The sequence below is a fragment of the Nocardioides sp. genome (genome assembly GCF_030149505.1).
Classification (GTDB): Bacteria; Actinomycetota; Actinomycetes; order Propionibacteriales; family Nocardioidaceae; genus Nocardioides.
Window position 1 is genome coordinate 55911 of record NZ_JASBRN010000012.1, and the last position, 55237, is coordinate 111147.

The window sequence follows — 55237 nt, forward strand, 5'->3', positions numbered from 1 at the left end:
AGGGTGCGGCCATGGCTCCGCCCCGTCGCGCACAGGTCCGGCGCGGCGGGCTGGTCGGACTCGGGCTGGGCTTGGGCCTCCTGTCGCTGGCCGTCTTCTTCCTGACCGCACCCCTCGAGGCCCCCGAGCAGGTGCTGGGTGTCTTCCTGCCGCTCGCTGTCGGCATGCTCGCCCTGCCGATGGGCGTGCTGGCCCTCGCTCCGCTGTGGCTCGGGGACACCCCGCGCACGGCCCGACGTCTCGCCCCGGTGCTGGCGGCGGTGGCGCTGCTCGGCCTCGGGCTCACCGGCTGGGGCGTCGCGAGGGGCGACCTGCCGTGGACGCTCGGTGCCGTCGCGCCCCTGGCCGTCGCCGCGCTGCTGCTCGGCACCGCGCGCCGGCTCGCTCGCGCCGAGGACCGGTCGGTGGGTCCAGGGAGCGCGCCCGACCAGGTGGCGGACCCCGCCGACTGACCGGACGGGCGACTGGGTCTCGACACGCGGGTCGCGACTTCGTCCCTCAGTCGCGCCGCTTGCTCGACCACCATCGAGGAGTCCGCTGGCGCGTCCTCGTCACCAGATCCGGACGCGCTCCTGCGGGTCCAGCCACAGCCCGTCGCCGGGCGCGGTCTCGAAGACCTCGTGGAACTCGTCGAGGTTGCGCACGATGTTGGCGCGGAACTCCGGCGGCGAGTGCGGGTCGATGGTGAGGTACTGCCGCTCCTGCTCGGGGCGGCGCTTGGTGCGCCAGACGTAGGCCCAGTTCATGAACAGGGTGCGCCGGTCCTCGATCGTCGCGGTGCCGTCGGTGGAGATGACGTAGGCCTTGTGGCCGATGGTGAGGCCCCCGAGGTCGCCGATGTTCTCGCCGACGGTCAGCTGACCGTTGACCTTCTCGCCGGGCAGCGCGCGCGGCTCGAACCCGTCGTACTGCTCGACCAGCTTCTTGGACTTCTCCTCGAAGGCGGCCTTGTCGGCCGGGGTCCACCAGTCGCGCAGGTTGCCCAGCGGGTCGAACTGCGCGCCCTGGTCGTCGAAGCCGTGGCCGACCTCGTGGCCGATGACCGCGCCGATGCCGCCGTAGTTCTCCGCCGGGTGGGCGTCGGGGGAGAAGAACGGCTTCTGCAGGATGCCCGCGGGGAAGCAGATCTCGTTGGTGCCGGGGTTGTAGTAGGCGTTCACCGTCTGCGGCAGCATGTGCCACTCGTCGCGGTCGACCGGCGAGCCGATCTTGGCCAGCTGGCGGTCGGTCTCGAACGCCGAGGCCGCGGCCACGTTGCCCATGAGGTCGTCGGGACGCACCTCGAGCGCCGAGTAGTCGCGGAAGGTGTCGGGGTAGCCGATCTTCGGGCGGAAGGTCTCGAGCTTCTCGTACGCGCGGAGCTTGGTCTCCTCGGTCATCCAGTCGAGCGCCTCGATGGACTGGCGGTAGGCCGCGAGCAGGTTGGCGACCAGCTCCTCCATCATCGCCTTGGAGGTCGGGGGGAAGTGCCGCGCGACGTACTCCTTGCCGACCGCCTCGCCGAGCGCGCCCTCGACGAGCGCGACGCCGCGCTTCCACCGTGCCCGCAGCTCGGGGGTGCCGTTGAGGGTGCGGCCGTAGAAGTCGAAGTTGGTCTCGACCAGGTCATCGGTGAGGTACGGCGCGGCCGAGCGCAGCACGCGGGTCAGCAGCCACGGGCGCCACTGGTCGAGCGGGACCTCGGCGAGCACCTGCGAGAGGCCGGCGAAGAACGACGGCTGGCGCACGTTGACCTCGGCCAGCAGGTCCTCGGCGGTGCGCTTCCCGGCCGAGAGGTTGGTGACGTAGACGTCGAGGTCGAAGGCGGGCAGCAGGGTGCGCAGCTGCTCGAGCGTGTGCAGGTTGTAGGTCTTCTGGACGTCACGGGTCTCCGCGCGCTCCCAGTGGCCGGCCGCGATCCGGGTGTCGATGTCGAGCACCGTGCGCGCCGCCGCGGCCGGGTCGCCGAGCCAGTCGGCGCCGGTGCCGCCGAGCTCGAGCAGGCGGGTGAGGTAGGCGACGTACTTCTCGCGGGTCTCGGCGTGCTTGTCCTCGCGGTAGTACGACTCGTCGGGCAGGCCGAGACCTCCCTGGACGAGGTTGACGAGGTAGCGGTCGGAGTCCTTGTCGTCGGTGTCGACGTAGGACCCGAAGACCCCGTGGCCGCCGACCCGCTCGAGCTCGCCGAGGAAGGCGGCCAGGTCACGCAGGTCGCGCAGCGCGCCGACCGCGTCGACGAGCGGCTGCACCGGGCGCAGGCCCTTGGCGTTGATGGCGTCGGTGTCCATGAAGGAGGCGTACAGGTCGCCGATCTTGCGGGCGTCCTCGCTCTCGCCACCGTTCGCGGCCAGCTCCTCGATGATCGCGCGCACGTGCTGCTCGGCCTCGTCGGCCAGCTGCACGAACGGTCCCCAGCTCGAGCGGTCCGAGGGGATCTCGGTCTCCGCGAGCCAGCGGCCGTTGACGTGTCCGAAGAGGTCGTCCTGGGGTCGGACGGCCGGGTCCATGCCCGCGCGGGCGTCGTCGAGGATGCTCACGACGGCGACCCTAGCCCGCGGGGCCACCCGACCGGAGCGACCTACCCCGCCGCAGCCGCGTCCAGCGCCGCCCGCACCGACATCACGACCGCCTCCTCGTCCACCCCGTCCCGGGCGGCGAGCTCGGCGACGAGCCGGCGTACGACGAGCAGGGTGCCGCCGATGAGGGGCGAGATGTCCAGCTCGAACTCCTGGGCCTCCTCGTCGAGGAGCAGCTCGATGGCGTCGATCTCCAGCAGGTGGGAGAAGACCAGCTCCAGCGCGGCCTCGGCCGCCTCCGCGTCGTCACCGCCGAGGTCCGAGGCGACGACCGCGTCGAGGACGATGTGCCCGGCCCGGCGCACCTTCTCCCCGGTCGGCAGCTCCTCGCCCTCGTCCTCGCCGTGCTCGTGGCTGTGGTCGTGCGCGTGCTCGTGGTCGCTCACTGCCCGGCCTCCCGCACGTGCACGACCGACTTGCCCAGGGTGCGTCGCTGGTCCATGTCGACCAGCGCGGCGCCGAGCTGGTCGAGGGCGTACGTCGCGCCGATCGGCGGCTTCACGACACCGGACTCCACCATCGGCGGCAGCGCCTCCCACTGCCGCTTCATGTAGCCGGGCCGCACCATGGCGTAGGCGCCCCAGCCGACCCCGCGGACGTCGACGTTGTTGAGCAGCAGCCGGTTGACCTTCACCTCGGGGATGCCCGCGCCGGCGGCGAAGCCCACGACGAGCAGCCGGCCCTGGGGCGCCAGCGAGCGCAACGAGTCGGTGAAGGCCGACCCACCCACGACGTCGACGACCACGTCGACACCCTGACCACCGGTCAACGCGCCGACGGAATCGCGGAAGCCCTCGAGCAGCACGGCCTCGTCGGCCCCGGCGGCCGTGGCGTAGTCGCACTTCTCCTGCGTCGAGCAGACCGCGATGACCCGTGCGCCCATGCCGCGGGCCACCTGGATCGAGGCGGTGCCGACGCCGCCGGCCGCGCCGTGCACCAGCACGGTCTCGCCCTCCCGCAGGCCGGCCCGCTCGTCGAGCGCGAACTGCGCGGTGAGGTAGTTCATCGGCAGCGCGGCGCCCTCGTCGAAGGACAAGGAGTCCGGCAGCGCGAAGACCGCGTCGGGGTGGAAGGCGGCCAGCTCCGAGGCACCGCCGTACGGACCCACCGCCGCGACCCGGTCGCCCGCGGCGAAGCCGGAGTCCTCGGGCGCCGAGACGACGACGCCCGCGACGTCCACGCCGAGGGTGAACGGCGGCTCCGGCTTCAGCTGGTACTCGCCTCGCGAGAGCAGCAGGTCGGGGAAGGACACCCCGACGCTGTGCACCTCGATGAGGACCTCGCCCGCTCCGGGCTGGGGGTCGGGGACCTCGCGCACCTGCAGGTGCTCGGGTCCGGTGGTCTCGACGACCTGCACGGCTCGCATGCGGGCCAACCTATCCGCCCGCCCATCCCCTTCCGGCACCGCTCCGAACACCCGGGGTGAGGCTGTCGGACCGGATCAGTGTGACCTTGATGCACCACACCGCACGCTGGACGGTGAGGTACGGCGAGGGGCTGCGCTTCGCGGGCTCCGACCTGCCCCGGCCGACCCGCCTGCGGGTGCCCACCCGCCACGGCGAGGTCACCGTGTGGAGCTACGAGCCGCCGGTCTGGGGAGCCGGCGGCCCGACCCACGTCCACCTGCACGGCGGGGCCTGGCTGATGCGCCACCCGTTCATGGACGACTGGTGGTGCCGCTACCTCGCGGCCACCGCGGGTGTCCGGGTGCTCAACGTCGACTTCCGCACTGCGCCGTACGCCGTCTTCCCGCAGGCCCAGGAGGAGGCCCACGACGTGGCGGCCTGGGCCGCGGCCCAGGGCCCGGTGTCGGTCGGCGGGTTCTCGTCCGGCGGAGGGATGGCCGCCGCGGTGTGCCTGATGGCGCGCGAGACCGGTTCGTTCAGCCCGCGGCTGCAGGTGCTCGGGGTCCCGGCCCTCGACCTCGCCACCGACGTCCCGGGCGGGACCGGACAGATCAACCCCTCGCTGCGCGCACTCGTGCGCCGGGCGTACTTCCCCGTCGAGGAGTCGCGGCGCTCGGCGTACGCCTCCCCGCTCCTGGCCGACTCCCTCGAGGGGCTCCCGCGCGCGCTGGTGATGACCGCCGAGCGCGACACCCTGCGCCGCGACGGCGACGCCTACGCGCAGCGGCTGCGCGAGGCCGGCGTCGAGGTGTGGCACGACGTCACCCCCCGCACCGACCACTACTTCCTCACCGAGGACCCCGCCCGGGCGCGGGTCACGATGGCGCGCGTGGCCGACGAGGTGGCCGCGGCGCTCAGTGAGTCCTGACCAGTTTCAGTTTGCTTTTGAGGAGGATCGAGTGTGCGTGCGGCGAAATGGTCCGACTTGCGCCTGACGAGCCGTAACTCTAGGGATAATGCGGATTATCTTTCCAAGCGCTAAACGTGTTGTCGAAGCAATCCGAGTCGCCGGGCAATCCGTCCGAACCATCGCATTCCAAGATCTGCACTCGCACGCGCCGAATCTTTCCGCTCTCGAACGCATAACTGATGCCTGGGCTGGAAAAACCGCCATTGTTGCATCCATCGACATCTTTAAAGGGGGTCGGAAAGCGTTGCACGTATTCGGCTCCATTACCAAAATCTGCTTGCACCAACAGGTACGCGCCGAGCCCGTCGCCAGTTCCCTGCGCATTACACTTGTCGATGACCTCGACTTCGGTAACGGCAAAGTTTCGGACAGTGGTGAAATTAATCTTTCCGCGCGCCACCGCGCGGCCGCCGGTGTTGGAATTCATGGAGGCGCCACCTGCTTCCGTCGCTATATCGAAGGCGCAGGGATCGGTGTAGGCGCACGTCGCCACGGCGTGGCTTGGCGGCACTGCAGGCATCAAAGTGATTCCGACCGCGCCTACCGCAGCCCCAATTAGGCGATTCCAAAACATGATGTCTCCCGAGATTAAGTTCTCATCTATTTGGGTGATACTAATCGAGCGAGCTCGAAGTGCATCGGATCAGTATAAGCCCAGTCGCCACCCCAATTGAAGCCCCACCGTTTAAAGATGTCCACGATACCCCGGTGCATGGAACCGACGGTACCTCGCTGATTGCCTGGCACATTTAAGTCCAGTGCCAGACCGAAAGAGTGATTGCTCAGTGTTGTCGATCCTGCAATGAATCGTGGATAATAGCAACCCGCGTACTCGTCCACATTGATCTCGTCCGCGAGATCGGACAACACGATTTCCTCCAGGGCGGCACGAAGCTGCGGAAACACAGCCTTGTTGCAGGTGACGCTACCGAGGATCGGCACCACCTGGGTGCTGATGTTGGCCCGCACCCACGCCGGGTCGGGCGCGATCCGGCCACCGCCGATGGGGCGGTAGGTGAAAGTGCCCACGGCGTCTGCGACAGAGCCCACAACTTGCGCGGTCTGCACGGCGTCGGGGTCGAGGCCGTAGCGTGCCACAGCGTCGAGCCGCTCGATCGAGCTGCTCTCAGGCAACATCTTCGTGAGCGGACCGGTGATCACGTCGGGGGGAACCGTGAGCTCCCCGGAGACGAGCAGGGCATTGCCGGGGACCGCCCCCAGCGCCTCGCCCCACTTCTCGTTGACCACCGCGTCGACGGCGTTCTCGATCTGCGGTGCCATCACGCCGAGGTGGATCGGCGGCACCTCGGTCGTGAGCGGCACGAAGTCGTCCTCGTCCAGCGGCAGCCGCTTGGCCACCGCCTTGCCCACGGCCAGCTCACCGGCGGCGACCCGGTCCCAGATCTCCTGGTTCTGCGGGAGCTGGCCGGGCGCGTAACGACGGTAGGTCGCCGGGTCCACGGCGGCGAGGTTCAGCACGCGGTTCTCGATCGAGACCTGCAGCAAGCTGAACCGTTCCACGGCCGCCACGCCCTCGATCGCCTCGATCGCGGCCACGGTCTCGTCGTCGATCGTGTCCTGCGCCTGCACGACGATGTCCGCGGTGCGCGGCAGGCTCTTGAACCGCCCCGGCGGATCAACGGCGTACGCCGGGTCCAGGCCGACCACGCCCGGCTGCGCCGACGGCTGCGCCACGGCGTCCCCGCTGCCAGCGGCGCCGTCCGACACCGGGGCCCGCGGGTCGTCGATGGCGGTCTCACCCGCGCTGCACGCGGCCAGCAGGACCGAGCCGACCACGGCCGAGGCGAGGGCAGTGCGCAGCGCCACCGGACCGCGGAACCGGCCGGCGGTGGGTCCTGGTCGCCGCACGCGCACGGTCCTCCCCTGGTCTGCCTGACATCCAGGGTAGGCGGCGGCGACGAACGCCACAGGTGATCGTCCGACCTGACCGCTCGCGCACGCCTAGGGTGGGCGCCGTGCCCGCCACCTCAGCCGACCGCCTGGTCGAGCACGTCGCCCGCCTGGGCGAGGAGCACCCGCCCATCCCGCTGGACGCCGTCGACCTGACCGTGCGGGACCCGCTGGCCTTCGAGGCGCGGTTCGGGCACGTCCTCGACTACATGGCGCGCGTGGAGCTCGAGGTCGACCGCAACGTCCTCGAGCTCACCACGATGCTGCCGGACCCGCCCGAGGTGGACGTCTTCTTCTACCGCGACGTCTGGCAGCCGCAGGAGATCCAGCACGGCCGGATCCTCGACGCGCTGCAGGTGCGGCTGGGCCGCCAGCCCGCCGACGCCGACCTCGACTCGATCGGCACGAAGCTCAAGGTGCTGGGAGCGCTGGCGCACCTCGGGCCGTTCCAGGACGTGTGCCGGATGCTCTACTACGTGACCGGCATGGCCACCGAGCGCTCCGCGGTGCTGGCCTACAACCTGCTCCACGACGGTGTCCGCGAGATGGGCGAGACCGCCATCGCCGAGACCGTCATCGCGCCGATCAAGCGCCAGGAGCCCGGGCACTACGCCTTCTACCAGCTCTCCGCCCGCGGCCTGTGGGCCGAGCTGGCGCCCTGGCAGCGCTTCCTCGTGCGGCTGATGAGGCGCCTCTCCTTCTCCCCGGTCGGCGCCAACAACCCCGAGCAGCTGGCCGACTTCGGCGACGTCATGCGCACCCTGCACATCGACGAGGACTCCGACTTCACCGCCCAGATCGCCCGGGTCGAGATGGAGCTGTTGTGGGCCCGCGACAAGGGGCTCCCCGTCCCGCCGTACGTCACCCGCGCCTTCACCGAGGCCCTCGAGCTCGCCCGGGCCCGCGCCGCCGCCTGAGCCGGGCAAGGTTCATCGGCCGGCCGACAGACCTTGCCCCCGGCCGATGGAAGGTCATCGTCCAACGGCAAGGTTCATCGGCCGGCCGATGAACCTTCCGACGACCTACCCCAGGACCCGGGCGGCGATCCAGGCGATCGACTCGGCGGTCTGCGCCGGGGGGGCCGAGGGCTGCATGACGTGGGAGAGGACGACCCGCACGACCATGTCGATGGCGGCGTCGAGGTGCTCCCCGGCGATGGCCACGTCGTAGGGGACGATCCGCTCGGCGATGACGGCCTTGGCCGCGACGAGCAGCGACTCGGCGTGCGTGGTGAGCAGCGGCAGCAGCTCGGTGTCGGCGCCGTGGGTGGCCGAGACGACCGCGTGCAGCAGGTCGTTGCCCTGGGCGTGCTCGAGGACGTGCTCGGCCGAGGTGCGGATCGCGGCGACCAGGTCCTCGGGGTGGGCGTCGAAGGCCTCGGTGACCACGCCGAGGAAGCGGTCGAGCTCGCGCAGGATCATCGCCTCGGCGAGACCGGGCTTGGTGCCGACCTCGTTGTAGACGGTCTGCCGGGAGACCCCGACGACCTCGGCGAGGCGGGCCATGGTGACCTGCGACCAGCCGACCTCGCCGGTCAGCCGCACGGCGGCGTCGACGACGCGCTCCCGCATCGTCGCCGCTCCCTCGCTCACGCGGCCCAGTCTAGGAACTGGGTGGCTGAGCGTGAGCGAGGGCACGGCGTCGTACGGCGGGGCGGTGGTGGTGCGGGGTGCCCGGGTCAGTCGACCAGGCTCAGGGCCAGCACGGGGCAGGCCTGCGTGGCGGCGTGGACGTGCGCGCGGTCGGGCTCGGGGACGTCCTCGGAGAGGACGTGGACCATCTCCACGCCGTCGTCGTCCTCACGGACCTCGAAGTAGTCCGAGGCCATCGCCTCGCACATGCCGAGGCCCTCGCAGGTGCCGAGGTCGGCGATGATCCGCGGCATCAGGAGACCTCGCTCGGGCTCAGCGGGACGAAGTCGACCTTCTCGCGCACGCCGCAGTCGGGGCAGCACCAGTCGTCGGGGATGTCCTTCCAGGCGGTGCCGGCCGCGAAGCCCTCGAGCTCGTTGCCCACGGCGACCTCGTAGGTGTAGGAGCAGCCCGGGCAGCGAGCGGCCAGCACCTCGTCGGTCTGCGTGGCGGCGGCAGCCGCGGCAGCCACCTCGGCGGCGGTGGGGGCCAGCTCGCGGACCGGCGGCGGGTACTTCGCGAGGATCTTGTCGCGCTTGCGGGGGCTGAGGTTGGCCCGCGTCAGGTCGCCGTCGAAGTGGGCGAGCACCCGCTGGTCCATGACCCGGCGGAAGAGCGGCGGGACCAGGCTGAGCACGATCATGCCAGCGTACCCGGTGGGCAGCACGGGGCTCTCCTCGAAGTCGCGCAGCGTCTGGTAGCGACGGGTCGGGTTCGCGTGGTGGTCGCTGTGGCGCTGCAGGTGGTAGAGCAGCACGTTGGTGGCGATGTTGTTGGAGTTCCACGAGTGCGAGGGGTCGACCCGCTCGTAGCGCTGGCGCTCGCCGGAGCCGACCTTCTGGCGCAGCATCCCGTAGTGCTCCATGTAGTTGACGACCTCGAGCAGCGAGAAGCCGATGACCGCCTGCACCACGAGGAAGGGCAGGATCGAGGGGCCGAGCCAGACCACCAGCGCACCCCAGAGCACGACCGACATCAGCCAGGCGTTGAGCACGTCGTTGCCGAGGTGGAACGGGTGGGTCTTCTTGCGCTGGTAGCGCTTGGCCTCCAGCTCCCAGGCGCTCTTGAGCGACCCGGCGACGGTGCGCGGCCAGAACTGGTAGAAGTTCTCGCCCATCCGGCTCGAGGCAGGGTCCTCGGGGGTGGCGACGCGGACGTGGTGGCCGCGGTTGTGCTCGATGTAGAAGTGGCCGTAGAAGACCTGCGCCAGCGCGATCTTGGCCAGCCAGCGCTCGTTGGCCTCGCGCTTGTGGCCCAGCTCGTGGGCGGTGTTGATGCCGATGCCGCCGATGCAACCGATGGAGATGGCCAGGCCCAGCTTGCCGAGGGTGCTGAGCTCCTCCATGCCGAAGGGCGTCCCGCCGGCGATGAGGTACATCGCGGCGACGAACCCGGCGTACTGGATCGGCAGGAAGAGGTAGGTCACCCACCGGTAGTACTTGTCGTTCTCCAGCGCCTCGATCGCGTCGTCGGGCGGGTTGGAGCGGTCGAGACCCGCGACCAGGTCGATCGCGGGGACGACACCCAGGATCACGATCGGACCGATCCACAGCCACACGGTCCAGTCGGTGGCGGCGTACAGCCCGACGGCGAGGAACGCCAGGGAGGGCACCACCAGGCCGATCAGCCACAGGTAGCGCTTCGTGTCCTTCCAGGCCTCGGTCGACCCCGCGGGGACCGTGCTGTTCGGGATCGTCTCGGACATCTCCACCTCCTGCGGTGACGGGTGTCACCTCATCTGCTTGACAAGAAGATAGGGAATGTCAAGCAGGTTGACAAGAGGTATGTGTTTGTAAATCTCTCCGTCGGCGGGCGACCCCTCACCGCTTCCGAGACGTACGCCGGGCCGCGTCGACGGCCCGCGCGGCCTGTTCTGCCAGCGCGGGGGCTCCCAGGCAGCGGAACCGCGCGACGTGGGTCGCCGTGCGCAGCCCCACCGACCGCTGCACCACGCCACCGCCCAGCTCGACCCCGGCCACGTCGACCAGGTCCAGCGTGAGCGTGCCGGCTCCCGCTCCCACGCGGTGCGGGACGAAGGTGGCGTGCAGGGACGTGAGTGTCAGCCGGCCCTGCACCCACACCGGTCCCCGGGCGAGCAGGAAGGCCTGGAGGGCCACGTCACTGCGGCTCGTGCCCGCGCCGCGCAGCGTCTCCACCAGCAGGTGGCCGGCGCGCGAGCCGAGGACCCCGTAGGACATGGCACCAGGCTGCGCGCCCCACGGGCGGCCACCAGGGACCTTGGTCACTGGTCCAGCCCGCTGGTCTCGTGAAGATCCGTGCGGACGCAACGGTTGCCCCGACGGCACCCGCCGCGGTGGGATGGCCCCGATGAGTGCGCTCCCCCTCGGCATCGACTTCGGTGGCACCGGCATCAAGGGTGCCCCCGTCGACCTCGACTCCGGTGACTTCGCGGTCGAGCGCGTCCGCATCCCTACTCCCCGGCCGGCCACGCCGGACGCGGTGGCAGCGGTCTTCGTCGAACTGCTCGCCGCGTTCCCCGAGGCCGGCGGCCCGGTCGGCGTCACGGTCCCCGGGATCGTCCGGCACGGCGTGGTCGGCTCCGCGGCCAACATCGACGACTCCTGGGTCGGGGTCGACGCCGACGCGCTCTTCAGCGAGGCCACATCCCGCGAGGTGCACGTCGTCAACGACGCGGACGCCGCCGGCCTCGCCGAGGTGCGGTACGGCGCCGCCGCGGGCCGCCGTGGCCTGGTCATCCTCACGACCCTCGGCACCGGCATCGGCTCGGCGATGGTCCACGACGGGGTGCTCGTGCCCAACTCCGAGCTCGGCCACCTGCTGGTCGGCGGGGCGATCGGCGGGGCTGTCGCCGAGGAGCGGGCCTCCAACCGGGCCCGCGAGAGCGAGGACCTCTCGATGGAGGAGTGGGCGGCCCGGCTCACGGACTACTACCGCCACCTCGAGCGGCTCTTCTCCCCCGACCTCTTCCTGGTCGGTGGCGGCATCAGCAAGCGGTCCGAGGAGTTCCTCCCGCTGCTGGAGATCGACACCGAGATCATCCCGGCGACCCTGCGCAACAAGGCGGGCGTCGTCGGGGCCGCGCTCCACGCCGTCCACGCGGCCGGGTGAGACCGGTGCGCACGTCGGAGACCGAGGAGCCCCCGGGCCCTGACCCGCTCGTGCGCGACGACACCGTGCTCGACGAGAGCCCGCGGGCCGCCTCCCGTCCCGGTGCGCGACGCACCGTGCTGGTCGTGCTGCCGCTCCTGGTCGGGCTCGCGGTCACCGGCGGGATGGGCGGCCGGCTGCTCCTCGGGGAGACCGAGCCCGCCTCGGCGACCGGATCCGTGACCTGCTGGGACGGCGAGGAGGTCGATGCTCCCGAGCAGTGCGGGCGCCCGCGGGGCACCGACGGCCTCACCCGGGTGTTCCCCTCCTTCCGGCCCGACCAGCTCGAGTGCGTCGACGAGCTCGAGCGCAACCCGACCTACACCCGCCCGGCCATGTGGACCTGCACGCAGAACGTCCGCGGTCGTCCCGTCGTGGTCACCTACAGCGAGGTCACCGCTCGGAAGCCGGCGGTGCGGTTCTTCGACGACCTCCACGGCGAGGACGCGCGCGGGGTGGTCCGGACCCTGCGCGGCGGCGCGACGGCGTACGTCTGGACGCCGCAGGCGACCGACGACGGCGCGTGGGAGGGCAGCCTGCTGCTGCGCGAGGGCCCGTACGCCGTCACGGTGCGCGCCGAGCTGCGCAGCGACGCCGCCCGCGCGCTGGAGCGGCAGGTGCTCGTCCGGACGCCCGAGGAGTGGCGCGCCGACCCGACGGAGTGAGCGTCGGCGGCGTGGAGCTCAGCCCTCCCGGATCGCGGTGGCCACCGCGGTCGGGACGTCGGGGTGGAAGACGCTGGGGATGATGAAGTCGGGGTTGAGCTGGTCGTCGGTGACGACGCCGGCGATCGCGGCGGCTGCCCGCAGCATCATGTCGACGGAGACGTCGGTGGCGCGGGCGTCGAGCAGGCCGCGGAAGACGCCGGGGAAGGCGAGCACGTTGTTGATCTGGTTGGGGTAGTCCGAGCGGCCCGAGGCCACGACCGCGGCGTACCTCGCCGCGTCGGCGGGATCGACCTCCGGGTCGGGGTTGGCCAGGGCGAAGACGACCGGCTGCTCGGCCATGTCGGCGATCCACTCGGCCTGGAGCACGCCCGGGGCCGATACGCCGATGAACACGTCGGCGCCGTCCAGCGCGGCCCGGAGGTCGCCGCGCACGCGGCGGGGGTTGGTGGCGGCGGCGAGCTGGGCCTTGGCCGGCGGCAGCGTCTCGTCGTCGGCCGACAGACAGCCCTCCTTGTCGAAGACCACGACGTCGGTGACCCCGGCGGCGATCATGAGCGTGACGATGGCGGTGCCCGCAGCACCGGCACCTGCGACCACCGCGCGGACCGAGCCGAGCTCCTTCCCGACCACGCGCATTGCGTTGGTGAGGGCGGCCAGGACCACGATCGCGGTGCCGTGCTGGTCGTCGTGGAAGACCGGGATGTCGAGGGTCTCGCGCAGCCGGCGCTCGATCTCGAAGCAGCGCGGGGCGGCGATGTCCTCGAGGTTGATCCCGCCGAACCCGGGGGCGATCAGCTGCACCGCGCGCACGATCTCGTCGGTGTCCTGGGAGTCCAGGCAGATCGGCCAGGCGTCGATGTCGGCGAACCGCTTGAAGAGCGCCGCCTTGCCCTCCATCACCGGCAGCGCCGCGCCGGGGCCGATGTTGCCGAGCCCGAGCACGGCCGAGCCGTCGGTCACGACCGCCACGGAGTTGCCCTTCACGGTCAGCCGGCGCACGTCCTCGGGGTGCTCGGCCAGCGCGAGGCTGACCCGCCCGACGCCGGGGGTGTAGGCCATCGACAGGTCGTCGCGGTTGCGCAGCGGCACCTTGGACGAGACCTCGATCTTGCCGCCGATGTGCAGCAGGAAAACCCGGTCGCTGGTCTTGTGCACCGTCACGCCGGGCTGCGCGGCGGCCGCCGCCTGCAGCCGCTCGGCGTGCTCGGCGTCGGCGGCCGAGCAGGTCACGTCGACGACGAGCCGCTCGTGGCTCGACTCCGCGACGTCGATGCCGGTGACGATCCCGCCGACCTCCGAGATCGCGGTGGCCACCCGTCCGACCACGCCGTGGTCGGGCGCGGTGTGCAGGCGCATGGTGATGGAGTACGACGACGTGGTGGCTGCTCGGCCGGCGGTCGGGGTCACCTCGCCACTCTCCGCCGGGGTCGCGGTTACCGGCAAGTCACGCGTGACCACTATGACCGGACCACTGGCGGCGCACCGAGCGTGGCCGGCCCGCCACACCCGGTCGGTCTGACGTCGCTGTGACCGCCCTCACATTTTTGCACCCTTGAACGCTTAGTGCAGAATGCACTCCATGGCCATGAGTGCAGCACGCACCCTCGGGGGGCGGGTGCAGAAGCAGGAGCAGACGCGTCGCCGCATCGTGCGGTGCGCCCAGCGCCTGTGCCTGGAGGCCGGCTTCGACGGCTTCACCATGGACGAACTGGCCACACAGGCCGAGGTCTCGCGCCGCACCCTGTTCAACTACTTCCCGAGCAAGGTCGACGCCGTCCTCGGGGGCGGCGAGCCCCCTGACTTCTCATCCCCCGAACTCGCTCCGATCGCCGAGACCTTCCGTTCGGGCGGTCCGCACGGCCGGCTGGTCGACGACCTGGGCGAGCTCACACGGCAGCTACTCGCGTCGCAGACGATCGACCGCGAGGCGGCGCGATCGCGTCGCGATGTGCTGACCGCCTCGCCGCGGCTGATCACCGTCATCCACGAGCGCTTCGAGGAGGTCGCCGAGCAGATCGTCGGCCTGATCCTCGAACGCGAGGGCGCGGACTTCGGGACCGTGCGCGCCCGACTCGCGGTCGGCCAGCTCATCGCGGTCTTCGACGTCGCACTGGAGTCCTTCAGCCGGGGCGCCGCCGACGATCCGGAACTCGCTGAACTCTTCCTCGACCACGTCCGCTTGGCCGGAGATCTGTTCACCGCGCCTTGAACCACCCGTCCACCTGCCGCTCGACCCTCACCTCAGGAGCTTCCATGGCCACCCTGCTGCACCGTCTCGGCACGACCGCCTTCCGGCGCTGGCGGCTCTTCCTCGCCGGCTGGTTGGCCCTGCTGATCGGACTCGGCGCCTTCGCGGCCGCCTTCTCCGAACCTTTGAGCGAAGAAGTAAGCATCCCTGGCATCCCGTCCGAGGAGGCGGCCGACCTCCAGGCCGAGCTGTTCCCCGGGGCCGAGAGCGCTTTCGATTCCACGGCCGTCAACGTCGTGATCCAGGCTCCGCGCGGCGAGAGGCTGGACGACCGTAGGTGGCAGCGCGAGATCACCTCGCTCTCCGCGGCCATCGCGGACCTCCCTCAGCAGGCGCAGGACCCGATCATCGTGGGTCCCGTCGAGGGCGCCGCGCAGATCGAGGAGCAGCTCGTCGGGGCTGCCCGCAGCCAGGGCGGAGGCCCGGAGTCGATCGAGCGCGCCCGGGCGAACGCGGCCGCGCTGTCCCCTCTCACCGACGACGGCCGCACCGGCATTCTGACGTTCGAGTGGGACGCCGACTCGCCGGTGGAGGTCGAGCCCACAACGATCGATGAGCTGGAGGAGGTCATGGCCGAGGCCCGTGAGTCGGGGCTTCGCGTGGAGGCCAACGGGCCCGGAGCCAGCCCGCTCTCCCCGCCCGAGGCGTCGTCGGAGGCGCTGGGCCTCGCTGTGGCCCTCATCGTCCTCGTCCTGACGTTCGGTTCGTTGATGGCGGCCGGAATGCCCCTGTTCAACGCCATCATCGGCGTCGCCATCGGCTTGGCCGGCGTCACCGGACTCACCGCCTTCTTGGACATCAACCAGTCCGCCACGATCCTCGCCACGATGATCGGGATCGCCGTCGGTATCGACTACACCCTGTTCATCCTGGCCCGCTACCGCACCGAACTGCACCACACCGACGACCGGGAGGCCGCCGTCGGCGTAGCCGTCGGAACAGCCGGCTCGGCCGTCGTCTTCGCCGGCCTCACCGTGCTCATCGCGCTGTCCGCGCTGTCGGTGGTCAGGATCCCCTTCCTCACCGTCATGGGACTCGCCGCCGCCGCGACGGTGACCGTGGCGGTCCTCGTCGCACTCACGCTGCTGCCCGCACTCCTGGGCATGCTGGGCAAGCGCGCCTTCGGCGGTCGCGTCCGTCGCTACCAGCCGGCTCGGGAGGCAGATGGCCAGATCCTCAACAACGGTGTGCGTTGGGCCCGCCTCATCCGACGGGCACCGCTGGCCGTGATCGCGGTGACGGTCATCGGGCTCGCCTCCATCGCCATCCCGCTGAAGGACCTGCAGCTCGCCTTCCCCACCGACTCGACCGCTCCGGCCGACACCACCCAGCGCAAGGCGTCGGACCTCATCGCCGACGCCTTCGGGCCAGGACGCGAAGGCCCGCTCCTGGTGGTCGTGGACGCCCGGGACGTTGCCGAGCAGGAGCGTCAGACCGCCTTCCAGGAGGTCGCCGACTGGGCAGGCGGCCAGGACGGCGTGACCAACGCACAGGTGGTCGCGACCAACGCAGAAGTCACCCCTCGGGGCGACGTCCGCAGTCCCGCCACCGGGGCCCTGGTCCAAGTCGTACCTGAGTTCGGCCCGGAGTCCTCCGAGGCGCAGGATCTGTTGGCCGACCTCAGGGAGGGTGAGGACGCGATCGAACAGGAGACCGGGACCGATACCGGCGTGACCGGCCTGACCGCGATCACCACCGACGTCTCGGACCGTCTCGGCGACGCGCTGCCGATCTACCTCGCGATCGTCATCGGTCTCGCATTCATCCTGCTCATCCTCGTCTTCCGGTCCATCCTGGTCCCGCTCACGGCGACGCTGGGGTTCCTGCTCTCCGTCCTGGCCACCCTCGGGGCGACGGTGGCGGTGTTCAGCCAGGGCGCCTTCGGCCTCTTCGAGGGACAGCCGATCGTCAGCTTCATGCCTATCTTCCTGATCGGTCTGGTCTTCGGTCTGGCGATGGACTACCAGGTCTTCCTGGTCACGCGCATGCGTGAGGCGCACGTGCATGGCAGGAGCACCGCCGAAGCGGTCATCGACGGCTTCCGCAACTCGGCCCGGGTCGTCACCGCGGCCGCCACGATCATGATCGCCGTCTTCGCGGCCTTCATGCTGCAGGAGGACGCCATCATCAAGTCGATGGGCTTCGCTCTGGCGGCCGCGATCGTCTTCGACGCCTTCATCGTCCGGATGGCCCTGATCCCTGCGCTGCTCTTCCTGCTGGGTGAGAGGGCCTGGTGGATTCCCACGTGGCTGGACAAGATCCTGCCGAACGTCGACGTCGAGGGTGAGAAGCTGCAGCGCCCGCACCTGGCTGCCGGCGGCCACGCGCTGTCGGAGACCGACCTCGACGAGGCGGCCGACGACTCCGACGTGCTCGTCTGAGCCTCCACGCACCAGAGCCCGCCCCCGGTCCGACCGGGGGCGGGCTCGTGCGTGTGGGGGTGCGCGCGGCGGCGTACTCCGAATCACCTGTGATACCCAGCTCGCGCTGAGCATCAGAAATGATTCGGACTACCCCGCGCTCAGACCTCCCGCGCGCCCAACCGGGCGAGCAGGTTGTCGGCGAACCGGTCGCCCATCTTCCCGACGACACCCTTCATCGTGGCGGTGACCGCCTTGGAGGAGAGCCGGGGCAGCGGGAGGTCGAGGCAGATCTCCAGGCTGGTGCGCAGCAGGGTGCCCTCGTCGTGCTCGGCCAGGTCGTACCACCCCTCGACCGCGGACCGCTCGGTGCGCCCAGCGGGCGGGTCGTGGGTGAACTCGATCCGGCTCGGCTCGTCGAAGTCCATCCGCTCGGTGAAGACCGGCGAGACCGACCTGCCCAGCACCTCGATCCCGCCGAGCTCCCAGGTCCAGTGGTCCCCGTCGGCGGTGATCCGCCGGACGAAGGGGGTCATCTCCGCGATCGCGTCGGGGTCCTCGAGCAGCGCCCAGACCTCCTCGCGGCTCGCGGTGATGACCGCGCTGGCCTCGGTGCCGGCGGTGAAGCGGGTCACGCGGCGAGGGCCTTCTCGATGTCGGCGGCGATCTTCTCGGGCTTGGTGGTGGGCGAGTAGCGGCCGAGGACCTGGCCGTCCTTGCCGAGGAGGTACTTGGTGAAGTTCCACTTGATCTTGCTGCCCAGCAGGCCGCCCTTCTCCGAGCGCAGCCACTGGTAGAGCGGGTGCGCCCCGTCGCCGTTGACCTCGATCTTGGAGAAGAGCGGGAAGGTCACGCCGAAGTTGCGCTCGCAGAAACCGGCGATCTCCGCGTCGTCGCCCGGCTCCTGGTGGCCGAACTGGTCGCACGGGAAGCCCAGCACGGTGAAGCCACGCGCGCTGTAGGTGTCGTGCAGCTGCTGGAGGCCCTGGTACTGCGGGGTGAAGCCGCACTGCGAGGCCGTGTTCACGACAAGGACCACCTGGCCCTTGTACTCCGAGAGGTCGATGTCGCGCCCGTCGATGGAGCGCGCGGAGAAGTCCTGGAGCGAGGTCATGGCTCCGAGTCTGTCAGGGGAGGCCCAGCGCGACCCTCACCCGATCATGGTGCCGCGCACCTCGACCGAGTGCTGGTACGACGCCGGGTTGGCGTGCCCGTCCAGCAGGACCCGCACGCGCCGGTCGGCCACCGCCAGCACCAGCTCGTCCTCGGTCAGCGACTCCACGTCCCCGCGCACGACGTAGTCATTGCCCTCGACCCGCTCCAGCAGCGGGCCCGGCGGCACCCGTCGCACGTCGGCGGTCGCCACCATCCGCAGCTCGGGGCGGGTCCGGCCGCGCAGCAGCAGCACGACGGCGACGAGGAGCAGCACCCCGGCGTTGACGACCAGCAGGGTCGCCTGCCCGGTGCCGCCCTGCTCGCCCTCGACCCGGTACGTCGCGGGGTCGTCCTCGAGCCAGGTGACCTCGACCTCCCCGGTGGCCACCGCGTCGTCGTACGCCGCGGGCTCGAGGGTGGCCGTGCGCGCGAGGAGACCGGCCTCGCCCGGCTCCTCGCCCTCGGCGGCGTCGTCCGGGGCGACCGCCTCGGTCACCGCCGGCGGCAGGGCGACGACCACCTGCCCCTCCGGCATGCCCTCGGTCGAGGCGGCCACGCGCTCGGAGACGCCGTCGCGGTCCAACCGCTCCTGGGTCCACCACGAGCCGAGCGGGCCGAGGTTGACGACCACGACGAGCAGCAGCAGGAGCAGCAGGCGGGTTCGGCGGGACACGGCGACCAGTATCGGTCCCCACCGTGGGTCTCTCCCGCCCCGCCACCGTCGGTCTCTGCCGGCGAGCGCCAGCGAGCCGTCGTCGAGACCGCCGTACCCCTCCGTGGTCGCCGACCACAGCCAGCTCACGCGGTCTCGACGACGCCCTCGCCCAGCGGCTCGGGCTGCTCGACCAACGGAGGACCGACGCCCTCGCGGGGCGGGTCGAACCACGGGCGCGAGCGGTTGGCGACGTGGCACCCGCAGCCGTAGCGGCCGTACGCCGAGGTCAGCTCGCGCTCGGCGCCGCGGGTCCCGGTGGCGTTCGGGACCTCCAGCGGGGCGTCGACGGCCACGACCCCCCACGGCCCGGGCAGCCCACCCAGCCAGGCGTCGAGCTCCTCGTCGGTGACGACGGTGCCCGAGCGCAGCAACCGGCCGTCGGCGTCGACCGCCGCCACCCCCGTGCGCGCGGTGGTGCCCCAGGCCAGGTCGATGCCCACGTGCAGCGTCGCCCCGGCGGGACCGACTGGACCGCCGGGGGCGGCGGCTGCGGGATCAGGCGAGGGAGGCGGCACCCGTGGCCTCGGCGACGTAGGCGAGCAGTCGGGCGCGCAGGGCGGGGTCCTCGGCCCGCTGCCAGCCGAAGGTCGTGGGCCGCTGGCGCCGGTCGTGCCAGAAGTGGCCCGGCTGCGACGGGGGCCGGGTGGCGACCAACCAGACCGCGGTGTCGGCGCCGTCGGCGGGCGTGCGCTTCACGCGGCGCGTGAGGCGGTCGAAGCGGGGCAGGCTCTCGGTGACGCCGGGGGTGGTGGCCCAGCCGGGGTGCATCGACTCGACCAGCACCCCGGTCCCGCGCAGCTGCTCGGCCCACGCGTCGGCCATGACGACCTGCATCCGCTTGGTGCGGGCGTAGGCCTGCACCCCGTCGTACTCCCCGCGGCGGAACTCCACGTCGTCGGCGTCCTGCGCGTGCAGCGAGGCGCCGTACATCCCGCCGGAGCTCATCCAGACCACGCTCGCCGGGCCCGCGAGGAGCTGGTCCCGCAGGAGGGTGGTCATGAGGTGCGGGCCGAGGACGTGGCAGGCCAGCGAGAGCTCGTGGCCCTGCGGGCTCTCGGTGCGCTCGGGCGGCATGACGCCGGCGTTGTGCACCAGCCCGTGCAGCGCGTCGACGCGGCCGACCAGGTCGGTGCACCACGCGCGGACGGCGTCGAGGTCGGAGACATCGCAGACCTCCTCGACCACGTCGGCGTTCGGGACGGCCTGGCGCAGCTCCCTGGCGTACGCCGCGACCTTGTCGGCGTTGCGACCGAGCAGGTGCACGGTCGCGCCCAGGTCGAGGAAGGAGCGCGCCATCGCCTCGCCGATGCCCGACGTGGCCCCGGTGACCACGACGCGCCGGCCGGTCATCGACCCCGGGGCAGGGTCGGCGGGCCAGGTCGGCAGCCGGCGTCGTACGTCGGAGCCGACCGCGGTGTAGCCCAGCACCACCGAGCGGTCCAGGGCGCTGTCGACCAGTCGGGCGAGTGTCTGCTTCACGTCCCGAGCCTAGGCAGACGGCCGGCACCCGGTGGAGGGCCGGGCGGGGGGCGGAATAACCCGATGAGTTCGAGGGCTGGCCCAGGTCAGACTGTCCGTGGCCGCGCCCTCGCACGCCCGTCGACGCCGGACCACCGGTCCCGCTCCCCTGCTCACCCGCTGCCTCGTCTGGAGCCCCGCATGACCTCGCCCACCACAGCCGCCCCCGAGCGCGCCGACGCGCCCGTCGACTACGGCGTGCTGCGCTGGCTGGTCCTCGCGACCTTCATCGTGATCCTCAACGAGACGATCATGGTCAACGCGATCCCGCGGCTGATGGTGGAGTTCGACGTGACCGCGCGCTCGGCGCAGTGGCTCTCGACGGCGTTCCTGCTGACGATGGCGACGGTGATCCCGGTGACCGGCTGGTTCCTGCAGCGGGTGACGACGCGCCAGGCGTTCACGCTCGCGATGCTGACCTTCTGCGCCGGCACCCTCGTCGCCGCGCTCGCGCCGGTCTTCTGGGTGCTGGTCGCGGGCCGGGTCGTGCAGGCGGCCGGCACCGCGGTGATGATGCCGCTGCTGATGACCACGATCATGAAGATCGTCCCCGTGCACGACCGTGGCCGGGTCATGGGCAACGTGACCCTGGCGATCTCGGTCGCCCCGGCGCTCGGCCCGGCCGTCTCCGGCGTGATCCTGGCGCTCACCTCGTGGCGCGGGCTCTTCCTCGTCGTCCTGCCGATCGCGGTGCTCATCACCGTGGTCTCGCTGCGCCGCCTGCCCGACGTGGGCGAGCCGACCGCGGGCCGGGTGGACGTGGCGTCGGTCGTGCTGGCCGCACTGGGCTTCGGCAGCCTGGTCTACGGACTCAGCGGCCTGGGCGAGGGCGCAGGCGGCTCGGTGCCCGCCGAGGTGCCGGCCGTGCTGGGCCTGCTGGTCGTCGGGCTCTTCGTCCACCGCCAGCTCCGGCTGCAGCGCACCGGCGAGCCGCTGCTCGACCTGCGCACGCTCTCCCACCGCACGTACGCCGTGTCGATCTCGCTCATGGCGGTGGCGTTCATGGCGATGCTGGCAGCGCTGATCCTGCTGCCGCTCTACCTGCAGGACGTCCGTGGCCTCTCGCCGCTGGCCACGGGGCTGGTCGTCGCGCCGGGCGGCATCCTCATGGGCCTGCTCGGCCCCCGCGTGGGCCGCGCCTTCGACCGGGTCGGCAGCCGCCCCCTGGTCGTGCCAGGCGCGGTCGGCATGGTCGTGGCGCTCGGCGCCCTGGCGATGCTGGGCGAGTCGACCCCGGTCGCATTCGTCGTGGGCGCGCACGTGCTGCTGATGGTGAGCCTGGCCGGCATCTTCACCCCGGTCTTCACCCTCGGCCTCGGTGCGCTGCCGCCGCACCTCTACTCCCACGGCAGCTCGCTGCTCGGCACCACGCAGCAGGTCGCGGGCGCGATCGGCACCGCGGTGTCGGTCACGATCCTCTCCAGCCGTGCGGCGGCCCTCGCCGAGGAGGGCGCCGGCGAGGCCGAGGCGCTCGTCGGCGGCTTGCAGTGGGCCTTCGGCCTGGGCGCGGTGATCGCCCTCGCGGTGGTCGGGCTCGCGCTCGTGCTGCCGCGGCACGCACCCGAGGACGCTCCCGAGGACGCCGAGGTCCCGGTCGGGCACTGACCTGGGGCGCGCCGCTCAGCCTCCCGGCCGAGCGGCCTCCTCGGCCAGCCACTGCGCGAAGGGCGTGGTCGCGAGCGTGGCCGTCGGGTCGCCCTGCGCCGTGAGCGTCCCGTCGCGCATGCCGCGCCCCGCGGCGCCGGGCAAGCGCACGGCCACGACGCGGCGGCCCAGGGCCTTGACCCGGGCGACCTCGCGCGCCATGTCCGGGACCGAGAGCACCTCCGGGCCGGCCAGGTCCGGCACCCGGCCGGAGGGTCCCTGCTCCACCAGGGCGACCAACGCCTCCGCGACCTCGCGGGCTGCGACGGGCTGCGAGCGCATGACCGGCACCAGCGACCACGGCCCGACCCGTACGAACCCGAGTGCCTGCTCGCCGAACTCGTGGAACTGCCCCGCCCGCAGCAGGCTCCACGGCTGGTCCGACTCGCGCAGCAACCGCTCCTGCAGCCGCTTCCCGGCGTAGTAGCCCGACGGCACGCCGTCGACCCCGATGATCGAGAGCGCGACGTGGTGGCCCACACCCGCCACGCGTTCGGCGTCGAGCAGGCCGCCGGTGACCGCGCCGAAGAACGCCTCCGCCCCGCGCCGGGACTGGGCCGTGGTGTTGGCGACGTCGACGATCACCTCGACACCCTCCAGTCGCTGCGGGAGCCCGGTCCCGGTCGTCAGGTCGACGCCCGTCGCGCGGGACAGCGGCACCACCTCGTGCCCCCGCTCACCAGCCACCGATACCACGTGCCGGCCCACCGTCCCCGTCGCACCCGCCACCGCGATCCGCATGGCGACATCCTGCAGGGACGACGTCCTGGGCGCGCGCATCTGGCGGTGACGAGCCGCTGGAGTCGGACGCCCTCGGCGTTCGGGGCAGACTGACGCCGAGCACGGAGCGGGACGGAGCCGGACGGAGCCGGACGGAGCGGATGGAGGCGAGCGGCGACGTGGACGAGGAGTACGTCGAGGCGGTGCTGCGCGTGGTCGACGCGGTTCAGCCCGGCCACGTGACGACGTACGGCGCCGTCGCGGCCGTCGTGGGTCGCGGCGGACCGCGCCAGGTCGGGACCGTCATGCGGCTGCACGGCGACCGGGTCGCGTGGTGGCGGGTGGTGCGTGCCGACGGCCGGCCCGCCGACTGCCACGGGGGCACGGCCGTGGAGTTGCTGCGCGCCGAGGGAGCCCCGGTGCGCTCCGACGGGCGCGTCGACGTACGCCGCTGAGTGCCGCGGCCGACGTGGCCGGGTCGGCGCGGCCACGTGGTGGACCGCTCGGTCGGGGGAGTCGTCCGCGCCGGGCTGTCGCGAGGCGGGAACGTTGCTATGGTCCGCGGCATGACGCGGGTCCGGGAGCTGGAGACGGCGACAGCCGATCGCTCCTACCTGCCCTCGCACGTGCCCTCCGGGGCGGCGCTGCTCGCGCTGCGCCTGAGCGAGGAGGCGCGGGGGATCCGCGGCCTGGACCTGCTGCGTCGCAGCGTCGACCGCGCGCCTCCGGTCTGATCCTCGAGCCCACCGTCCCCGGGTGCCTGCGTGGCGGCACCCGTCCCTGGGTGCACCCTGCACACCTTGCTCAAGGACCACCTCTGATGCTCTCCTCACCCCTGCCGGCCCACAGCCGCAGCCAGACCCGTCAGTTCCCCGGCCACCACCCCGCGGGCGTCGTACCGACGGGAGCAGTCCGACCACCAGCAGCCCGGGGAGCGCGCCCGTCCCCGACCCCGGCCCCCGGGCCGACGTGGCAGCTCCTCGCGCTCCCCCAGCTGCCCGGTGGCGCGCTCACACCGCGGACCCACCTGGAGCGGTTCCTGCTCGAGCTCGAGCAGGCGCGCCGGCGGCAGCTCGACCAGCTGCCCACCACCCCCCGCACCGTGGTCGCCGCGGCGCACCGACGCGCGGTCGAGGACCTGCTCACGCAGGTGCGGGCCGCTCGGCTGCGGCTGCGGGCCGGGACCTACGGGCGCTGCACCCGCTGCAACGCCGCCATCGAGTCCGACCAGCTCAGCGTGGCACCCTGGCAGCCCACCTGCGGGGCCTGCGCCAGGCGCACACCGCCCGGCCCGGTCCGTCCCGGTGCCACAGGGGGCCTGATCGCATGAGTGCGGTGCTGCGCCGCCTGGCGGCCCCGGCCCTCCTGGCGGCAGGCGTGCTGCTCACCGCCCTCCTCGGGGTCGGGCTCCTCGACGACGGTCCGGTCCGCATCGGGCTCGGCTGGGTGATCGCCCTGGTGGCGGGGGCCGCCGTGCACCGCACCGCCGTCGTCGCCGACGGACGCCGCGGTGGATGACCCGCCCGGGTCTCGGCGGGAGCACGACGAAGGCCCCGGGTCGGTGACCCGGGGCCTTTCGCTCACGTGCGCGAGGGGGGAGTTGAACCCCCACGTCCTTTCGGACACACGGACCTGAACCGTGCGCGTCTGCCTATTCCGCCACTCGCGCGTGAAGCGTGTGGAGGTTATCCCAGTCGGGGGTGCAGACCCAAACCGCGGGAGGGAACCGGCTGCGGGGCCGAGGGCACCCGCCCCCCAGCACACCCCCGCCCGCCACGCGGGGTGACACCGCCGGGGCCGGGCTTCGTTACCATCGCACCCGACCCGGCGTCCGCCGACTGCTGCGTCCTGCCCGCGCACGTCACACCCGCGCGTGGGCGTGGGTCGGCGCTGCGGGGGGAAGACCCCGTCCGGACCAGCAGCACCCACCGGCACAGGACCCGGCACAGGACCCAGAGAGGAGGAGTCGGGCATGAGCAGCCTCCAGCGCTTCGAACGACGCCTCGAGACGATGATCTCCGGGGCCTTCGCGCGCGCCTTCCGCTCCGCGGTCCAGCCCGTCGAGATCGCGGCCGCGCTGCAGCGCGAGTGCGACAACAACGCCCAGATCCTGTCGCGGCAGCGGCGCCTGGTGCCCAACGACTTCCACGTGGAGCTCGCGCAGAGCGACCTCGACCGGCTGGCGCCGTACGACACCGCGATGGCCGCGGAGCTGGAGAAGCAGGTCACCGAGCACGCCCAGACCAACGGCTACTCCTTCCCCGGCCCGGTCACCATCGAGTTCGAGGTCGCCGATGACCTCACCACCGGCCGCTTCCGCGTCCGCAGCCGCGCCACCGCCAAGGTGAGCAGCAACAGCACCCACACGCAGGTCGGCCGCGCACGCGCCGTCCTCGAGGTCAACGGCACCCAGCACCCGCTGCTGCCGCCGGGCGTCGTCGTGGGCCGCGGCACCGACGCCGACGTCCGGATCAACGACCCGGGCGTGAGCCGCCAGCACGTGGAGTTCCGGGTGGACGCCTCCGGCGAGCGGATCAAGGTCGACGTGCGCGACCTCGGCTCGACCAACGGGATGCTCGTGGACGGGCAGAAGATGAGCCGCTCGGTCGCCGACGACGGCACCGAGGTCAAGATCGGCAACACCGTGCTGCGCGTGAGGCTGGTGCGCGACGATGTCTGAGCTGACCCTGCTGCTCATCCGGATCGCCTACCTCGCGGTCCTGTGGATCTTCGTCCTCTCCGCCATCTCCGTGATCCGCTCCGACATGTTCGGCGCCCGGGTCCCCGAGACCGCCCGCACCCCCGAGCCCCGCGGCCGCGAGCCCAAGGCCAAGGCCCCGTCCAAGCGCCGCGGCTCGCCCACCCACGTCCTGGTCACCGAGGGCGCCAACGCCGGCGAGCGCGCCGACCTCGCCGCTGCGCCCGTCCTCATCGGCCGCGGCTCCGACGCCGCGATCCGCCTCGACGACGACTACGTCTCCACCCGCCACGCCCGGATCGCCGCGTCCGGGGACCAGTGGTTCGTGGAGGACCTCGGCTCCACCAACGGCACCTACATCGGCACCGTGCGCATCACGCAGCCGACCACGATCACGCTCGGGACCCAGGTGCGGATCGGCAAGACGATCCTGGAGCTGCGCAAGTGAGCCAGCCCGGCAGCGGGAGCGACCCGACCAGCGCAGGCCCGGCGACGCTGCGGCTGCACTGGTCGGCGATCTCCGACGTCGGGCGGGTGCGCAAGGACAACCAGGACTCCGGGTACGCCGGGCCGTGGCTGCTCACCGTCTGCGACGGCGTCGGCGGCGCGATGCGCGGCGACATCGCCTCCAGCGTGGCCGTCCAGCAGCTGCGCCGCCTCGACGAGGAGCCCCCGGGCCCGCTCGAGGCCGACGAGCTGCTCGGCCGCGTCGGCGGCGCGCTGCACCGCGCGCACGACCGGATCGGCGAGGTCGTCGACGAGGACCCCGCCCTCAACGGCACCAGCACCACCGCCACCGTCCTGCACTTCGACGGCCGCCAGGTCGGTGTCGGCCACGTCGGCGACAGCCGGGCCTACCTCCTGCGCGAGGGCGAGATCAGCAGGCTGACCAGCGACCACACCTTCGTGCAGAGCCTGGTCGACGAGGGCCGGATCACCGAGGCCGAGTCGCGGGTGCACCCGCACCGCAACCTCATCCTCAAGGCGGTCGACGGCATCCACGAGGCCGAGCCCGATCTCTTCGTCGTGGCCCTGCAGTCCGGCGACCGGCTCCTCGTCTGCTCCGACGGCGCGACCGCCTCCCTCGACGACGACGACCTGCTCGCGATCCTCGGCGACGGCACCCCCGACTACGCCGCCGTCGAGCTGGTCCGCCGTGCCCTCGACGCCGGCTCCACCGACAACGTCACCTGCCTGGTCGCCGACGTGCTCGACGAGGCCGCCGCCGCGGCACGCAGCGAGGAGCTCGCCGACCTCCAGCCGATGGTGGTCGGCGCGGCGACCGACGTACGCCGTCGCCCGCACCGGCACGCGCTGGGCACCGGCCTGGGCTCCGGGCTGTTCCGCGGCCGCACCGACACCGGCGAGCTGCCGGCCGTCGACGCCGACCTCCCGCCCGACCTGCCCGCCGACGTCCACGCGATCCCCAGCGACCCGGTCGACCCCGAGGCGGCGCGCTACGCTCCGCGGCCTCCGCGCCGCTTCGCCTGGGCCCGGCGGGCTCTCCTCGCCCTGGTGCTGGTCGGCCTGGGGTGGATGGGCGTGGCGGCGGCGTACACCTGGACCCAGCAGCAGTACTACGTCGGCGAGGTCGACGGCCAGGTCCAGATCTTCCGCGGCGTCGACCTCTCGCTCCCGGGCGTGGAGCTCTCCGAGCCCTACGAGTCCACCAACGTCACCCTCGACCGGCTGCCGGAGTTCGTGGCCGACGGGGTCCGCGAGGGCGTCGCCGCCGACGACCTCGAGGACGCCCGCACCATCGTGGAGAACCTCGCGCGGCAGATGAGCGCCGAGCCCACCGACGCCTCCGGCGACACCGGCTCCTCCGACACCGGCTCCTCAGGGTCGGCCCGACCCGAGGGCAGGTGAGCGGCATGTCGCAGACGACCGGCAACCCGATCCTCGGTTTCGTGCACCGTCGCCGCCGCGGCGCGGAGCTCTTCCTGCTGGTGCTGGCCCTGGCCGTCGGCATCGGTGCCTACGCCGCCGTCGGGGTCGGCGTCGAGGGCGCCGTCCCCACCGACCTCATCGGGTACGGCGGGTGGCTGGCCGCCCTCGTGGTCGGCGCGCACATCGTCGTACGCCTCGTCGCGCCGTACGCCGACCCGGTGCTGCTGCCCGTCGTGGCCGCCCTCAACGGGCTCGGCCTGGCCGTGATCCACCGACTCGACCTCACCGAGGACACCGGCTTCGCCGCCCAGCAGCTGGTGTGGATGACGATCGGCGTCGCGCTCTTCGTCGGCACCCTGGTGCTGCTGCGCGACCACCGCATCCTCACCCGCTTCACCTACACATCGGGCCTGGCCGCGATCGTCCTGCTGCTCATGCCGATGCTGCCGCTGATCGGCAACGAGGTCCGCGGCGCCCGCATCTGGGTGCGCCTGGGCCCGGTCGGCATGCAGCCCGGCGAGGTCGCCAAGGTGCTGCTCGTCATCGCCTTCGCCGGCTACCTCGTGTTGCACCGCGACGCGCTGGCGCTGGCCGGGCGCCGGCTGCTCTTCGTCGACCTGCCCCGCGGGCGCGACCTGGGGCCGATCCTCGGCATGTGGCTGATCAGCCTCGGCATCCTGGTCTTCCAGCGCGACCTCGGCTCCAGCCTGCTCTTCTTCGGGCTCTTCCTCTTCATGCTGTACGTCGCCACCGAGCGCGCCGGGTGGCTCGTCGTCGGCGGGGGGCTCTTCCTCGGCGGCGCCCTGGTGGCCTGGCAGCTCTTCAGCCACGTGCAGACCCGGGTGAACGTGTGGCTGAACCCGTTCGACTACTACGGCCCCGGCACCAACGACTCCGCCTTCCAGCCGGTCGAGGCGACCTTCGGGATGGCCTGGGGCGGGCTGCTGGGCCGCGGCTTCGGCGGCGGCGACCCGGGGCGGGTGCCGTTCGCGGAGTCCGACTTCATCATGGCCGCCATCGGCGAGGAGCTCGGGCTGACCGGGATGATGGCCGTCCTGGTGCTCTACGGGCTGATCGTCGAGCGCGGCCTGCGGGCGGCGCTGATCTCCCGCGACGGCTTCGGCAAGCTGCTGGCCACCGGCCTGGCCTCGGTCTTCGCGCTGCAGGTCTTCGTGGTCATCGGTGGGGTGACGGGGCTGATCCCGCTCACCGGCCTCACCACGCCCTTCCTGTCGTACGGCGGGTCGTCGCTGGTCGCGAACTGGGTGATCATCGCGCTGCTGCTGCGCGTCTCCGACCTGGCCCGCCGCCCGGTCCCCGAGCTCACCACCGCCGACGACGACGCCGGTGACCAGGACACCCAGGTGATCCGGGTGGCTCGATGAACAAGCCGATCCGCACCATCTCGGTGGCCTTCCTCGTCCTCTTCCTGGCACTGATGGCCAACGTGACCTATCTGCAGTACTGGCGCGCCGACTCCCTCGCCGACGACGGGCGCAACCGTCGTGCCGTCGACGAGGCCTTCTCCCAGCCGCGCGGAGCGATCCTCGTGGGCCGGGAGCCGGTCGCGGAGTCGGTGCCGTCCGACGACCGCTTCGAGTACCAGCGGACCTACCCGCAGCCGCTCGCCTACGCGCACATCACCGGTTGGTACAACTACTTCAACGCCCAGTCCGGCGCCTGCAGCACCTGCCAGCGACGGATCGAGCAGACCCAGGACGACCTGCTGAGCGGCGAGGACGACCGGCTCTTCGTCACCCGCCTCGTCGACCTGCTCAGCAACGAGACCTCCGAGGGCGGCAACGTCGCCCTCACCCTCGACCCCGTGGCCCAGCGCGCCGCCTTCGACGGCCTGCGCGAGGTGCTCGGCCCCGAGGGCCAGGGCGCGGTCGTGGCCCTCGAGCCGCGCACCGGCAAGGTGCTGGCGATGGTCTCCCTGCCGACCTTCGACCCCAACCGGCTGGCCAGCCACGACCTCTCCGTGGTCAGCAGTGCGGGGGAGGAGCTCGAAGAGGACCCGGCACAGCCCTTGCTCAACCGCGCCATCCAGACCACGCTGCCCCCGGGCTCGACGTTCAAGGTCGTGACGGCGGCCGCAGCGATCGAGAACGGCCTCTACGAGGTGGGTGACGACGTCCCCGGCGGGCCCACCTTCCAGCTGCCGCAGACCACCGGCGACACCGGCCTCATCGACAACCAGGGCCGCTCCTGCGGGGCGAGCACCGTCCCCTTCGCCCAGGCCATGGCCCAGTCCTGCAACACCACGTTCGCGCGGCTGGCCATCGAGGTCGGCGCGGAGCGGATGGAGGAGCAGGCCGAGGCGTTCGGCTTCAACCAGGAGTACTTCGACGACCTGCTCCCCCAGGCGGTCTCCCGCTTTCCCGAGGAGATGAACGAGCCGCAGACCGGGCAGTCGGGCATCGGCCAGTTCGACGTCGCCGCGACCCCGCTGCAGATGGCGATGGTCGTCGCCGGCATCGCCAACGGCGGCACGGTCATGAAGCCCTACCTCGTCGACGAGGTGCAGAGCCCGGAGTTCGAGCAGATCGAGCAGACCGACCCCGAGGCACTCTCCGAGGCGGTCTCCTCCTCGACGGCCTCCCAGCTCACCGACCTGCTCGTCGCGACCGTCGACGAGGGCACCGCCAGCCCGGCGGCGATCCCCGGCGTGCAGGTGGCCGGCAAGACCGGCACGGCCCAGAGCGGCCAGGACGACGTGCCGCCGTACGCCTGGTTCGTCTCCTTCGCCCCGGCCGACGACCCCGAGGTCGCCGTCGCGGTGATGATCCAGGAGGCGCCGGGCATCGAGCGCGGCGAGATCGCGGGCGGCCTGCTGGGCGGCCCGATCGCGAAGGCCATCATGAAAGCGGTGATCAACCGGTGACCCCGCCCGACAGCCCGTCCGACAGCTCGCTCGGTGGTGCCGGTGAGTTCGCCGACGACGCCCGGCGCTACCTCCTCGAGTCCCGGATCGCCACCGGCGGCATGGGCGAGGTCTGGCGCGCCCGCGACACCACCCTGGGCCGCACCGTCGCGGTCAAGGTGCTCAAGCGCGAGTACGCCGACGACGCCACGTTCCGCAGCCGGTTCGAGACCGAGGCCCGGCACGCCGCCTCGCTGCACCACCCCGGCATCGCCGCGGTCTTCGACTTCGGCGAGGCGCAGTCCGTCGACGGGTCGGGTGTCCCCCGGCCCTACCTCGTCATGGAGCTCGTCGAGGGCCAGCCGTTGTCCGCGCTGCTGCGCCCCGGCTCGCCCATGGACCCCGGTGCGGCCGCCGCCCTCATGGCCCAGGCCGCGGACGCCATCGCCGCCGCACACGCCGCCGGGATCGTCCACCGCGACGTGAAGCCGGCGAACCTGCTCGTCACCCCCGACCGGCAGGTCAAGGTCACCGACTTCGGCATCGCCAGGGCCGCCGACAGCGTCAGCCTCACCCAGACCGGCCAGGTCATGGGCACCCCGCAGTACCTCTCGCCCGAGCAGGCGCGCGGCAGCACCGCCACCGAGGCCTCCGACGTCTACTCCCTCGGGGTCGTGGCCTACGAGTGCCTGGCCGGACGGCGCCCCTTCGACGCCGGCTCCCCGGTCGCGACCGCGCTCGCGCACCTCAACCAGGAGCCGCCCGCCCTCCCCGACAGCGTCCCCGCCCCCCTCGCAGCGGTCGTCATGCGCGCCCTGGCCAAGGACCCGGCCGAGCGGTACGCCGGGGCCGGAGCCCTCGCCGCCGCCCTGCGCGACCCGGCAGGCTCGGGTGCGCCCGGCGGCGCGGCCGCCGCGGGTGCCGCCGGGGCCGGCGCCGCTGCCGCGGCGGACGCGCCGACCTCCGTCGTACCTCCGGTGGGGCCGCCGCTGGGAGCCACCGACGACCCGGCCACCGCCGTGCTGCCCGGTCTCGGCGCGGCCGCCGCTCCTGCGACCGCGGCGACCGGCACCGTGCCGGCCGCGCATCAGCAGGACCGCAAGGCCTTCCCGTGGGCGACCCTGCTGCTGGTGGTCGCACTGGTGTCCGTGGTCGTGCTCGTCGTGGTGCTGCTGCTCACCTCCGACGGTGACGAGGAGCCCGAGGAGGACCCGACGCGGACGCCCCCGAGGTCGCAGAGCCAGGAGCCGACCGAGGAGCCGACCACCCCGTCGGCGCCGGCGACGGTGGAGATCACCGAGTCCGACTACACCGGGCGCGACTACCGCGAGGTGCAGGAGCGGCTCTCCGACCTGGGGCTGAGCCCGGTCCTCAACGAGCTGAGCAACGACGGCAACCAGGAGCCGGGCATCGTCGACGGCGTCAACCCGACCGGCACACTGACCGAGGGCGACCAGATCACCATCTCCTACTGGGGCCCACGGCCCGAGACGCCGACGCCCACCCCGACCCCCAGCGAGGCCACTCCCTCGCCCGCTCCGTCAGAGAGCAGCTCGGACGCAGCGCTGCTCTCCGAGTCCAGCGAGGAGGCGCAGCAGTGAGCGAGACGGTCGGCGGACGCTACGAGCTCGGTGAGCTGCTGGGCCGCGGCGGCATGGCCGAGGTCCGCAAGGGCACCGACACGCGGCTGGGTCGCGTGGTCGCGGTCAAGCGGCTGCGCACGGACCTGGCCAGCGACGCGACCTTCCAGGCGCGCTTCCGCCGGGAGGCGCAGTCCTCGGCCTCGCTCAACCACCCCGCGATCGTGGCCGTCTACGACACCGGCGAGGAGCCGGGCGCCGACGGCAGCGGCATCGCCCAGCCCTACATCGTGATGGAGTACGTCGCCGGGCGGACGCTGCGCGACATCCTGCGCGAGGGGCGCAAGATCCTGCCCGAGCGGGCCCTGGAGATCACCAGCGGCGTGCTGTCGGCCCTGGACTACTCCCACCGCGCGGGGATCATCCACCGCGACATCAAGCCGGGCAACGTCATGCTCACGCCGAGCGGCGACGTCAAGGTGATGGACTTCGGGATCGCCCGGGCGATCTCGGACGCCTCCTCCACGATGACCCAGACCGCGGCCGTGGTCGGCACCGCGCAGTACCTCTCCCCCGAGCAGGCCCGCGGCGAGACCGTCGACTCCCGCTCCGACGTCTACTCCGCCGGCTGCCTGCTCTACGAGCTGCTCACCGGCCGACCGCCCTTCATCGGCGACTCCCCGGTGGCGGTCGCCTACCAGCACGTGCGGGAGCAGGCAGCGCCGCCCAGCGACCACGACACCGACCTGCCGCCCGAGCTCGACGCCATCGTCATGAAGTCGCTCGCCAAGCGGGTCGAGGACCGCTACCAGTCCGCCGCCGCCATGCGCAGCGACATCGAGCGCTACCTCGCCGGCCGACCCGTGCAGGCCGCCGCCGTGCCGCCGGTCGTCCCCGGTCCCGCGACCGGCGCGACCCAGGTCGCGGGTCGTCCGATCGCCGCCCCCGTGGCCGGTCCGCCCGTCCCGCAGGCCGAGGACGAGCGCCGCACCCCCGTGGGCTTCCTCGTGCTGCTGGGGCTGCTCGTGATCGGCCTGGTCGTCGCCGGCGCCCTGCTGTGGCCGCGGCTGTTCCCCGCCGCTCCCGACGAGAGGGCGGTCCCCGACGTGGTGGGCCGCTCCGAGAGCCAGGCCCGCCGGTTGCTGGGCGAGGCCGGCTTCGAGGTCGCCCCCACCGAGTTCGAGACCTCCGACCGCCCCGCCGGACGCGTGATCGACCAGGACCCCAGCGGCGACAGCTTCGTGGCCCCGGGCTCGGTCGTGACGATCACGGTCAGCAGCGGGCCGCCGGAGGTGGCCGTGCCGAACGTGACCAGCCAGCTGCTCGGGCAAGCCAAGGCCACCCTGGAGGCGCAGGGGTTCGAGGTCGAGGTCGTGCGCTCCGACACCGACGACCCGCGCAACCAGGTGCTCTCCCAGGCCCCCGAGGCCGGGGCCGAGGTCGCCGAGGGCAGCACCGTCACCCTCACCGTCAGCGACGGGCCCGAGGAGGTGCCCGACGTGCGGGGCCAGCAGCAGGCGGCCGCCGAGCGGGCGATCCGCGACGCGGGCTTCAACCCCGTGGTCCGCGAGGACCCGACGTCGACCGAGCCCGCGGGCACCGTGGTGGACCAGGCCCCGGCCGGCGGCTCGACGCAGCCGCAGGGCACCGACATCCAGCTCTTCGTCTCGACCTTCGTCGAGCCGACCGAGGAGCCGTCGGAGGACCCCACCGACGACCCGACCGACCTGCCGACCGACGAGCCGTCGCCGACCGAGTCCCCCTCGGCGCTGCTCGGGGGCGGCCGGGGGCCCAGCAGCTCGTCCTCCCCGGCCGCTCGGCGGCGTACGCGCTGACGCCTGGGCCCGAGACCCGGCGACCACCGCCGACCGGCTACGCGAGCGGCTCGGCGTAGGACAGGTCGAGCAGGCCGTCGTACGCCGGTGCCTCGACCTCCTCCTCGACGCTCATCTCCCAGCCGATCTGGATGTCCTCGGTCAGCGACTGCTGGCGGTAGAACGAGAGGTAGGGGTCGCCGTCCACCGACGCGGCCAGCACCTCAGGGTCCCCGACCGCCTCGATGACGTAGGGCTGCGGGTAGGGGACGCCCTGGAGCGTGACCGAGTTGGCCTCGCACTTGATGCCGGTGGTGGAGACGATCCGCTGGCCCTGGACGGTCACGGCGCTGGCGCCGCCGCGCCACATCGCGTTGACGACGGCCTGGATGTCCTGCTGGTGGACGATGAGGAACTTCAGCGGCTGGGTGGTGTCCTCGGCCTGCAGAGGGGAGTCCGCGAGCACGATCCGGACCCCCTCGCCCTCGCGGGGGGTCAGGCCCGAGGGGTCGCGCAGCTCCTCGACGCGCGCCTGGACGCGCTGCACGTCGCGGCTGCCGACCTGGGCGCTCAGGTCGCTGACCTGGCCGGTGAGGTCCTCGACGCGCGCGCGCAGCTCCTCGTAGGCCTTGGCCTCGGCCTGCACCAGCGAGGCGAGGTCGGTGTAGCGCCCGGCCCGGAGGTCGGTGCCCTCGCTGTTGACCGCGCTCACGGCGAAGAGCGAGCCGCTGAGCAGCACCATCAGCGGCGTACCCACCCGCCAGGGGCTGCGGGGACGAGCCGGCGTCGCGTCACCGCTGCGGGCCCGGCGCAGCGCCCGGAGCGCGCGCGCGGGCGCACCGCCCCGAGGCGCCTCGGGGCTCTCCCCCGGGCCCGCGGGCGGCCTCACGTCGGTTCCCGTGCTCATGCCCACTAGGGTAGGCGCCTGGGCCAGCCCGCCCGGCCCCCGCACGTGCACCGCAGTCGGTGCGGTGCGGCCCCGCCTGACCCGGAACCTCGAGGAGCACCCTGCCGTGAAGGACATCGACCCCTTCGACGACCGAGTCCGAGGTCCCGTGCTGTCGGTGCGGTTCGGCATCTCGCTGCTGCTGATCGCCCTCGGCATCGCGTGGATCGTCTACTACTACGTCGCGGTGCGCCCCGACCCCACGGTGCTCGACGCCACCGCGGGCTCCCCCGCCTTCATGGCCGACCTGGTCCGGTGGAACTACGTCATCGGCTTCGGCCTGTTCTTCCTCGGCCTGGCCGTCGCCGCGCACCCCTCGACCCCGCTGGGCCGGGGCCGGGGCGTGGTCGTCGGCATGCTGGGCTGCTTCGTCCTCGGCCTGCTGTGGATCTGCACGTTCTACGTGCTGGCCGACGGCACGCTCAACGACGTACCGATCATGAACGACCTGCAGCAGTCCAACCTGTTCGTCGGCATCGCCTTCATGGCGGTCGGCTTCACCTACGCCACGCGGTGGGAGTGAGCAGCAGTCGCGACCCTGGCCGGCTAATCATCGTCGGATATTGCCTATAGGTTGTAGGTCCCGTACGGTCGAGCACGTGGAGCCCCTCACCGAGCGCGAGATCCGTGCGTCCTTCGTCAACTGCACCCGCGGCGAGGTGTCGCGTCTCGCCGTCCCGCCGGTGGACGAGGTGGCCTGGTCCGGGCTCGACTTCCTCGGCTGGGTCGACCCGAAGGCCCCGCAGCAAGCGGCAGTGGTGGTGCCGCACGACGGCACCGTGATCGGGATCAAGCTGCGTCGCAACACCCCCAGTGGCGCCGGTCGGCGGATGTGCTCGTGGTGCTGCACCGTGCACCCGGGCAGCGGGGTGTCGCTGATGGTGGCCAACCGCGCGGGCCGCGCCGGACGTGAGGGCAACACGACCGGCGTCGACGTCTGCGCGGACCTGCGCTGCTCCGACTACGCCCGCGGGCGCGCCGTCCCGGCAGCGGCAGACGTGGTTCGCGAGACGATCTCCCCGCAGCAGCGCTCCGACCGGCTGCGACGCAACCTCGCGACCTTCGTGCGTCGGACCCTGCGGTGAGTCGCGTCGGGCTGTCCCGGTCCGTGGTGCTCGACACCGCCGCCCGCCTGGCCGACCGGGACGGGCTCGGGGCGCTCACCGTCAGCGCGGTCGCCAGGGAGCTGGGGGTCCGGGCACCCAGCCTCTACTCCCACGTCCAGAACGCCGAGGACCTGCGCGCCGGCGTCAGCGCCGTCGCCCTGACCGAGCTCGCCGACCGGGTCGACCGGGCGCTCGCCGGCCTCGCCGGCCGGGACGCCCTCGGCGCCCTGGCCGACACCCACCGGCGCTACGCCCGCGAGCACCCCGGACGGTACGCCGCGGCCGGGGTGCTCGACCCCGCCTCGTCGCACGACCTGGTCCAGGTCGGCCGCCGGCACGCGGAGCAGTTGCTCGCGGTCCTGCGCGGGTACGCCGTCCCGCCCGAGGACCGGGTCCACGCCGTACGCCTGGTCGCCAGCGTCGTGCGGGGGTTCGTCGATCTCGAGGTCGGAGGCGCTCTCGCCGGCAGCGAGCCCCCCGCCGCGGAGTCCTGGCCGCGCGTGCTGGAACGGCTCGACCACGCCCTGCGGACCTGGGAGGCGCACCCGTGACCGCGCCCCCGGGACCGGCCCCCGAGGACAGGGCCGCCGAGGACAGGGCCGCCGAGGACGCTCTCCCCGTGCGACGCCGCGTCGTGGTCGTCGACGACGACGGCGTGGTGCGCTCGGGACTCGCGCTGATGTTGCGCGGCGTCGCGGACCTGGAGGTCGTGGGTGAGGCCGCGGACGGTCGCGCAGCGGTCCGGGTCGTGGAGGAGCAGCGACCCGACGTCGTGCTCATGGACATCCGGATGCCGCGGATGGACGGTCTCGAGGCCACCCGGGTGGTCATGGCACGGCCGCGACCCCCGCGGGTCCTCATCCTGACCACGTTCGAGGCGGACGCGTACGTGCTCGAGGCGCTGGCGGCCGGAGCCGACGGGTTCCTGCTCAAGGACACCGAGCCGGCCGGCATCGTGGACGCGGTCCGGAGGGTCGCGGCGGGGGAGCCGACGCTCTCCGCGTCGGTGATGCGGACCGTGCTCTCCACGCTGCGCGAGGACGGCCGCCGCGAGCGGACCCGCCAGGCGCGCCGCCGCCTCGACCGCCTCACCGAGCGCGAGCTCGAGATCGCCCTCGAGGTCGCGCGGGGGGCCGGCAACAACGAGATCGCCCGTCGTCTCCACCTCTCGGTCACCACGGTCAAGGGACACATCGCCCAGCTCTTCGCCAAGCTCGACGCGGTCAACCGGGTGCAGGTCGCGATCTGCGTGCACGACGCCGGCCTCGACTAGCTCGCGCGACCCCGGGCCCACCCGGCCGGGCGCAGCACCGCGGTCAGACGGTCCACGGGACCCACACGCGCAGCACGAACTCTCCGTGCTCCGGGCCGTGGTCCAGGGTGCCGCCGGCCAGGTGGACCCGCTCGGTCAGCCCGACCAGGCCCAGCCCGGAGCCGGGCGTGGACGTCGGGCCGAAGCCGAGGCCGTTGCGCAGCACCAGCGTCAGTCCGGACGCGGGGGTGCCCTCGACCTCGACATGGACCTCCGCGTCAGGGGCGTGCTTGCGGGCGTTCGTGAGCCCCTCCTGGAGGACCCGGTACGCCGTGCGCCCGACGCCGGCCGGGACCCGTTCGCGCGTGCCGTCCGCCAGCCCGTCGGCGAGCACGACCCGCATGCCGGTGGCGCGGGCCTCGGCGACCAAGTCCGGCAGGTCGGCGTACGCCGGCTGCGGCGTGTGCGGGACCTCGCTGTCGCCCCGCAGCACGCCCAGCACGTCGCGGAGGTCGCCCAGCGCGTCGTGCGCGGAGGCCCGGATCCGCTCGGCACCGGCACGGACCTCCTCGTCCTCGACCTGCTCGCCGTACCCCAGGGCCCCGGCCTGCACGGCGATCTGGGTGATCCGGTGCGCCAGCACGTCGTGCATCTCCCGCGCGATGCGCGTGCGCTCCTCCCAGCGCGCACGGCTGACGCGCAGGTCGCGCTCGGCCTCGGCCACCTCGGCCCGGCGCCGCAGCGTCCACATCAGCTCCCGGCGCGATCCGAGGAACATGCCCCACGCGATCGTGGCCGAGACGAAGACGGCGTCGATGGGGACGCTCAGCCAGCGAGGGTCCAGCTGCGCCGACGGGTGCAGCGAGATCCACACCTCACCGCTGGCCACGCTCAGCAGCCCGGCCGCCACGATCCGCCCCCGCCGGCGGCTCGTGGCCAGCGAGACCAGGGCCAGGACGGAAGCGCCGCCCGCCACCGCGCTGAAGGCCGCCAGGCAGATGGTCGCGAGGGCCACGCGCAGCGGTGCGCGCCGGCGGAACCAGACCAGGCCGAAGGCAACCAGGCCCAGCGCCAGGTCCCGCCAGCGCTCGGCCGGCTCCTGGTCGGGGAACACGGTCAGCCACGCGGTGAGGCTGAAGAGCCCGGCCACCGCCAACCGCCACGCCTGGCCACTCCACCCCAGCGCGGGCTCCGCCGGGGCCGGGTCGTGCGCTCGGGTCATGCTGCGACCCTAGGCGCCGACCGGCGGCCCGCGGACCCTGCCGGAGGTCGGCCCACCCCCTACCAAAGGACTGCCCAGGACGGGCTCGAGGTGCCGTGTGCGGCGTCCGGCGCCACGCCAGGCTGGAGCGCATGATCGACGTCAGAGAACTCACCCGCAGCTACGGCGCACACCGAGCGGTGGACGGCATCAGCTTCACCACCCGCCCCGGCCGGGTCACCGGCTTCCTCGGTCCCAACGGTGCCGGCAAGAGCACGGCGATGCGCATGATCATCGGCCTCACCGCCCCGACCAGCGGCACCGCCACCATCGGTGGCGTCGCCTACCAGGACATCGTCAACCCCGGGCGCCACGTCGGGGTCCTCCTCGACGCCGGCGCGCAGCACGACGGGCGGACCGGTCGGGAGATCCTCACGATCGGGGCGCAGACCATGAGGCTCCCCCGGTCGCGCGTGGACGAGATGCTCGCCACCGTCTCCCTGTCCGACGAAGAGGCCCACCGCCGCTTCCGGGACTACTCGCTGGGCATGAAGCAGCGACTGGGCATCGCCCACGCGCTGCTCGGCGACCCGGCCGTGCTCATCCTCGACGAGCCCGCCAACGGGCTCGACCCGGCCGGTATCCGCTGGATGCGCGACCTCCTGAAAGGCTACGCCCGCCGCGGCGGCACCGTGCTCCTGTCCAGCCACCTGCTCCACGAGGTCGAGCTGGTCGCCGACGACCTGGTCCTCATCGGCCGCGGGCGGATCGTCGCCCAGGGGGACCTGGCCAGCCTCGGCTCCGGCGACGGCCGCGGGGCCGCGCTGGTCACGGCGCAGGACAACGACGCCCTCGCCGCGGCCCTGGCCCGAGAGGGCCTGCGCAGCGAGCCCGAGGGGACCGGCCTGCGCGTCCACGCCGGCACCGCCGACGTCGGCCGGGTCGCGGCCGAGCACCGCCTGGTGCTCACCGACCTGCGCAGCGGCGCCCAGGGACTCGAGGACCTCTTCCTCGAGCTCACCGCCTCCACCCAGCGCGAGGCCCCGTCGACCACCGACGGCCACGCCACCACCTCCACGACGAAGGGAGCTCCCCGATGAGCACCGGTCCCACCTCAGCCACCGCTGCCAGCACGCCGAGCGGCAGCGCCGGCACCACCGCCACCCTGCCGCGCCTGGACTCCTCCGGCACCCCGGCGGTCGGCCTCTCGACGCTGGTCCCCGTGGAGCTGCGCAAGGCCGTGGACACCCGGGCCGGCCGGTGGCTGGTCGCCGCGATCCTGGCCCTGACCGCCGCGGCCGTCGCCCTGGTGGTGGCCGTCAGCGACGACGGCGAGCGCACCATGGCGGACCTGCTGTCCTTCGCCGCGACGCCGCAGGGCCTCCTGCTGCCGGTCCTGGGCATCCTGCTCGTCACGGGCGAGTGGTCCCAACGCACCGCCCTGGTGACCTTCGCTCTGACGCCCTCGCGGTCGCAGGTGGTCTCGGCCAAGCTCCTGGCCGCGCTGCTGCTGGCGCTCGCCGCGGTCGTGGGTGCGATCCTCGCGGCCGCGACGGCCACCGCCGTGAGCGGGACCGAGGACGGCTTCGCCGACGTCGGCGTGACGACGATCCTGCTCTTCGCCGCCCTGCAGCTGCTCAACGTGGTGATGGGGGTCGCCTTCGGACTCCTCCTGCTCCGCACGCCGACGGCCATCAGCGTGTTCTTCATCCTGCCCGCCGTGTCCTCGATCCTCTTCACCACGGTGCCGGCGCTCGCCGACCTGGCCCCGTGGCTGGACATCCAGACCGCGCAGATGCCGTTGGCCAACGGCGACTTCTCCCTGACCGGGGAGCAGCTGGGCCAGGTCGCGGTGACGGGCCTGCTGTGGGTCGGGCTGCCGCTGCTGGCCGGTTGGTGGCGCGCCACCCGGGCCGAGGTGAAGTGATGGCCCACCACCGCGGGTCCCCCGCCCGGCACCACGCCATCGGGCGCCGCCGCTTCCGTCGTACGGCGCTGGCGACCGCCGTGGGCATCGGTCTGGCCCTGACCGGCTGCTCGGCCGCCGGCGACGGGGGCGGGTCGCGCGCCGCCGACGGCACGGCCGCGTCCACGCCCCTCTCCACGACCGCCTCCACGACCGCCGGGGCTTGCGTGAGCGAGCAGGACCTCGCGGCCCGCTTCGGTCGGCTGGAGGCGGAGCGCGATGTCCGCGTCGGCGTCCACCTCCTCGACACCGGGACGGGGGTCGAGCTCTCCCACCGGGGCGGGGAACGGTTCGCGTTCGCCTCGACGATCAAGGCGCTCGCCGCCGCGGTGGTGCTCGACCGGCTCTCGACCCGGGAGCTGGGGCGCCGGTTGCGGTGGACCGAGGACGAGCTCGTGCCCTACTCCCCGGTCACCGAGCAGCACGTCGCCGACGGGCTCACGGTGCGGGAGGTGCTCGACGCGGCGGTCACGGTCAGCGACAACACCGCGGCCAACCTGCTGCTGGACGTCCTGGGGGGTCCGCAGGTCCTGGACCGGGCGCTGGACGAGGTCGGCGACACCACGACCCTCGTGGTGCGCCGCGAGCCCGAGCTGAACGACTACGCCCCGGACGACACGCGGGACACCACGACCCCGCGGGCGCTCGCCGAGAGCCTGGCTGCCTTCGCGATCGGAGGGGAGCTCGCGGCGGCCGACGAACGCGCGCTGAGGTCGCTGCTGTGGCGCAACACCACGGGCGACGACCTCGTCCGGGCGGTCGTCCCCGACGGCTGGCGCGTCGGCGACAAGACCGGCACCGCGTCGTACGGCACCCGCAACGACGTCGCCGTCCTCACCCCGCCCGGGCGTGAACCGCTCGTCCTGGCGGTGATGACGCGCCACGCCGACCCGGACGCCGAGCCCGACGACACCGCCGTCGCGGAGGCGGCGCGGATCGCCCTCGAGGGGCTCTGCCTCGGCGGGTAGCAGCGGTCCGGCCGGTCGGTCCCGGCAGGCCTGCGGCCAGGGAGGTTCTGCACAGCTGGGGACAGTCCTGTGGACGAACTACACGCGTGTAGTTATCCCCAGTTCTCTCCACACCTGTGCACTCACCGCGGCTGGTCGCGGCCGCTCACCCGGGGCGGCGCGCGTGAGGTTCAGCGGCGCTCCGGGTGGACCTCACGGTGACGGGGACGGTCAGGCCGTCGCGAGCCGAGCGAGCATCGCCAGCGCGAGCACGAGACCGACGAGCACCAGCCCGCCGACCTGGTACGCCGTGCGGCGCTTGCCTCGGGGGGCGTAGACCAGCAGCGCGGCGACCACGAGGCCGCCCGCGAAGCCGCCGAGGTGGCCCTGCCAGGAGATGTTGGGGAAGGCGAAGGTGATGAAGAGGTTCACCGCGAGCAGCACGCCGATCTGGCGCAGGTCGCCGCCGGTCTTAAGGACACAGATCGTTAAGGCGGCCAAGAGTCCATAGACGGCTCCAGATGCGCCAAGCGTCGGCTGAAATTCGTAGGACAACCACAGGATCGCCGCCGACCCCGACAGCAGGCACATGAAATAGAGAGCAAGGAAACGAGCGCGTCCGAAGACTTGCTCCAACTGCGGGCCCAGGATCCAAATTGCAAGCATGTTGAACGCGATATGTACGAAACTGATGTGCGCAAAGCCAGAGGTCAGCACTTGCCAGTAAGCACCGTCCGTAAAGCCAGAGATAAAGCCTCCAGCAGGACAGGATTGCTCGGACTGAGCAAAGTCCGGCAAGCAGTAGCCACGAGCTCTCAACGCGATCAAATCAACGAGCCGACTGCCACCACCGCCGGTGAGCGCGATCGCGAGCCACACGCCGACGTTGACCGCGATCAGCCCGATGGAGGTCGCGCTGGCGTCGCTGGGCCGCATGCCGCCGTACGTCGTGCGGCCCGAGCGGGTCTGCTTCGCCCCCTGGGCGACGCAGTCGGGGCACTGGAATCCCACGGCGGCGTCGCGCATGCAGTCGGGGCAGATGGGCCGCTCGCAGCGCTGGCAGCGGATGTGGGACTCCCGACCGGGGTGCCGGTAGCAGACAGGCACCCCGGTCTCGGGAGTCGGAGGCTGGCTCACGCCTCCTTGATCTCCACGGACTCGAAGACCACGGGCTCGACCGGGCGGTCGCCCGGACCGGTCTTGGTGGCGGCGATCGCGTCGACGACGTCGCGCGAGGCCTGGTCGGCGACCTCGCCGAAGATCGTGTGCTTGAAGTTCAGCCACGTGGTCGCACCCACGGTGATGAAGAACTGCGAGCCGTTGGTGCCCGGGCCGGCGTTGGCCATGGCGAGCAGGTAGGGCTTGTCGAAGGTGAGCTCGGGGTGCGGCTCGTCCTTGAAGGTGTAGCCCGGGCCGCCGGTGCCGGTGCCGAGCGGGCAGCCGCCCTGGATCATGAAGCCCGCGATGACGCGGTGGAAGCCCAGGCCGTCGTAGAACGGGCCGCTGCGGCCGTTGCCGGCGTCGTAGGACTTCTCGCCGGTCGCGAGGCCGATGAAGTTGGCGACCGTCTCGGGCGCGTGGTTCGGGAAGAGGTTGAGGGTGATGTCGCCTCGGTTGGTCTTGAGGACGGCCTGCGGTTCAGCCATGACTGCCTTTCACGCGTTCGGGGTACACCGGGGTGTACGACGGGGATCCGTCGTGCGCGACGATCCTCGCACGCGCGACAAGCATCCTTCCGGGGACCCGGGTGGGTCACCGAGCACCTCCGGCACGCCTGTCCCCACCGGCTTCCAGGGGGGCTCCCACCGGGTGAGCGACCTGGTGGGGTGGGGGAGCGCGTGGTCAGATGGACCGGAACGGCACGAACCGAGGAGAGGAAGTGACGCGGATGCGTCTGCGCAGGAAGAAGTCCTTCATCGAGCAGGCCGGGGACTACGTGGAGTCGGTGGTCGACACCGTCCGTCCCCAGGTGGAGGCTGCCCTGACCGAGGCCCGGGAGAAGGCCGGTCCCGCGATCGCCGACGCCCGCACCAAGGCGACCCCCTACCTCCTCGAGGCCCGTGACAAGGCCGTCGAGCTCGGCAGCGAGGCCCGCGAGAAGGCCGGCCCTGCGCTGGCCGACGCCCGCCGCAAGGCCGCGCCGTACGTCGCCTCCGGCACCGCCCTCGCCGCCGCGAAGGGCCACGAGCTCGGTGACCGCGCGAGCGTCACCCTCGACGACGCGCGCGCCGCGGTCTCGGAGAAGGTCTCCGGCAAGGTCGCCGACCTCAAGGGCGAGCAGCCCACGAAGGGCTCCAAGCTGAAGAAGCTGGTGCTCATCGGCGGCCTCGCCGGTGTCGTGGCCCTCGTGGCCCGCAAGCTCCAGGGCGGCCAGGACTCCTCCGCGTGGCAGTCCTCCTACGTGCCCTCCCCGCCGCCGAAGGCGCCGGCCGCCACCCCGACCTCGGCGGCGGCCACCCCGTCGGCCCCGATGGCCGGCTCGGCCACCGCCGCCGGCAGCGAGAGCGACGACACCGGCGGCTCCTCGCCCGACGAGGCGCTGGCCGACAGCGCCGAGGGTGCGCACGAGGTCACCACCCCGGACGACCCGGCGACCACCGTCGACCTCGACGGCGGGGCGCACAAGAAGTAGCAGCCGCCGGCACCAACCACAGCACCTCTCGCCGAGCCGGCGGGTCCACCCGGACCCGCCGGTTCGTCGCGTCAGGTACGACGGCGGCGGCGAGGTGGGATGTCCTCGGGCCTGTGCGTCTCGACCCAGTCGTCGATCCGGGCCCACCAGTCGAAGAGCCACTCGATCCGGGCGTCGCGGTCGGTGGGGATCTCCGCGCGCGGCACCTGCCACCACTTCATGGTGATCCGCTTGTCCATCGGCAGCTCGCGCCACAGGTCGCCGACCGTCATCACGTGGTCGAGCCCGGTGTGGGCGACCAGCACGACGTCGGCGTCCGGTGCCGCGTCGAGGGCTGCGAGCAGCCCGCCGGGCCGGGGCGCCAGCACGTGCACCATCTCCTCGGCCCGCCGCGCCATCGCGTGCAGCCCGAGCTTGTCCAGCCGCTCGATCGCACGGCTGCGGCGCGCGTCGGTGAAGTTGCCCCCCTCGGGGAAGATCACGAACGCGTCGTCCTCGTCCAGCCCGGTGGCCAGCGCGGCGATCTCGGCCTCGAGGTCCGTCCCGCGGTCAGGGGTGATGAACCGCGCGGGGATCCGGTGCAGCAGCGTGTCGATGACCGGGTCCCAGGCCAGCGTCGCCTTGAGCACGACCCGGGGCTCGCGGCTGTACCACGCCATCAGCGTGTGGATCAGGGTGAAGGAGTCGCCGGGGCCGGCGTGCCGGCAGCAGACCAGGATCGGCACGCCGGGGTGCGCGTCGGGCGCCGAGCCCTGGCTCACGACCTCCAGGTGCAGCACCCGACGCGCCTCGGAGAAGAGCAGGGCCATCACGCCCTGCACCAGGTCGTAGTGGATGCCCTCGAAGTACGGCGTGCGGATCCGCCGCCCGAAGCCGGAGGCCAGCCACAGGCCCAGGAGGACGAGCAGCAGCACCGCCTCCATCGTCAGGTAGAGCACGACCATCCACAGCAGCCGGGGTGCGCGCCAGCGACCGGGCAGGAAGGGCGAGGCCGCCGCGGCCCCGAGCACCCACAGCGGCAGCGTGGTCCACACGAGCACGGTGAGGGCCAGCACCAGCGGCACGCTCACCGCCCGCCGCAGCACCCTCACCTGGACCTCACCGCCCCATCACACCACCTGCGGCACCGCGCGACCCGCACTCACGCCCGCAGCGGGCTGCTGGTCCGGTCGCACCGGCGCGTCCTGCGGGGAGTCGCGCCCGCCGTGCGAGGCACTGTGCACCGGGGCGCGGCGCCGGACGTACGGCGCGGACGTCACAGCCCCTGGGCCTCGAGGTACGCAGCACCCGCCTCCCGGCTGAGCCGGATCTTCTCGGCCACGGCGCGGAAGTCGCGCCCCGCGAAGACCGAGTCGTCCCGCCCGGAGGTGCCGCCCGCGGGGAGCACGTGGGCCTCGACGTCCTCGGGCAGCTCGTCGAGCTCCCGGTGCAGCCGGTGCCGGCGCGCGACCTCGAAGGAGACGCGCGCGACGTCCCAGGGCCGCCGGGGCGGGCGCAGCGGCCGGTCGATCCGGCCCACCTGGAGCACGAAGATCCGGGTGGCGCCGAGCTGGTGAGCCCGCGCGACGGGGACGGAGTTCACGATGCCGCCGTCGAGGTAGTGCTCCCCGTCGATCCGCTTCGGGGGCAGCAACCCGGGCACGGCGGCGCTCGCGACCACCGCGTCGACGACGTCCCCGGAGTCGAACCAGTGCTCCGCGGCCCGCTCGATGTTGGCCGCACAGACCTGGAGCGGCACCGCGAGGTCGGCGAAGGTCACCTCCCCGAGCTCCTCCCGCAGCCGGGTCGCCAGCGGGCGCGCCGACCACACGTGGGTGCCGGTCACGACGGCCCGCCGGACCGCGCGCAGCGGGTTGTCGCCGTACACCTCCTTGGAGGAGGCCGCGACGCCCTGCCACAGGTCGGTGAGCCGGTCCACGACGCCGGGGTGCGGGTCCTGGGCGACGAAGGCGCCGTTGAGCGCGCCGACGCTGGTGCCGAGGACCAGGTCCGGGGTGATGCCGCGGTCGAGCAGGGCACCGAGCATGCCGACCTCGACCGCGCCGAGCGCGCCTCCGCCACCGAGGACGAAGGCGGTGCGGGGCGCGGTCACGGTCGACGGGGTGAGGACGGGGGCGTCAGCCGGCGGCGGGCGCGGTCGGCCCTGTCGGCCCGGTCGACCCGGCGTCGGCCCAGGCCTCGGCGCGCACGCGACGGGTGGCGCGGTGCTCGGCCCAGAAGCTCAGCAGCGGCACGGTGCCGCTGACCAGCGTGACGGCGGTGAACGGGATGTCCCAGTCGGCCCGGCGCGAGAGCCAGAAGGCGCTGAACAGGAAGATCATGTAGAGCCAGCCGTGGGCGACCCCGAGGTACGCGGAGATGTTGGAGCCCAGCTCCCAGCCGGCACCGGTGTCCTTGGCCAGCCAGGGTGCGTCGGAGACGAGGTAGCCGTAGTGCAGCGGCAGGCCGACCAGGCACAGCACCACCAGCAGGACGCCCACGATGGCGGCCATGGTGCGGTAGGCCCGCAGCGGGGTGCGGAGGTCGTCGGGGAGCTCGTGCGTCACGTGCCCGACGGTACCGGGGTGTCCGACGCCGGCTCCTCGGCCGCGTCCTCCTCGTCGCGGCGGCGGGTGACGTCGCGCACGTAGCGCCACCACACGAAGGCCGCGAAGGCCGCGAAGACCACCCACTCCAGGGCGTAGAGCAGGTTGCGCAAGCCGGTGCCGCCCGCCGGCGGGGGTAGCTCCTCGAGGTCGGCGGGCGCCAGGGTGGCGGCCGCCTCGAGCGGGTCGGTGCGCTCCTGGTCGAGCACGGCGTAGGCGCCGTAGAGGTCCTGGTCGACGTGCTGGATCAGGTCGGCGGTGCGGACCTGCGGGACGACGTCGTCGGTGCGGTCGATGTCGGCCTCGCCGGTGCCGTCGGTGGGCTGCAGCCACGCGGTGACCGCTCCAGGGCCGGTCGGCGCGGCCGGGGCTTCCTCGACCGTGGGCGACCAGCCGAGCACGACGGGGAGCGCCGGGTCGGTGGCGGCACCCACGGCCAGCGGGGTCACCACCCAGAACCCGTCGCGCCCCTCGTGCTCGCGCCCGGAGACGTAGACGGTGCCCTCGGGGAGCCAGCTGCCCTCCACGAGCACCGGCTGGCCGACGTACTCACCCGGGAACGGGTCGTCGGGACCCATCGCCTCGGCGAGCGGGATCGGCTCGACCTGCGTCAGGTCGACGGCCTCGGCGTCGCGTCGCGCCTGGTAGGAGTCCCACTGCCACCAGCCCAGCCCGCTCGCCGCGGCCACCATGAGCAGCGCGAGCAGGTGCGCGCCCCAGTATCTGGGGGCGAGGATGGAGGGCACGCCTCCAGGGTACCGGCGCGGCCGAAGCCCGCTCGCAGCGGTGACTCCTGCCAATTGGTCTGACCACTTGACCTCTGCCAGTCGCCCTGACTACCGTCGATCTCATGCCGCTGACCCCGGTGACCCGCCGCTCGGTGCCCGACGAGGTCTTCGACCAGGTCCTGGCCGAGGTCGTCGACGGCGGCCTCGCGCCCGGTGAGCAGCTGCCCAGCGAGCGCCGCCTGGCCGAGGTCCTCGGCGTCTCCCGGCCAGCCGTGCGCGAGGCCCTGCAGCGGATGGCCGCCACCCGACTGGTCGAGGTCCGCCAGGGCGAGGCCACGACCGTCCGCGACTTCAAGAGGTACGCCGGCCTCGACCTGCTCCCCCGCCTGCTGGTCCGTGCGGGGGGTCTGGACACCGCCGTGGCCCGCAGCGTGCTGGAGGCGCGGCTGGCCGTGGGCCCGGCCGTCGCGGCGCTCGCCGCCGAGCGGGGTGGCCCCACGCTGGCCGCGATGCTGGACGAGGTCGTGGACCGGCTCAGTGCCACCGACGACGACGTCGAGCGCCAGGCGCACGCCCTCGAGCTGTGGGACCAGGTCGTGGACGCCGCCGACTCGATGGTCTTCCGGCTGATGTTCAACAGCCTGCGCGCGGCGTACGAGCCCGCGCTGGAGGCGCTCGCGCCCGTGATGGCCCTCGAGGTCGGCCAGGTCGAGGCCTACCGGCTGCTCGTCGCCGCGATCGCCAGTGGCGACCCCGAGGTCGCCCGGGCCGCTGCCGACCGGGTCCTGCGACCCGCCACCGACACGATCCTGGGCGCGCTCGGCGCCCTCGACCCGACAGGAGACGTCCGATGACCCGTGTCGACCCTCGCATCGAGGCGGAAGCAGCTGCCCAGGTGGCGGCGGACGAGGCCCGGATCACCGGGCAGGCACGCCGCCGTCAGGCGCTGCCGCTCTTCGGGGCCTTCCGCCAGTTCTGGCGCCACCCCAGCCCGCCGGTCATCACCGCGGCGCTGGTCGTGGCGGTCACCGGGCGGGTCCTCTCCGGCGCGGGCACCTGGTGGGAGCTGCTCGTGCCCGCCGTCCTGCTCGGGCTCTTCCCGCTGCTGGAGTGGACGGTCCACGTGGTGGTGCTGCACTGGAGGCCGCGCAGCATCGGTCGCCTGGTCATCGACCCGCACCTGGCCCGCGAGCACCGCGCGCACCACGCGGACCCGCGCGACCTGCCGCTGGTCTTCATCCCGTTCCGCTCGCTCGTCGGGATGATCGTGTCCCTCGCCCTGCTGTCGTGGTGGCTGGCGCCGAGCGCGACCTGGGGCTGGACGGTGCTGGTGACGACGTACGCCGTCGCGCTCGGCTACGAGTGGACCCACTACCTCGTGCACAGCGACTACAAGCCGCGCACCCGCGTCTACCGCGCCATCTGGCGCAACCACCGGCTGCACCACTACAAGAACGAGCACTACTGGTTCGCCGTCGTCACCGCCGGCACCGCCGACCGGCTCCTCGGCACCTACCCCGACCCCGGCACCGTCCGCTCCTCGCCGACCGTCAAGGCGCTGCACTCCCAGGACGCCTGAGCCCGCCCGGTCGCTCGCTCACTCGGCACGCATTCGAGCGTGACTCGGCGCGGATTCGAGAGTGAGTCGGCGCGCGACGACTCGGCCTCGAATCGGTGCCGAGTCACGCTCGAACCGGTGACGAGTCACCGTCGAACCAGCGCCGAGTGGCGGGAGGGTCAGTCGGCGCAGGCGGCGAAGGGGAGGCCGCGGCGCAGGGTGAGCTCGGCGGCGGCGACGGGGTCGACGAGGCGGTAGCCGATGCGCCCGGTGCCGGGATCGGCGACGCCGCCCTCGAAGGCGCGCGCCACGTCGGGGGAGGACTCGGCCAGCTCGACCCGGGCGAAGAGGTCGTCGCGGTCCTCACCGAGGCGGATGGTGGCCAGCGTCCCCTCCAGGTTCACGGCGTACGCCGTCAGCGGCTCGAGCCCGGCCGCCCCGTCCGGCGCGGGGACGCAGCCGCGCTCGACGTAGGTGCCGACGGCCGGGCCGGTGACGAGCATCCCCGTCGCGTCGTCGGACGCCCAGGACTCACCCACCTCGACGTCGACCGCGGCCCCGGAGAGCACGAGGCCGTCGTCCACGTCGACCACCGCGTCGGCCAGCGGACCGACCCCGGCCTCGACGGCCTCCTCGACCGCGCGCGGGTCGATGATCGGGTGCAGGCCGAGGATCCAGCCGACCTCCTGGCCCTCGGCGTCGAAGAGCCGGGCCTCCCAGCCGACGTCCTCCTGGGTGAAGCTGTGGTCACGGAGCAGCTGCGGGCCCACGGGACGCAGCAGTCCGTCGGAGAGGATCGCGGTCTCGCGCTGGGCGCGGTCCCAGAAGGCCGCGCGTTCACGGGCGGGCAGGTCGCTCGAGAGCTCGAGCAGCCCCAGCTGAGTGGCGGCCCGGTCGAAGTCGGTGACGGTCACCGCGGTGACATCCAGCGGGACGTGAGGGAGCGCGCGCTGAGCCGGGGTCACCGAGTCGGCACTCACCGACTGGGTCGCGACGGGTCCGGGGGGCTCGACGCCCTGCGGGGGTGCGTCGTCGCCGCTGCACCCGGTCAGGGCGGCGCCCAGGGCGAGCACGACGACGCCGACGGCCACCCGGCCGCCGACCCTGCTCGGACGAGTCACACGCACGGGCAGAGAGTGTGCCACCCCGGGGACCTCCGGATCGTGACTTCTGCCCGACCGAGACAGCCGTCCCGGTCGGTCGCCGCCGACGGGACGTCATGCGCGCTGCATCGAGGGACCTCCCGCCCGCATGACGTCCCGAGCGGGCGGGGCTGGGCCCTAGGGACGGTTGCGCCCCAGGTCGTCGTGCGCCTGCACCCACTCCTCGGCCACGACGGCCGAGCCCAGGGACAGCTCCCCGGCCAGGACCGTCGCGGCAATGATCTCGGCCAGCTTCAGCACCCCGCCGCTGCCGTAGCAGCCGAGCAGCTCCAGGCACTCGCGCTGCGTGGCCAGGCCCGTGCCGCCGCCGTACGTCGCCACGATGAGGGAGGGCAGGGTGACGGAGGCGTAGAAGTCGCCGTTGGGCAGCAGCTCGGAGAAGCCGTAGAGCGCGGAGGACTCCGCCACGTTGGCGACGTCCTGCCCGGTAGCGATGAAGATCGCGGTGATGCCGTTGGCGGAGTGGTTGCCGTTGTTGTTGGTCACGCTCATGATCGAGCCGAGCTGCCCGCGCATCCGCGCGGCGTAGAGCTGGTCGGTCGAGACGTGCATCTGCTCCTCGACCAGCGCCGCGGGCAGGGTGATCTCGGCGACGACCCGCTTGCCGCGGGTGTGGAGCATGTTGACCACCGACGTCTTCTTGTCGGTGGCGAACTGCCCCTCGAGCAGGAAGTGCAGCTCGCCCGGGTAGTGCTGCTTGATCCACGCGCACGCCGCGAAGGTCGCCTTGCCGGTGAGGTTCTGCCCCGCGGCGTCACCGGTGGAGTAGTTGAACCGGGTGTAGAGCAGCTTCGAGGCGCCGAACGTCTGGATGTCGAGCAGCTTGCCGGTGCCGGTCGTCGCCTCGGCCGCGGCCGCGATCTCGGGCACGTGCTGGTCCAGCCACACCTTGAAGTCCCGCGCCTCCCGGGCGCTGGCGAAGCTGAAGACCGGGGCGCGCTGCATCCGGTCGTCCAGGACCGTCGTGGTGATGCCGCCGGCGGCGCGGCACAGCTTCATCCCGCGGCTGTACGACGCCACGAGGGTCCCCTCGGTGGTGGCGAGCGGCACGAGGAACTCGCCGGTCGCGTGCTCGCCGTTGACCAGCAGCGGACCGGCCAGCCCGATCGGCACCTGCGCGACGCCGAGGAAGTTCTCGATGTTGCCCGGCAGCGTGCTCGGCTCCAGGGAGTACGACGACACGTGCTCGAGCCGGGCAGCGGTCTGCTCCTCGGCGTAGGTCCTGCGCGCCGCGATGGCCTGCGCCCCGTAGTCATCGTCGCGGTCGCGGGGGATCGTGGGCAGCGTCACGAGCAGCGAGCCTAGTGACGCGCTCCCGCTCCGGCGTCACCGCGACGCGCGGTTCTACGATCGGTCCGTGCCCACCCCCGACCACGGCCTCGGCGGCCCGGACGGTCCTGACCAGCCCGACGACTCCGCCGCAGTGCTGCGGCAGTTCGCCGCGATGGTGGCCGCGTCCGACCTGGCCGAGCTGCGAGGCCTCGGGAGCCTCTCGGGTGCCGACCCGCTCGCCCGGCGCACCACCAACCCGCACCTGCGCCGACCGCGGCGTGCGACCCCGGTCGTCCTGCGGGTCCGGGTCGACCTGGCCGGCGCGACCCCGCCGATCTGGCGACGACTCGCGCTGCGCTCGGACCTGACGCTCGCGGCCGTCCACGACGTGCTGCAGGCGGCGTACGACTGGGCGGGCGGGCACCTGCACCGTTTCGCGATCGGAGGCGACTGCTTCGACCCTCGGGCCGAGTGGTTCCTGTGCCCCTTCGACGCCGTGGAGGGCGACGACCTGGGGACGCCCGACTCCGAGGTCACCCTCGACGAGGTGCTGGTCGAGCCGGGGGACGTCCTGCACTACGTCTACGACTACGGCGACGAGTGGGACCTGGTGCTGGTGCTCGAGGAGGTCGCGTCCGTCGGGACGACGACACCGCCCGCGGCGTGCCTCGACGGCGAGCGCGCCGCCCCGCCCGAGGACTGCGGCGGGCTGCGGGACGCCGCCGAGCTCGCCGGCCTGCTCGAGGACCCGACCGCCTTCGACACTGCCGGGGTCGACCGGCTGGTCGCAGCGAGCACCGCGCTGCTGGCGCTGAGGCCGGACCTCGCCGAGCTGCTCGGCAGGCTGCGTGCCACGCCGGTCGGACCGGAGCTGCTCGCCCGCGTCGCCGAGGTCGCAGGCGTCACCGGACCACCCTCAGGGGGCGACGCCCCCGACGAGGCCACCCTGCTCTCCCACCTGTCCGGCCACCGGTGGTTCCTGGAGCGCGCCCGGGACGGAGGGCTGCCGCTCACACCCGCCGGCTACCTCCGGCCGGTCGACGTGGCGGCCGCCGCGGCGGTCCTGCCCTCGTGCTCCCACTGGCTGGGCAAGGCCAACCGTGAGGACCTCACGTGGCCTGTGCGCGAGCTGCGCGCCGGGCTCCAGCGCATGCGGCTGCTGCGCAAGCACCGGGGCCATCTCGTGCTCACCCCCGCCGGTCGCCGCGCCGTCGTCGACCCCTCGGCCCTGTGGGAGCACCTGCGGCTGCACCTGGTGTCGGGGTCCGTGGACACCTTCGAGGTGCAGGCCCGTCTGCTCGCCCTGCTGTACGTCGCCTCGGAGCCGCGCGGCCACCACGAGCAGCGCCTGGCCGACGCCCTGACGTGGCTGGGCTGGCGCGAACGCGGCACGCACCCCATCGGCCCGGACGCCGCCGCCTGGGCGATCTCCGAGGTCACGAGCGCGCTGACGGAGGTGGCGGTGCGGGACGAGGACCCGGCGCGGGCGGGACGGTCGTCGCGTCGGCTCTCGCCCGTGGCCGTCGAGCTGGCCCGCGCGGCGCTGGCGCCCTGGTGAGGCTGGGTGTCACCGAGTCGGTGAGTCGGTGAGTCGGTGGAGCCTAGGGGACTCGAACCCCTAACCCCCTGCTTGCAAAGCAGGTGCGCTACCAATTGCGCCAAGGCCCCGGGTGCACGGCGGCGTACGCCGTGCGGGTGGTGCTGGTGGACCGAGGGTCAGCTGTTGACCGGGTCGGTGGCCTGGGCCCAGAGGGCCTGCTCGGCCTTGGACTCCTCGAGCTTGCGCCGGGCGACGAGCGCGCCGCCGACGGCGAGCAGGACCATGACGATCTTCTTCACGGGGGTCTCCTCGATGTCTCTCCGGGACCCGACCCGTGGGGGCCGAGGCCCGGGGTGGAGTGGGCCTAACAGGACTTGAACCTGTGACCTCTTCCTTATCAGGGAAGCGCTCTAACCGTCTGAGCTATAGGCCCGCAGCCGGCGGACCGGCGGCAGCCCGGCGCGAGCGCCGGACCGAGGGGGACACTACAACAGGGCGCGGCGGCCCCCCAAAACGGGTCCTGCGCCGGGCGGCGCAGGTCAGTTGTCCTCGGCGAGGGTGACCTCAACGCCGCCGAGCAGCGCGGCGGACATGTTGTAGAGGAACGCCGTCAGCGTGGCGACCGCGGTCAGGATGATGACGTCGATCGCGGCCACGAGCATGGTGAAGCCGAGGACGCGCGAGGTGCCGATGTAGTTCTCGATGTCGAACTCCGAGGCGGAGTCCTCGCCGACGATGTCGGTGACGGTGGCGTTGATCGACTCCCAGACGCCGGCCCGGTCCAGCACGGTCCACACCATCAGCACCGAGACCACGGTGACGATGCCGAAGGCGATCGAGAGCAGGAACGAGGTCTTCATGACCGACCAGGGGTCGACCCTGGTCAGGCGCAGCCTCGCCCGGCGGGGGGCGCGGCCCGCGGCGGCGCCGGCCGGCGTCGCCGCGGCCGGGGCGGCGTCCTTGTTGGCCTGGTGCTCGTCACCGGCGCGGGTCAGCCGCTCCTTGACCCGGTCGGCGAGCGCCGGTCGGGTCACGGTGTCCTCCGGTCCGCGGGCGGGCACCGGACGCGTGGTCCGCTGCTCGGTGGATCGGTCCGTCATCACTCGTCCTCAGTGTCGGATGCCTCGGGGTCGGATGCCTCGGTGCCGGGGGCGTCGGCCTCGATTGTTGCACTGGCGTCCGCAGGAGCCTCCCCCTGCGAGGACGCCTCCACACCCTCGGCGCCCGGCTCGGCGCCCGACTCGGTGCCCTCCTCGGACTCCTCCTCGTCCTCGGCCGCCTCGACCGAGCGGGCGACCACCGCGACGGTGTCGTTCTTCTTGGGCGTCACGAACTTCACGCCCTGGGTGGAGCGGCCGGTCGGGCGGAAGGCCTCGTCGATGGGGCTGCGCACGACCTGGCCGGAGGCGGTGATGGAGAGGACCTCGTCACCGTCCTCGACGATGAAGGCGCCCACGAGTCCGCCGCGGTCGGCGTTGGTGAGCGCCATCGCCTTGATGCCGAGACCGCCGCGCGACTGCAGGCGGTACTCCGAGATGCGGGTGCGCTTGGCGAAGCCGCCGTCGGTGATGGTGAAGACGTACTGCGGCTTCACCTCGGCCACCTGCTCGGCGGTCGCCTCGACGGCTGCGGACTCCTCGTCGTGCTCGGCGAGACCGGCTGCCTCCTCGGCCGCGACCTGGGTGGCGCGGATGACCGACATCGACAGCAGCGAGTCACCCTCGCGGAACTTCATGCCCGTCACGCCCGACGTGGCTCGGCCCATCGGGCGCAGCTGGGTGTCGTCGGCGCGGAACCGGATCGCCTGGCCCAGCCGCGAGACCAGCAGGACGTCGTCCTCGCCGTGCACCAGCTCTGCGCCGATCAGCTCGTCGTCCTCCTCGCGGAAGTTGATCGCGATGACGCCGGCCTGGCGGGGGGAGTTGTAGTCGGCGAGGCGGGTCTTCTTGACCAGGCCGTTGCGGGTGGCGAGCAGGAGGTACGGCGCCTGCTCGTAGTCGCGGATCGCCAGGACCTGCGCGATCGACTCGTCGGGCTGGAAGGAGAGCAGCCCGGCCACGTGCCCGCCCTTGGCGTCGCGTGCCGCCTCCGGGAGGTTGTAGGCCTTGGTGCGGTAGACCCGTCCGGCGGTGGTGAAGAAGAGCAGCCAGTGGTGGTTGGTCGTGGCGATGAAGTGCTCGACCACGTCGTCGCCGCGCAGGGTCGCGCCGCGCACGCCCTTCCCGCCGCGCTTCTGGGTGCGGTACTGCGCGCGCTGGGTGCGCTTGGCGTACCCGCCGCGGGTGATCGAGACGACCAGCTCCTCGTCGGGGATGAGGTCCTCCATCGAGAGGTCCCCGTCGGCGGCGATGATCTGGGTGCGGCGCTCGTTGCCGTACTTCTCCACGACCTCGCCGAGCTCGTCGACGATGATCTGGCGCTGCCGCTCGGGCTTGGCCAGGATGTCCTCGTAGTCGGCGATCTCGGTCTCGATCTTGGCCAGCTCGTCGACGATCTTCTGCCGCTCGAGGGCCGCGAGGCGGCGCAGCTGCATGTCGAGGATGGCGGTGGCTTGGACCTCGTCGATGTCGAGCAGGTCCATCAGGCCCTGGCGCGCGTCGTCGACGTCAGGGGAGCGGCGGATCAACGCGATGACCTCGTCGAGGGCGTCGAGCGCCTTCACCAGGCCGCGGTAGATGTGGGCGCGCTTCTCGGCCTCGCGCAGCAGGAACTGGGTACGCCGGACGATGACGTCGATCTGGTGGGTGACCCAGTTGCTGATGAACTGGTCGATCGTCAGGGTGCGCGGCACCCCGTCGACCAGGGCCAGCATGTTCGCGCTGAAGTTGGTCTGCAGCTCGGTGTGCTTGAGCAGGTTGTTGAGCACGACCCGCGCCACCGCGTCGCGCTTGAGCACGACCACGAGGCGCTGGCCGGTGCGGTCGGA

At 72.7% G+C, this 55237-nt stretch carries 59 protein-coding genes and 3 tRNA genes (1 of these 62 running past the window's edge); 30 read left to right on the plus strand and 32 right to left on the minus strand.

Features of this window, described 5'->3' with window-relative positions:
• Positions 1-11: 11 nt before the first annotated feature.
• Positions 12-452, plus strand: coding sequence for a hypothetical protein (locus Q1V71_RS01895; RefSeq protein WP_300639974.1), 441 nt, complete (start codon positions 12-14; stop codon positions 450-452).
• Between the two features lie 99 nt (positions 453-551).
• On the opposite strand, the gene Q1V71_RS01900 is transcribed toward Q1V71_RS01895, so the two are convergent.
• From Q1V71_RS01900 to Q1V71_RS01910, 3 genes are read right to left on the minus strand one after another with little or no spacing between them, the layout of a single operon-like run.
• Positions 552-2516: a M13-type metalloendopeptidase gene (locus Q1V71_RS01900; RefSeq protein WP_300639977.1), complete on the minus strand. Its 1965-nt coding sequence runs from the start codon at positions 2514-2516 to the stop codon at positions 552-554.
• Between the two features lie 41 nt (positions 2517-2557).
• Complete coding sequence (locus Q1V71_RS01905; protein ID WP_300639980.1) at positions 2558-2941, minus strand: hypothetical protein; 384 nt, start codon at positions 2939-2941, stop codon at positions 2558-2560.
• Positions 2938-3921: an NADPH:quinone oxidoreductase family protein gene (locus Q1V71_RS01910; RefSeq protein ID WP_300639983.1), complete on the minus strand. Its 984-nt coding sequence runs from the start codon at positions 3919-3921 to the stop codon at positions 2938-2940. The genes Q1V71_RS01905 and Q1V71_RS01910 overlap by 4 nt, the downstream gene beginning before the upstream one ends.
• Positions 3922-4010: 89 nt before the next feature.
• Here Q1V71_RS01910 and Q1V71_RS01915 point away from each other — a divergent pair, with 89 nt between their 5' ends.
• Complete coding sequence (locus Q1V71_RS01915) at positions 4011-4829, plus strand: alpha/beta hydrolase fold domain-containing protein (protein WP_300639987.1); 819 nt, start codon at positions 4011-4013, stop codon at positions 4827-4829.
• A 79-nt stretch (positions 4830-4908) separates the two neighbouring features.
• Here the strand turns inward: Q1V71_RS01915 and Q1V71_RS01920 are convergent, their stop codons facing one another.
• Complete coding sequence (locus Q1V71_RS01920; RefSeq protein WP_300639990.1) at positions 4909-5391, minus strand: hypothetical protein; 483 nt, start codon at positions 5389-5391, stop codon at positions 4909-4911.
• A gap of 80 nt (positions 5392-5471) precedes the next feature.
• Positions 5472-6698 carry a M15 family metallopeptidase gene (locus tag Q1V71_RS01925; RefSeq protein WP_300639993.1) on the minus strand — a complete coding sequence of 409 codons (1227 nt, stop codon included), beginning with the start codon at positions 6696-6698 and terminating at the stop codon, positions 5472-5474.
• 149 nt (positions 6699-6847) lie between these two features.
• Here Q1V71_RS01925 and Q1V71_RS01930 point away from each other — a divergent pair, with 149 nt between their 5' ends.
• Complete coding sequence (locus tag Q1V71_RS01930) at positions 6848-7699, plus strand: GTP-binding protein LepA (RefSeq protein WP_300639996.1); 852 nt, start codon at positions 6848-6850, stop codon at positions 7697-7699.
• 105 nt (positions 7700-7804) lie between these two features.
• Here Q1V71_RS01930 and Q1V71_RS01935 read toward each other — a convergent pair whose 3' ends face one another.
• The 4 genes from Q1V71_RS01935 to Q1V71_RS01950 form a co-directional block, all read right to left on the minus strand.
• Positions 7805-8374, minus strand: a complete 570-nt coding sequence (locus Q1V71_RS01935; protein ID WP_300639999.1) for a TetR family transcriptional regulator — start codon at positions 8372-8374, stop codon at positions 7805-7807.
• 86 nt (positions 8375-8460) lie between these two features.
• Positions 8461-8667 (minus strand): ferredoxin, encoded by a 207-nt coding sequence (locus Q1V71_RS01940; protein WP_300640002.1) that lies wholly within the window; start codon positions 8665-8667, stop codon positions 8461-8463.
• Positions 8667-10118, minus strand: a complete 1452-nt coding sequence (locus tag Q1V71_RS01945; protein WP_300640005.1) for a fatty acid desaturase — start codon at positions 10116-10118, stop codon at positions 8667-8669. Before Q1V71_RS01945 ends, Q1V71_RS01940 begins: the two co-directional genes overlap by 1 nt.
• Before the next feature lie 115 nt (positions 10119-10233).
• The gene (locus tag Q1V71_RS01950; protein ID WP_300640008.1) at positions 10234-10611 is read right to left on the minus strand and encodes a hypothetical protein; all 378 of its coding nucleotides are present in this window, start codon (positions 10609-10611) and stop codon (positions 10234-10236) included.
• 130 nt (positions 10612-10741) lie between these two features.
• Between Q1V71_RS01950 and ppgK the strand changes: the two genes are divergently transcribed.
• Both ppgK and Q1V71_RS01960 read left to right on the plus strand, forming a co-directional pair.
• Positions 10742-11503: a polyphosphate--glucose phosphotransferase gene (ppgK, locus tag Q1V71_RS01955; protein ID WP_300640010.1), complete on the plus strand. Its 762-nt coding sequence runs from the start codon at positions 10742-10744 to the stop codon at positions 11501-11503.
• Positions 11504-11508: 5 nt separating this feature from the next.
• Positions 11509-12207 (plus strand): hypothetical protein, encoded by a 699-nt coding sequence (locus tag Q1V71_RS01960; RefSeq protein WP_300640013.1) that lies wholly within the window; start codon positions 11509-11511, stop codon positions 12205-12207.
• 18 nt (positions 12208-12225) lie between these two features.
• Here Q1V71_RS01960 and Q1V71_RS01965 read toward each other — a convergent pair whose 3' ends face one another.
• The gene (locus Q1V71_RS01965; RefSeq protein WP_300640247.1) at positions 12226-13566 is read right to left on the minus strand and encodes an NAD-dependent malic enzyme; all 1341 of its coding nucleotides are present in this window, start codon (positions 13564-13566) and stop codon (positions 12226-12228) included.
• A gap of 259 nt (positions 13567-13825) precedes the next feature.
• Here Q1V71_RS01965 and Q1V71_RS01970 point away from each other — a divergent pair, with 259 nt between their 5' ends.
• Both Q1V71_RS01970 and Q1V71_RS01975 read left to right on the plus strand, forming a co-directional pair.
• On the plus strand, positions 13826-14419 hold the full coding sequence (locus Q1V71_RS01970) for a TetR/AcrR family transcriptional regulator (RefSeq protein ID WP_300640016.1): 594 nt from the start codon (positions 13826-13828) through the stop codon (positions 14417-14419).
• A gap of 44 nt (positions 14420-14463) precedes the next feature.
• Positions 14464-16839 (plus strand): MMPL family transporter, encoded by a 2376-nt coding sequence (locus Q1V71_RS01975; RefSeq protein WP_300640019.1) that lies wholly within the window; start codon positions 14464-14466, stop codon positions 16837-16839.
• Between the two features lie 140 nt (positions 16840-16979).
• On the opposite strand, the gene Q1V71_RS01980 is transcribed toward Q1V71_RS01975, so the two are convergent.
• From Q1V71_RS01980 to Q1V71_RS02000, 5 genes are all read right to left on the minus strand, one after another.
• Complete coding sequence (locus tag Q1V71_RS01980; RefSeq protein ID WP_300640022.1) at positions 16980-17453, minus strand: SRPBCC family protein; 474 nt, start codon at positions 17451-17453, stop codon at positions 16980-16982.
• On the minus strand, positions 17450-17932 hold the full coding sequence (locus Q1V71_RS01985) for a glutathione peroxidase (RefSeq protein WP_300640025.1): 483 nt from the start codon (positions 17930-17932) through the stop codon (positions 17450-17452). Before Q1V71_RS01985 ends, Q1V71_RS01980 begins: the two co-directional genes overlap by 4 nt.
• 36 nt (positions 17933-17968) lie before the next feature.
• Positions 17969-18646, minus strand: coding sequence for a hypothetical protein (locus Q1V71_RS01990; RefSeq protein ID WP_300640028.1), 678 nt, complete (start codon positions 18644-18646; stop codon positions 17969-17971).
• A 125-nt stretch (positions 18647-18771) separates the two neighbouring features.
• Positions 18772-19128: a DUF429 domain-containing protein gene (locus Q1V71_RS01995; RefSeq protein ID WP_300640030.1), complete on the minus strand. Its 357-nt coding sequence runs from the start codon at positions 19126-19128 to the stop codon at positions 18772-18774.
• Positions 19129-19183: 55 nt separating this feature from the next.
• Positions 19184-20167 (minus strand): SDR family NAD(P)-dependent oxidoreductase, encoded by a 984-nt coding sequence (locus Q1V71_RS02000; RefSeq protein ID WP_300640033.1) that lies wholly within the window; start codon positions 20165-20167, stop codon positions 19184-19186.
• A gap of 180 nt (positions 20168-20347) precedes the next feature.
• Here Q1V71_RS02000 and Q1V71_RS02005 point away from each other — a divergent pair, with 180 nt between their 5' ends.
• Positions 20348-21811 (plus strand): MDR family MFS transporter, encoded by a 1464-nt coding sequence (locus Q1V71_RS02005; protein WP_300640036.1) that lies wholly within the window; start codon positions 20348-20350, stop codon positions 21809-21811.
• A 15-nt stretch (positions 21812-21826) separates the two neighbouring features.
• On the opposite strand, the gene Q1V71_RS02010 is transcribed toward Q1V71_RS02005, so the two are convergent.
• Positions 21827-22591, minus strand: coding sequence for an SDR family oxidoreductase (locus tag Q1V71_RS02010; RefSeq protein ID WP_300640039.1), 765 nt, complete (start codon positions 22589-22591; stop codon positions 21827-21829).
• 140 nt (positions 22592-22731) lie between these two features.
• On the opposite strand from Q1V71_RS02010, the gene Q1V71_RS02015 reads away from it, so the two are divergent.
• From Q1V71_RS02015 to Q1V71_RS02030, 4 genes are all read left to right on the plus strand, one after another.
• Positions 22732-23025, plus strand: a complete 294-nt coding sequence (locus Q1V71_RS02015) for an MGMT family protein (protein WP_300640042.1) — start codon at positions 22732-22734, stop codon at positions 23023-23025.
• A gap of 111 nt (positions 23026-23136) precedes the next feature.
• On the plus strand, positions 23137-23304 hold the full coding sequence (locus Q1V71_RS02020; RefSeq protein ID WP_300640045.1) for a hypothetical protein: 168 nt from the start codon (positions 23137-23139) through the stop codon (positions 23302-23304).
• A gap of 86 nt (positions 23305-23390) precedes the next feature.
• Entirely contained in the window at positions 23391-23900 is a 510-nt protein-coding gene (locus Q1V71_RS02025; RefSeq protein ID WP_300640048.1) for a hypothetical protein, read from the plus strand.
• A complete protein-coding gene (locus Q1V71_RS02030; protein WP_300640051.1) occupies positions 23897-24088 on the plus strand; it encodes a hypothetical protein in 192 nt (63 codons plus the stop codon). The genes Q1V71_RS02025 and Q1V71_RS02030 overlap by 4 nt, the downstream gene beginning before the upstream one ends.
• A gap of 67 nt (positions 24089-24155) precedes the next feature.
• Here the strand turns inward: Q1V71_RS02030 and Q1V71_RS02035 are convergent.
• Positions 24156-24239, minus strand: a tRNA-Leu gene (locus tag Q1V71_RS02035).
• Positions 24240-24542: 303 nt separating this feature from the next.
• Between Q1V71_RS02035 and Q1V71_RS02040 the strand changes: the two genes are divergently transcribed.
• Genes Q1V71_RS02040 through pknB form a run of 7 tightly spaced genes read left to right on the plus strand, consistent with a single transcriptional unit; the run spans position 24543 to position 33436 of the window.
• The gene (locus tag Q1V71_RS02040; protein WP_300640054.1) at positions 24543-25250 is read left to right on the plus strand and encodes a DUF3662 and FHA domain-containing protein; all 708 of its coding nucleotides are present in this window, start codon (positions 24543-24545) and stop codon (positions 25248-25250) included.
• Positions 25243-25716: an FHA domain-containing protein gene (locus tag Q1V71_RS02045; RefSeq protein WP_300640057.1), complete on the plus strand. Its 474-nt coding sequence runs from the start codon at positions 25243-25245 to the stop codon at positions 25714-25716. Before Q1V71_RS02040 ends, Q1V71_RS02045 begins: the two co-directional genes overlap by 8 nt.
• A complete protein-coding gene (locus tag Q1V71_RS02050; protein ID WP_300640060.1) occupies positions 25713-27137 on the plus strand; it encodes a protein phosphatase 2C domain-containing protein in 1425 nt (474 codons plus the stop codon). The genes Q1V71_RS02045 and Q1V71_RS02050 overlap by 4 nt, the downstream gene beginning before the upstream one ends.
• 5 nt (positions 27138-27142) lie before the next feature.
• Positions 27143-28543, plus strand: coding sequence for an FtsW/RodA/SpoVE family cell cycle protein (locus Q1V71_RS02055; RefSeq protein ID WP_300640063.1), 1401 nt, complete (start codon positions 27143-27145; stop codon positions 28541-28543).
• On the plus strand, positions 28540-30042 hold the full coding sequence (locus Q1V71_RS02060) for a penicillin-binding protein 2 (protein ID WP_300640066.1): 1503 nt from the start codon (positions 28540-28542) through the stop codon (positions 30040-30042). Before Q1V71_RS02055 ends, Q1V71_RS02060 begins: the two co-directional genes overlap by 4 nt.
• Positions 30039-31622 carry a serine/threonine-protein kinase gene (locus Q1V71_RS02065; protein WP_300640069.1) on the plus strand — a complete coding sequence of 528 codons (1584 nt, stop codon included), beginning with the start codon at positions 30039-30041 and terminating at the stop codon, positions 31620-31622. The genes Q1V71_RS02060 and Q1V71_RS02065 overlap by 4 nt, the downstream gene beginning before the upstream one ends.
• Complete coding sequence (gene pknB / locus Q1V71_RS02070; RefSeq protein WP_300640072.1) at positions 31619-33436, plus strand: Stk1 family PASTA domain-containing Ser/Thr kinase; 1818 nt, start codon at positions 31619-31621, stop codon at positions 33434-33436. The genes Q1V71_RS02065 and pknB overlap by 4 nt, the downstream gene beginning before the upstream one ends.
• Before the next feature lie 37 nt (positions 33437-33473).
• Here the strand turns inward: pknB and Q1V71_RS02075 are convergent, their stop codons facing one another.
• On the minus strand, positions 33474-34322 hold the full coding sequence (locus Q1V71_RS02075; protein WP_300640075.1) for a DUF881 domain-containing protein: 849 nt from the start codon (positions 34320-34322) through the stop codon (positions 33474-33476).
• A gap of 106 nt (positions 34323-34428) precedes the next feature.
• On the opposite strand from Q1V71_RS02075, the gene Q1V71_RS02080 reads away from it, so the two are divergent.
• The 4 genes from Q1V71_RS02080 (at position 34429) to Q1V71_RS02095 (ending at position 36740) form a co-directional block, all read left to right on the plus strand.
• The gene (locus Q1V71_RS02080; RefSeq protein ID WP_300640078.1) at positions 34429-34884 is read left to right on the plus strand and encodes a cell division protein CrgA; all 456 of its coding nucleotides are present in this window, start codon (positions 34429-34431) and stop codon (positions 34882-34884) included.
• A gap of 76 nt (positions 34885-34960) precedes the next feature.
• A complete protein-coding gene (locus tag Q1V71_RS02085; RefSeq protein ID WP_300640081.1) occupies positions 34961-35446 on the plus strand; it encodes an FBP domain-containing protein in 486 nt (161 codons plus the stop codon).
• Positions 35443-36018 carry a TetR/AcrR family transcriptional regulator gene (locus Q1V71_RS02090; RefSeq protein WP_300640084.1) on the plus strand — a complete coding sequence of 192 codons (576 nt, stop codon included), beginning with the start codon at positions 35443-35445 and terminating at the stop codon, positions 36016-36018. Before Q1V71_RS02085 ends, Q1V71_RS02090 begins: the two co-directional genes overlap by 4 nt.
• Positions 36015-36740, plus strand: coding sequence for a response regulator (locus tag Q1V71_RS02095; RefSeq protein ID WP_367280115.1), 726 nt, complete (start codon positions 36015-36017; stop codon positions 36738-36740). Before Q1V71_RS02090 ends, Q1V71_RS02095 begins: the two co-directional genes overlap by 4 nt.
• Before the next feature lie 43 nt (positions 36741-36783).
• Here the strand turns inward: Q1V71_RS02095 and Q1V71_RS02100 are convergent, their stop codons facing one another.
• A complete protein-coding gene (locus Q1V71_RS02100) occupies positions 36784-37941 on the minus strand; it encodes a histidine kinase (RefSeq protein ID WP_300640087.1) in 1158 nt (385 codons plus the stop codon).
• Positions 37942-38072: 131 nt separating this feature from the next.
• On the opposite strand from Q1V71_RS02100, the gene Q1V71_RS02105 reads away from it, so the two are divergent.
• Genes Q1V71_RS02105 through bla form a run of 3 tightly spaced genes read left to right on the plus strand, consistent with a single transcriptional unit; the run spans position 38073 to position 40854 of the window.
• Positions 38073-39020: an ATP-binding cassette domain-containing protein gene (locus tag Q1V71_RS02105; RefSeq protein ID WP_300640090.1), complete on the plus strand. Its 948-nt coding sequence runs from the start codon at positions 38073-38075 to the stop codon at positions 39018-39020.
• Positions 39017-39847, plus strand: coding sequence for an ABC transporter permease (locus tag Q1V71_RS02110; protein ID WP_300640093.1), 831 nt, complete (start codon positions 39017-39019; stop codon positions 39845-39847). Before Q1V71_RS02105 ends, Q1V71_RS02110 begins: the two co-directional genes overlap by 4 nt.
• Positions 39847-40854 carry a class A beta-lactamase gene (gene bla, locus Q1V71_RS02115; RefSeq protein ID WP_300640095.1) on the plus strand — a complete coding sequence of 336 codons (1008 nt, stop codon included), beginning with the start codon at positions 39847-39849 and terminating at the stop codon, positions 40852-40854. Before Q1V71_RS02110 ends, bla begins: the two co-directional genes overlap by 1 nt.
• A 210-nt stretch (positions 40855-41064) precedes the next feature.
• Here the strand turns inward: bla and Q1V71_RS02120 are convergent, their stop codons facing one another.
• The gene (locus Q1V71_RS02120) at positions 41065-41859 is read right to left on the minus strand and encodes a rhomboid family intramembrane serine protease (RefSeq protein ID WP_300640098.1); all 795 of its coding nucleotides are present in this window, start codon (positions 41857-41859) and stop codon (positions 41065-41067) included.
• Between the two features lie 107 nt (positions 41860-41966).
• Positions 41967-42479: a peptidylprolyl isomerase gene (locus Q1V71_RS02125; protein ID WP_300640099.1), complete on the minus strand. Its 513-nt coding sequence runs from the start codon at positions 42477-42479 to the stop codon at positions 41967-41969.
• Between the two features lie 233 nt (positions 42480-42712).
• Here Q1V71_RS02125 and Q1V71_RS02130 point away from each other — a divergent pair, with 233 nt between their 5' ends.
• Positions 42713-43465: a hypothetical protein gene (locus Q1V71_RS02130; protein WP_300640102.1), complete on the plus strand. Its 753-nt coding sequence runs from the start codon at positions 42713-42715 to the stop codon at positions 43463-43465.
• Between the two features lie 71 nt (positions 43466-43536).
• On the opposite strand, the gene Q1V71_RS02135 is transcribed toward Q1V71_RS02130, so the two are convergent.
• From Q1V71_RS02135 to Q1V71_RS02150, 4 genes are all read right to left on the minus strand, one after another.
• The gene (locus Q1V71_RS02135) at positions 43537-44535 is read right to left on the minus strand and encodes a 1-acyl-sn-glycerol-3-phosphate acyltransferase (RefSeq protein WP_300640105.1); all 999 of its coding nucleotides are present in this window, start codon (positions 44533-44535) and stop codon (positions 43537-43539) included.
• A gap of 185 nt (positions 44536-44720) precedes the next feature.
• Positions 44721-45557 (minus strand): patatin-like phospholipase family protein, encoded by an 837-nt coding sequence (locus Q1V71_RS02140; protein ID WP_300640108.1) that lies wholly within the window; start codon positions 45555-45557, stop codon positions 44721-44723.
• Between the two features lie 25 nt (positions 45558-45582).
• A complete protein-coding gene (locus tag Q1V71_RS02145; protein ID WP_300640111.1) occupies positions 45583-46011 on the minus strand; it encodes a DUF3817 domain-containing protein in 429 nt (142 codons plus the stop codon).
• The gene (locus Q1V71_RS02150; protein ID WP_300640114.1) at positions 46008-46796 is read right to left on the minus strand and encodes an SURF1 family protein; all 789 of its coding nucleotides are present in this window, start codon (positions 46794-46796) and stop codon (positions 46008-46010) included. Before Q1V71_RS02150 ends, Q1V71_RS02145 begins: the two co-directional genes overlap by 4 nt.
• Before the next feature lie 104 nt (positions 46797-46900).
• Between Q1V71_RS02150 and Q1V71_RS02155 the strand changes: the two genes are divergently transcribed.
• Together Q1V71_RS02155 and Q1V71_RS02160 are read left to right on the plus strand one after the other, a co-directional pair.
• Complete coding sequence (locus Q1V71_RS02155; protein WP_300640117.1) at positions 46901-47632, plus strand: FadR/GntR family transcriptional regulator; 732 nt, start codon at positions 46901-46903, stop codon at positions 47630-47632.
• A complete protein-coding gene (locus tag Q1V71_RS02160) occupies positions 47629-48357 on the plus strand; it encodes a sterol desaturase family protein (RefSeq protein ID WP_300640120.1) in 729 nt (242 codons plus the stop codon). Before Q1V71_RS02155 ends, Q1V71_RS02160 begins: the two co-directional genes overlap by 4 nt.
• 158 nt (positions 48358-48515) lie before the next feature.
• On the opposite strand, the gene Q1V71_RS02165 is transcribed toward Q1V71_RS02160, so the two are convergent.
• Positions 48516-49463 carry a hypothetical protein gene (locus Q1V71_RS02165; RefSeq protein ID WP_300640123.1) on the minus strand — a complete coding sequence of 316 codons (948 nt, stop codon included), beginning with the start codon at positions 49461-49463 and terminating at the stop codon, positions 48516-48518.
• Positions 49464-49616: 153 nt separating this feature from the next.
• Complete coding sequence (locus tag Q1V71_RS02170) at positions 49617-50789, minus strand: hydroxymethylglutaryl-CoA reductase (protein ID WP_300640126.1); 1173 nt, start codon at positions 50787-50789, stop codon at positions 49617-49619.
• A 67-nt stretch (positions 50790-50856) separates the two neighbouring features.
• On the opposite strand from Q1V71_RS02170, the gene Q1V71_RS02175 reads away from it, so the two are divergent.
• On the plus strand, positions 50857-52329 hold the full coding sequence (locus tag Q1V71_RS02175) for a plasmid pRiA4b ORF-3 family protein (protein WP_300640129.1): 1473 nt from the start codon (positions 50857-50859) through the stop codon (positions 52327-52329).
• 37 nt (positions 52330-52366) lie between these two features.
• On the opposite strand, the gene Q1V71_RS02180 is transcribed toward Q1V71_RS02175, so the two are convergent.
• The 5 genes from Q1V71_RS02180 to gyrA all read right to left on the minus strand — a co-directional run.
• Positions 52367-52439: transfer RNA gene (locus Q1V71_RS02180), tRNA-Ala, on the minus strand.
• Positions 52440-52487: 48 nt separating this feature from the next.
• Positions 52488-52610, minus strand: a complete 123-nt coding sequence (locus tag Q1V71_RS02185) for a DLW-39 family protein (protein ID WP_300640132.1) — start codon at positions 52608-52610, stop codon at positions 52488-52490.
• A 60-nt stretch (positions 52611-52670) separates the two neighbouring features.
• Positions 52671-52744: transfer RNA gene (locus tag Q1V71_RS02190), tRNA-Ile, on the minus strand.
• Positions 52745-52850: 106 nt separating this feature from the next.
• Positions 52851-53411 carry a DUF3566 domain-containing protein gene (locus Q1V71_RS02195; RefSeq protein WP_300640135.1) on the minus strand — a complete coding sequence of 187 codons (561 nt, stop codon included), beginning with the start codon at positions 53409-53411 and terminating at the stop codon, positions 52851-52853.
• Positions 53411-55237: the 3' portion of a DNA gyrase subunit A gene (gene gyrA, locus Q1V71_RS02200; protein WP_300640138.1), read on the minus strand. Its footprint extends 921 nt past the window's final position; 1827 of the gene's 2748 nt are visible here — the last part of the coding sequence; its start codon lies beyond the right edge, outside the window; its stop codon occupies positions 53411-53413. The genes Q1V71_RS02195 and gyrA overlap by 1 nt, the downstream gene beginning before the upstream one ends.

Excerpts from the sequence above, each read along its gene's own strand:
- Q1V71_RS01895 (WP_300639974.1), top strand. The coding sequence starts at position 12 with ATGGCTCCGCCCCGTCGCGCACAGGTCCGGCGCGGCGGGCTGGTCGGA.
- Q1V71_RS01910 (WP_300639983.1), bottom strand. The coding sequence starts at position 3,921 with ATGCGAGCCGTGCAGGTCGTCGAGACCACCGGACCCGAGCACCTGCAG.
- Q1V71_RS01915 (WP_300639987.1), top strand. The coding sequence starts at position 4,011 with ATGCACCACACCGCACGCTGGACGGTGAGGTACGGCGAGGGGCTGCGC.
- Q1V71_RS01920 (WP_300639990.1), bottom strand. The coding sequence starts at position 5,391 with ATGCCTGCAGTGCCGCCAAGCCACGCCGTGGCGACGTGCGCCTACACC.
- Q1V71_RS01940 (WP_300640002.1), bottom strand. The coding sequence starts at position 8,667 with ATGCCGCGGATCATCGCCGACCTCGGCACCTGCGAGGGCCTCGGCATG.
- Q1V71_RS01945 (WP_300640005.1), bottom strand. The coding sequence starts at position 10,118 with ATGTCCGAGACGATCCCGAACAGCACGGTCCCCGCGGGGTCGACCGAG.
- Q1V71_RS01950 (WP_300640008.1), bottom strand. The coding sequence starts at position 10,611 with ATGTCCTACGGGGTCCTCGGCTCGCGCGCCGGCCACCTGCTGGTGGAG.
- ppgK (WP_300640010.1), top strand. The coding sequence starts at position 10,742 with ATGAGTGCGCTCCCCCTCGGCATCGACTTCGGTGGCACCGGCATCAAG.
- Q1V71_RS01965 (WP_300640247.1), bottom strand. The coding sequence starts at position 13,566 with ATGCGCCTGCACACCGCGCCCGACCACGGCGTGGTCGGACGGGTGGCC.
- Q1V71_RS01975 (WP_300640019.1), top strand. The coding sequence starts at position 14,464 with ATGGCCACCCTGCTGCACCGTCTCGGCACGACCGCCTTCCGGCGCTGG.
- Q1V71_RS01985 (WP_300640025.1), bottom strand. The coding sequence starts at position 17,932 with ATGACCTCGCTCCAGGACTTCTCCGCGCGCTCCATCGACGGGCGCGAC.
- Q1V71_RS02005 (WP_300640036.1), top strand. The coding sequence starts at position 20,348 with ATGACCTCGCCCACCACAGCCGCCCCCGAGCGCGCCGACGCGCCCGTC.
- Q1V71_RS02010 (WP_300640039.1), bottom strand. The coding sequence starts at position 22,591 with ATGCGGATCGCGGTGGCGGGTGCGACGGGGACGGTGGGCCGGCACGTG.
- Q1V71_RS02015 (WP_300640042.1), top strand. The coding sequence starts at position 22,732 with ATGGAGGCGAGCGGCGACGTGGACGAGGAGTACGTCGAGGCGGTGCTG.
- Q1V71_RS02020 (WP_300640045.1), top strand. The coding sequence starts at position 23,137 with ATGACGCGGGTCCGGGAGCTGGAGACGGCGACAGCCGATCGCTCCTAC.
- Q1V71_RS02025 (WP_300640048.1), top strand. The coding sequence starts at position 23,391 with ATGCTCTCCTCACCCCTGCCGGCCCACAGCCGCAGCCAGACCCGTCAG.
- Q1V71_RS02030 (WP_300640051.1), top strand. The coding sequence starts at position 23,897 with ATGAGTGCGGTGCTGCGCCGCCTGGCGGCCCCGGCCCTCCTGGCGGCA.
- Q1V71_RS02040 (WP_300640054.1), top strand. The coding sequence starts at position 24,543 with ATGAGCAGCCTCCAGCGCTTCGAACGACGCCTCGAGACGATGATCTCC.
- Q1V71_RS02045 (WP_300640057.1), top strand. The coding sequence starts at position 25,243 with ATGTCTGAGCTGACCCTGCTGCTCATCCGGATCGCCTACCTCGCGGTC.
- Q1V71_RS02055 (WP_300640063.1), top strand. The coding sequence starts at position 27,143 with ATGTCGCAGACGACCGGCAACCCGATCCTCGGTTTCGTGCACCGTCGC.
- Q1V71_RS02060 (WP_300640066.1), top strand. The coding sequence starts at position 28,540 with ATGAACAAGCCGATCCGCACCATCTCGGTGGCCTTCCTCGTCCTCTTC.
- Q1V71_RS02075 (WP_300640075.1), bottom strand. The coding sequence starts at position 34,322 with ATGAGCACGGGAACCGACGTGAGGCCGCCCGCGGGCCCGGGGGAGAGC.
- Q1V71_RS02100 (WP_300640087.1), bottom strand. The coding sequence starts at position 37,941 with ATGACCCGAGCGCACGACCCGGCCCCGGCGGAGCCCGCGCTGGGGTGG.
- Q1V71_RS02105 (WP_300640090.1), top strand. The coding sequence starts at position 38,073 with ATGATCGACGTCAGAGAACTCACCCGCAGCTACGGCGCACACCGAGCG.
- Q1V71_RS02110 (WP_300640093.1), top strand. The coding sequence starts at position 39,017 with ATGAGCACCGGTCCCACCTCAGCCACCGCTGCCAGCACGCCGAGCGGC.
- bla (WP_300640095.1), top strand. The coding sequence starts at position 39,847 with ATGGCCCACCACCGCGGGTCCCCCGCCCGGCACCACGCCATCGGGCGC.
- Q1V71_RS02120 (WP_300640098.1), bottom strand. The coding sequence starts at position 41,859 with ATGCGCGACGCCGCCGTGGGATTCCAGTGCCCCGACTGCGTCGCCCAG.
- Q1V71_RS02125 (WP_300640099.1), bottom strand. The coding sequence starts at position 42,479 with ATGGCTGAACCGCAGGCCGTCCTCAAGACCAACCGAGGCGACATCACC.
- Q1V71_RS02155 (WP_300640117.1), top strand. The coding sequence starts at position 46,901 with ATGCCGCTGACCCCGGTGACCCGCCGCTCGGTGCCCGACGAGGTCTTC.
- Q1V71_RS02160 (WP_300640120.1), top strand. The coding sequence starts at position 47,629 with ATGACCCGTGTCGACCCTCGCATCGAGGCGGAAGCAGCTGCCCAGGTG.
- Q1V71_RS02195 (WP_300640135.1), bottom strand. The coding sequence starts at position 53,411 with ATGACGGACCGATCCACCGAGCAGCGGACCACGCGTCCGGTGCCCGCC.